The organism is Alteromonas sp. CNT1-28 (assembly GCF_022348345.1).
Lineage (GTDB): Bacteria > Pseudomonadota > Gammaproteobacteria > Enterobacterales > Alteromonadaceae > Alteromonas > Alteromonas macleodii.
Map to the genome: position 1 here is coordinate 1 of NZ_JAKREZ010000011.1, position 57,671 is coordinate 57,671.

Below are 57,671 nucleotides of genomic sequence, written 5' to 3' on the forward strand. Positions count from 1 at the left end.
TGGCGATTGATCTGATCACCAAACGTCATGAATGTTCCTATCTTTTTTATCTTATTGATATCGCAATATTATTTGTGGGGATACCTCAGGGTCAGAGTAATGACTTTGACCCCAATATTCTAAGAGTAGAAATAACCCTACGAGGCTTGATGAGTTTTATACATGTCCTCGCAACGTTCGAACTTAACGAAAGACAGTACAAATAGTGTGTTTTGGTCGTTTATATTCGGCAGCATTGGGTTATAATCAGCGCTTATTTTATCTCGTACTCACGGATTTGTGATGGTTTGAGGTAACTGTAGTAAGCAACGGAGTTGAAGAACAATCATGCTAGAAAGAATCAGAGAAGGTTCTCAAGGCCCATGGGCGATGGCGATTATCGCGCTTATCGTTTTAAGTTTCGTATTCGCAGGTGTAGGTAGCTACCTAACATCATCAGGTACTACTGCAGTAGCTACTGTTAATGGCGAAGAAATTTCGGCACAAGAACTAGAGCGTGCATATCAGAATCAGCGTGCACAAATGGAGTCACAATACGGCGAAAGCATCGCACAGCTTTTCTCTAGTGAGCAATACCTCGCAGATTTCAGAAGAAATGTACTGGACAGACTTATTGCTGAAAAATTAATTCAGCAACAAGCGACGGACATGGGATTGCGCGTAAGTGATAAACAAATTCGCGAAACCATAACACAAATGCCTGAATTCCAGTTTGGTGGTCAGTTCGATAACGAACGTTTCCAAGCCATTCTTCGTCAAAACGGTTTTCAAGTAGCCGATTTCCGTGATTATCTGCGCGTTCAAATGACACAAAACCAGTTGGCTGCAGCGCTAACGAATTCTTCATTTGCGTTGGACGGTGAAGTACAGCAAGCGAATGCGCTACAGCGCCAAACTCGTGATGCGAAATACGTGCTAGTGAGCTCTGATGAATTTGCCGGCTCAATTGAAGTGACAGATGCGGATGTTGAAGCTTTTTATAATAACAACATCGCCTCTTTCGATACTGACGAGCAGGTTAAACTTGCTTACGTTAAGTTAAGTGTCGATGACTTGAAAGATCGCGTTTCGGTTGATGAAGAAGCGGTTCGCACGTACTACGAAAATAACCTGGGAAGCTACGGCAAAGAAGAAGAGCGCCGTGTTTCTCATATTCTTATCGAAGCGGGCGATGATGCCGATGCAGCGAAAGCAAAAGCAGAATCATTAAAAGCAGAACTCGACAACGGTGCAGACTTTGCGGCTCTTGCAGAAGCAAACTCTGATGACACATTCTCTGCCGAAAACGGTGGTGACTTAGACTTCATTACACCAGAAATGATGGACCCAGCGTTTGATGAAGCAGCTTTTGCTTTACAAAATGTTGGCGATGTATCCGACGTAGTTGAAACCGAGTTTGGTTTTCACATCATCAAGTTAACAGACTTAAAAGAAGCACAAGTTAAATCTTTCGATGAAGTAGCGGGTGAGATTCGCGATACGCTTCTTTATGACGCGGCTATGGAAAAGTACTTTGAGCTTCAAAATACGTTAGCTGAAATTGCGTTTGAAGTACCTGATACGCTAGAAGATGCAGCGAACGCGGTTGATTTGCCTGTGCAAGAGTCAGTGGTATTTAGTCGCAACACCGCACCTGCTGATCTAAGCTTCCCTGGTTTACTGGACGTTGCTTTCTCTTCTGAACTTATTGATGAAGGGCTTAATAGCGATATTATAGAACTAGACGACGAAACCGTTGTTGTTGCGCGTGTTATTGAGCATCAGCCTCAGCGTACTCAATCTCTTGAAGAAGTACGCGAAGGCATCGAAGCCTCTGTTAAGGCAGAAAAGTCGAAAGAAGCTGCAGAAGCTTGGGCGTTTGATATCGCACAAAAAGTGCGTGCTGGAGAAAGCGTTGAAAGCGAGCTAGCTGAAAAGTCTGTGTCTTGGGAGACAGCAGCTGCTGTTCCGAGAGCGGGCGGTACACTTGCACGTGCACTCGTTGACACGCTTTTCTCTCTTGCCCTTGAAGGCGAAGATAAAGTTGATGTTGCAACAACGGTAAACGGTGACGTTGCTGTTGTTATGCTTGAAAACGTTAACGCAGCACCAGAGCTTGAGAATGAGTTGGGTGAAAGCCTGAAGCAGCGCCTTGCTCAGGTACAAGGCCAGCGCGTTTATCAACAATATATTGATGCGCTTCGCGCAAATGCAGAAGTGACTATCTCACAGACGCTATAAGCACTGCTGCGTAAAAGTTGTCGCTGCGACTAGCAGTGACACCGGTAATTACTAAAAAGCCAGCCTCTTTCATAGATGCTGGCTTTTTTTATACAACACAGTGATTGGGTGTTTGTTTGAAGTGCGTTAGTTCGTTAAGAACAGCATCAGTGTATAAAATGCCGCAATAACACCAGATAACACGAATATGTACAGAAACCCTTGCTTGCCTTGCTCCAGAGTGTATTTGTTGGCTTGTAAATAGCCAAACCAGAGTAGTGACAAAATAAGGGGTATTAAAACAATGATTTTTAACACAGTAATGCCTTTCTTTAAGTTATGTTCTAGTTATAACAACGCGCGTTGATTTAGACAAATCTTAACGAGCCAGTCCTAGTCGCCAACTCACCCATTGTCGCCTTCCTTGTTATCACCCTTTATTATTTTTAGCTTCAGGTTACTTTGTCCGCTGTCATGGCATTGTCGTAAATCTGTTATTAGCGTGTCACTTTACATTTGTGTAATAGACCCATATTTCATAAAGGTTTCTTATGCATGTCAATTCAGCCTTTACCTTCCATAGCGCCAGCTCGCAGTATTCATTTTGCCGAAGTGCTAATGGCAAGAGCGTCGATTACCCCACAGGACGCGGGTTGCCAAAGTTACCTGATGTACAAGCTCGAAAAACTTGGTTTTTCCTGTGAAAAGCACACAATTAATGGTGTGAGTAACCTCATCGCTAGGTGGGGGCAGGGCCCTAATCACCTAGCATTTTGCGGCCATACTGACGTTGTGCCCCCAGGCTCACTTGATAAGTGGAAGTCACCGCCTTTTAGCCCTGTAATTAGCCAAAATAAACTATATGGACGTGGTGCTGCTGATATGAAAACAGGTATCGCTGCCATGCTCGCGGCAACAGAGCGAACCATTGCCTCGTTAGATAAGGAAAAGGTCTCTTTCTGGTGGCTAATCACCAGTGATGAAGAAGGGGAGGCGGAGTGGGGCTCTAAATGGATAGCTGAATATTTGGCATCTAAAAATGTCCAGCTTGATATGTGCCTAGTCGGTGAACCTTCTGCATCTGCATCAACCGGCGATACAATTAAGATTGGCCGCAGGGGCTCACTTTCCGGCACTATCCATATTGCAGGAAAGCAAGGTCACGTGGCTTATCCAAAGACAGCGGTAAATGCTATCCACAAAGCGAGTAATGTGATTAATGCGCTAACACAGTACCCATTTGACGAGGGGAGTGATGATTTCCCTGGTACTACGCTTCAAATAACACATATGGACACGGGAAGCTTCACTGATAACATAGTGCCTGGTGCTGTTCGTATAGAGTTTAATGTCAGATATTCGTGGCAGTTTAATCAAAACAGTTTATCGGTATTGCTGCGCAGTATTATCAATAGCGTTGATGCAGAAGCTGAAGTTAGTTTTTCAAGACCCTGTGAAGCTTACTTGAGCAAGCCCAAGTGTAATGCGGAGCACTGCTTAATTGCCTGCGTAGAAAAAGCGATAAAGAGCGCTACAGGGCGTTACCCTGTTATCAGTACATCTGGTGGTACTTCTGACGGGCGTTTCTTTGCTAGTGAGCACACACAAGTGGTTGAAGTGGGTGTCCCAAACACCACCATTCACCAAATAAACGAACACATTCATGTGTCTGATTTGCTCACTCTTGAAGATATTTATACCGACATTCTTAAGTATGTTGGCGAGCGATAACGACTTCTGAAATTTTCAGTAAAGCGGAAGGCCGTAGAATGAGAAAGGGAGCGTTTATCAGACGCTCCCTCTTGCTTAGGCTGTGGCTTTAAGCTGAATGTCAGTTAAGTAGCGCTTACGCTTTTTCTCGGTAAGCGTTTGCATATCAACCACTACTAAACCATCAATACAGTCGTTAAAATCTGGGTCTACATTAAAACCTAAAAACGCCACCCCGCCGTCTTTAGCCACTTCAGAATACTGCTTATACAGCGTTGGTACGTTTACGCCCATGTTAGCTAGTAAATGCTTCAGCTGCGTAAATTCTGCCTTGTAATCGTTACCTGTAAATTGATGTAACGCGTCGTTCGCCATTTGATACGGGCGCTTGCAGGTCGCTTCGCCAAACTTGGCAGGGAAGTAAATGGAATAGAATTGTACCAATAAATCTTTAGCGGGTTCAGGGTAGGCATTACTGAGTGACACCGCACCAAACAGATAGCGATACTTTGGGTAGCGGCTTAAAAATGCCCCGATACCAAACCACAAATAATCTAAACTACGCTTTCCCCAATAACGAGGCTGGACAAAGCTTCGCCCTAGCTCTAAGCCTTCTTTGAAGAGTTTGTCGTTGTTATTGCCGTATTTGAATAAGGTGGCAGAGTAGAGCCCGGTAGGATGGTCTGGCGCTGTCAGAAGCTCAGCATCGCCAAAGCGGTACGCACCCACAATTTCTAAATCGTTGTCATCCCAAAGTACAAGGTGATAATAGTGGGAGTCGTACTGATCGATGTCTCTGCGCTTGTTGGTACCTTCGCCCACGGCTCGAAACGCCACTTCGCGCAGGCGGCCAATCTCTCGCATAATTGGTGAACAGCTTTTGTGTTGGTATAGGTAAATCGATTTTCCGTCGCCAGTTTCACCTAAATGTTCGCAGTCTCGCATAGCGCGGGCCAGTTCTTTTCTGTCTTCTGGCATGGCAATAGAAGCCTGGGTTTCAAATACGCCTTTCTTGTTACTGCCAATGCGATACAGATGGCGCTTAAACAGCTTTACCTGCTCTTTTAGCGGTATATTGGTTTGCTGGTACGCTTCAAATGGAATAAGTTCGCCAATGCGCATAGGTAAATGCTTCTTACGCTGTTTGAACATCTCTTTAACGAGCAGCGCGGTGGCTAATGGCTTGTACACCATGGAAACGCCGTAAAAAAGCGGGCTATTTTTCGCGTCTATATAAACCGGCAGTATCGGTGCTTTTGCTTGCTTTGCAATGCGTAAAAAACCTGTGTGCCATCTGGTGTCGCGAACACCTTGCGGGCGTAATCGAGAAACTTCACCGGCAGGAAAAATCAATATGGCGCCGTCGCTGTTAAGGTGTTTTTGAATTGCCGATAAATGCTGTTTTGGTGTGCCTCCCTGCATATTGTTTACAGGTAACAGCATATCGTGAAGCGGTTCAATGGCCATAAGCATTTCATTGGCGACCACTTTCAAGTCGTGACGTACTTCACTAACCAGCTTTATAAGCGCAAGTGCGTCGAGTGAGCCAATCGGATGGTTAGCAATAATTACCACTCTACCTTCACTTGGAATGCGTTCTTTTTCTACATCGCGCGTGGAGTAGCTGATATTAAAATATTCAAGCACTTGCTCTACGAAATCGATATCTTCGTAATGCGGATAGGTTTCACCAAATTCGGTAATTTCACGTTCGTGAAGAAGGTGCCTTAATACGAAAGACAGCGACTTAAATAGAATGGGGTTATTTGCTACTTGAGGGTAATGCTTGTTCAGTACGTCGTTTACAGTAAACATAGAACCTGTTTCTCTTCCGGTTTTGGCGAACAATAGCAGGGCAATGTGACGCTTTTCACACAGTTTCATGGCAGTTATTTGACAGTGTTAAAAAGTTGTAACTATGACCTGTTGACCTATGATGTGAGGCACAGGTCAGCAGGCCCTAACCTTGATGGATGGAGTTGGAATTCACCTGTTGCTTGGTGAATAGCAAGAGTCAGGGGCCGTTACAGCCCCATTTGTGTAATGCCAGCTATGCTGCTTCTGAGCGAGAGGTTTTGGTTGTAATTGGTGTTACGGTGGCTGACTCTAATGAATCAAGGTAATGAATAAGAGATAAGTTACCGTTCACGTCTTCTGACAGTGCACTGCAGTTTTCTATCCAGTCCCCATCATTAATGTAGTGAATGCCGTTTTCAAAGCTGCTTTCAGGGTGATGAATATGGCCACAAACAACACCGTCGAGTCCCATTTCATCGGCGCGCCTGCAGCATGCTTCTCGATAACGGGCGATGGCTTCATTCGCTCCTTTAATGTGTTTTTTAATATAGCCCGCAAGTGACCAGTATTCTCGCTTGCGCCACGCGCGTAGGCGATTAAACTCTCTATTTAGAAAAAGCAAAAGGTCGTAACCTTTATCGCCAATCCACGCATGGAATTTGCCCATAGTTACATCGCCATCGAATTGATCGCTATGTAAGACTAAATAACGCTTCCCTTGTGCTGTGGTGTGAACCAACTCTCGTTCTATTTCTATATCACCGAATGCCATGCCAGAATATGACTGAATTGGTTCATCGTGGTTGCCGGGTAAGTACACCACACGCGTGCCGTCTTGGCTCATTTGCATGAATTTGTGCATGACTTGATTGTGCGCCTGTGGCCAGCGAGATTGCTTGGTCATTTGCCACATGTCAACGATATCTCCCACCAAATAGAGGGTGTCTACAGTGATGCTATTAAGAAAGGAAAGTAAGTATTCAGCTTTGCAGTCGCGATTTCCTAAATGGATATCAGAAAGCCAAAGTGTTCGATAGTGTGTCTTTTTCATAGCGGTTTCCCAAAGCGATGCCTTGGACCGTCACTATAGTTTTGCAAATTGACACTACCGTGACGCTTGCTTGACCATTGTGTTACAGCAACACAAATACGCGCTATAACCCCAACTTATTCGCCACTTCTAAAAGCCTATCTCGCATCCATACATTCACTAAGTCTTCATCGGCGTGTTTGTGCCAGTACATGTGTACGGGGAGTGGAGGGACGTCAAATGGAAGGGGCAGAATTTCGATATCGAATTTATTACTGAACTGTTGGGCGAATCGCGTTGGCATGGTCAGCAAAAGATCGCATTGGCTAACTACGTTAACGGCGGCAAAGTAGTGTTCACACTGCAATGCGATGTTGCGATGTAAATTGTGCTGAGCAAGGGCTAGATCTACCGTATCTAATTTAGAATCTTTTAAAGATACAAGCGCATGCTGTGCAACTGAATAGCTCTTGATACTCGGGTTGTCTAAGTAGCTATTGCTAGGCGCGCATACCACGACAAACGTTTCTTCACAGATAAACTGTGAACGAATGTCACGGCTGGTGGGAACTAATGCGTCAATTACGATATCAAGCTCTTTAGCGGCTAACGCGGGAGCAAGCTCGGGCCAGGTAACCTGTCTGCTATTCACCGTGATGTTGGGAGTATGTTTAACAAGCTCTGGAATAAGCACGGGAAAAAATATAGATTCTAAAACATCTCTCAAGCCAAGGTTCACCTGACGGGGTTTATCACTTATATCAAAGCCCACTTTACCTATTAACGTGCTTTCAAGGGTTTCTATTGATTTCACAACCGATGCAATAATGCCTTGGCAAAATGGGGTAGGCACGACTTGTCGCCCATGACGAATAAACAGCGGATCATCAAACTTCTCTCGCAGACGACCTAAGGCGTGACTCACCGCAGGCTGCGTAATATGTAACGCGTTGGCGGCTTTCGTAATGCTGCCCTGATCGTAGACCGCGCGCAGCACAACAAACAAATTTAGATCTAATTTTCCATGCATATTATTTATGGGTTTCCATAATAAGGCATCATTTTTATTTATTATTAAACAGGGTACACTGACTGAAATGTTAATAAAAGGTTTCTTTAATAGAGGCTTCTTTTGTAAGGGGCGTGTGCATGCAGGCATCTGTACTTACCGAGGTGTTGTTACCTCTAGCGTTGGCATTTGTTATGTTTGGTATGGGGCTAACGCTAACCCTTGCAGACTTTGCCCGACTACTTAAAGCACCCAAAGCAGTAATAACGGGTTTTATAGGGCAAATTATATTGCTGCCTATGTTGGCGCTAGGACTGTGCTTTGTTTTTGGTCTACCCGATTATATCGCGGTTGGTGTCATGGTTTTAGCGGCATGCCCAGGCGGCACGACCAGTAATTTAATCAGCCACATCGCAAAAGCAAATCTGGCCCTTTCAGTAAGCTTAACCGCTATTTCTACCATCGCTTGCGTTTTCTCAACGCCCTTTATCATTCAATTTGCTCTTGATTACTTTGTAAAAGAAAACGCGCCAGACTTTTCTATTATTCAAACAGTGATCGGGCTGGTTGGTATATCAATTGTACCGGTCATTTTAGGCATGACCATTCGTCGCTTTAACAGCAGGTTTGCTACTAAAACTGAAAGCTTCTTTCGGCAGTTTTCTATGTATTTCATGTTGCTTATGATTGTGGGCGTACTGGTTTCAGAAAGAAACAATTTAGCCGCGTCCTTTGAAAGCGCGTTTTTGGTTTGCTTAACGTTAAATTTATCATCGGTATTGTTAGGGCTCGGGCTTGCTAAGCTTTCAAACCTAGCATTTAAAGACTCGCTCACGCTGGCCATTGAAATAGGCGTGCAAAACGCGGCGCTTGCAATGCTGATATGTATTACCTTTTTAGATGCGCCTGATTACGCGATTGCACCTGGTGTATATGGCGTAGCAATGTACATCGGGCCCGCACTATTGGCCCTGTGGGCAAAACGAAAAATGCGTAACGAACAGCCAACAGTGTCGCTGCAAAAGACGGAATCAGTTTGATTGGATTGATAAGGCGGTCAATTAGAGAGAATAGTGAAGTACTGATTAGCGCTTAACACAATAAAGCGCAACTAAACATAAACGCCGATACAAGAATAATGAAACAAGAACAGTTAGGAAACACATCATGCGCGTATTGATTACCGGTGGCGCTACCGGCTTAGGTCAGGCCATTGCCCTTAAGTGGGCGGAAAAGTGGGCAGGCAAAGACGAGGGGTTAGATATTTGCATTGCCGATATTAACCAAGAAAGAGGCGATGAAACAGTGAATACGCTATCCGCCCAAGGTGCCAATGCGTTTTACATCCATTGCGATATAACCTCTGAAAATGATGTTCAAACGTTAGCGAACACCTTGGAAACTCGCTGGGGCGGTGTTGACACTGTGTTTAACAATGCGGGTGTTGCTTCTGGTGGCAGCCTTTTAGATGAGAGCATTGAGCAGTGGCAGTGGGTGTTTGATATTAATGTGTTAGGCATGGTGAGAGTCAGTCGTGCCCTCTTACCTATAATGCGAGAGCAAGGCGGTGGCTATTTCATTAATATTGCATCGCAAGCGGGGCTAACGCCTATTCCTTATATGGGAAGTTATAACGCGGTTAAAGCCGCAGTCGTGTCGTTTTCTGAAACCATGAAGTTGGAATTAGCACCTGACAATATTGACGTTAGTGTAGTTTGCCCAAGCTTCTTCAAAACGAATTTAGATGAGTCGATGCGAAGCAGTAACCCGGCGTCGCACAAAATGCTCGATAAGTTCTTTGCCAAAGCAGACATGACGAAAGAAGACGTGGCTGAGTCCATATTTCAGCAAGTCGATAAAAAGCAGTTTCTAATTCTTACCCATAAACTGGGTAAACGCGCTTTTCTGTTAAAGAAGCTGCTGCCAACCCAGCGCTATATCAAAAATATGCTCAATCAAACGAAGATGATGAAGCGTGCAATGGAAAAGCAAAGTTAGGCAAAACGGAATCGGGCTCACGTATGTTTGTCGCCAAGCTGTCCGAAGATAATTGTTGATCTGCACTTGTGTTGGCACAAACCGAAAGCAGGGGTGTCGTTGAGCAAAAGACTGTGAGTAAGCACTTTGAATAACTCCTTTGTAACAGAATTAAAAGAAGAATGAGATATGCAACAACAGGTCGTAGATAAAGCCGACAGTGTGCGTGCGGGCGAAGAGCTAGACGTGAGCGCTGTGCACAATTGGCTTAAGGAAAATATTAGTGCCTCGAGTCCATCATTGAAGGACACGATACAAAGTAGCGATAACTTGCCTCAAGTCACCCAGTATTCTGGGGGCGCGTCTAATTGGACGTATTGCTTGAACTATCAAGGCAGTAAACAAAACCAGAGCGAACAAACGTCGTTAATTTTGCGTCGGGCACCGGCAGGTACTAAAGCCAAAGGGGCTCACGATATGGGGCGGGAGTTTCGATTACAGCATGCGTTAAAGCCTGTTTACCGCTATGTGCCAGAAATGCTTGGACTTTGTGAAGACGAGAGCGTTATAGGCACAGAGTTTTACGTAATGGAGAAGTTCACCGGCGTGATACCACGTAAGAACTTACCCAAAGGCTTAAACACGTCTGAGCAGCAAACCAAACAACTCTGCACTAATGTACTTGATAGCTTAATCGAGCTTCATAAAGTGGATTATAAGAAAGCGGGGCTTGAGCACTTAGGTAAAGGTGCTGGCTATATAGAACGCCAAATAAGCGGGTGGAGCGAACGCTATAGTAAAGCAAAAACCTGGAATGTCCCCTCGGGTAAAAAAATAATGCGCTGGCTAGAAAACCACATGCCCGCTAATGAACGCATTTGTATTACCCACAATGACTTCCGATTCGACAACGTGGTGTTAAAGCCAGATAACTATACGCAAATTATTGGTGTGTTGGACTGGGAACTGGCGACCTTGGGCGACCCGCTTATGGATTTGGGTAATACCTTGGCGTATTGGGTACAAGCGGATGATGACTTTTTGGCCCAATCAACGCGCCGCCAGCCTACTCACTTACCCGGTATGCTAACTCGAAAGCAGGTGGTTGCGTACTACTGCAAAGAGATGGAAATAGATGTAGATGATTTTACCTTTTACGAGGTATACGGGCTTTTCCGTTTAGCCGGTATTGCCCAGCAAATCTACTATCGATACCACCACAAGCAAACCAATAATCCAGCGTTTAAAAACTTTTGGATCTTCATTCATTACTTAATGTGGCGTTGTAATAAGGCCATAAAAGCATCAGGAAAGCGATAATGACAACAAGACGAAATATTCTGATCACGGGCGCGAGTTCAGGCCTAGGCAAGGGAATGGCGATTGAGTTTGCCAAACAGGGTTGTAACCTCGCCCTATGCGCAAGACGCTTTGAGAATTTAGAAAAATTGAAAGACGAATTGCATTCAATTAACCCAAACATTGATGTGTATATTCGCTCGCTGGATGTCAATGATCACGATGCGGTGTTTGAAGTGTTTGACGCATTCAAAAATGACATGGGAACCCTTGATAGAGTTATTGTTAATGCTGGAATGGGCAAGGGCGCGTCGATTGGTACGGGGTATTTCCACGCTAACAAGCAAACGGCGGTGACTAACTTTGTGTCGGCGCTAGCACAATGTGAAGCGGCAATGGCTATCTTTAGGGCACAAAATAGTGGTCATCTTGTGACGATTTCATCTATAAGCGCGGTGCGCGGTTTTAGACGCGCCATGACCGTATACGCAGCAACGAAAGCGGGCCTTACATCTATGACTGAAGGCATTCGAATGGATGTAATGAATACGCCAATTAAAGTCACCTGTATTCACCCCGGTTTTATTCGCAGCGAGATAAACGAAAAAGTAGAGAAGGTGCCGTTTATTGTTGATACCGATGTGGGCTGTCGCGCGATGGTCAATGCAATCAATAAAGAAAAAGCGAATGCGTTTGTACCGACCTGGCCGTGGGCCATCCTTCACTGGATCATGCGTATTGCACCGGCAAGCTCAATAAGAAAAATGAGCTGATAAGCGGATAGCTGGGGTGTGAACACACCGCAAAGACTTTTTATCCTGTGACAAAGCTCGCCTAGTGGTGGGCTTTATGCCTTTAAGTCTAAATTTGAAATCAGTAACCCATGCTAATTAGCGTCGATTACAGATACAAAAAAAGCGCCGAAGGGCGCTTTTTTAACTACTAATCGTAAAGATTAACCTAGTGCTTTGATTTGTGCAGCTAGACGGCTCTTATGACGAGCAGCTTTGTTCTTGTGAATCAAGCCTTTAGTAGCCATTCTGTCAAGTACTGGAGTAGCAGCAGTAAGTGCAGCTTGTGCCGCTTCTTTGTCACCGCTTGCAATTGCAGCGATAACTTTCTTGATGCTTGTACGAGTCATTGAACGACGGCTAGCGTTGTGCTGACGACGCTTTTCGGCTTGGATTGCACGCTTCTTAGCAGACTTAATGTTAGCCAAGGTGTAACTCCCAAAATAAATTCATGTCAAAAACGAGGGTGCGGATTGTGCCTACCAAACGCCCAAATGTCAAACGATTTAAAACTTAAATCGTTCCGCGTTAAAACGCGCAAGCTATTGAACACAAAGTATGCTCAACACGTTGCACATTCTTTGCGACATTTCTCTGCGACATTTTTTGAAAGAGATTCGTAATGATATTCTTTCAAGACATTTTAGCGATAGACATGCATAAACGACAGCACCCCATACCGGGCGCGGATTATAACAAGAAAGTTGTTAAAGATGCACAACTATTTTGAAGAAATCGTTTCGCCTGCGATAGCCTTTAGTTATTATGGCTCGCTTGCAACCTGGCGTTGCCGCTTTACGCTTAGCAAACGCCTTTGACTCTCTTTCAAATGGCTGATGCTATTCAGCCATTCTTTACCTTTTATTGGAAGTGTGACGTGTCACGGAAGTTAATAAAATCTGGTCTTATCGTCAGTATAATGACCTTGGTCTCGCGAATATTAGGCCTAGTGCGTGATGTTGTTGTTGCCAAGCTTATGGGCGATGGGGCAGCCGCTGACGTATTTTTCTTTGCTAACAAAATTCCTAATTTTCTTCGTCGTCTATTCGCTGAAGGTGCATTTGCACAAGCGTTTATTCCGGTATTAACCGAAGTCCACGAGAACGACGATAAAAAGCAACTCAGAGAGTTCGTTGCAAAAGTCAGCGGTACATTAGGCGCTATTGTTTTTGTAGTTTCTATTATAGGGGTAATAGCATCTCCTGTTTTGGCGGCTTTATTTGGTACAGGCTGGTTTGTGGCGTGGCTCGAAGGGGACGAGGCCGGAGATAAGTTTGTGCTCGCGTCGACCATGTTAAAAATTACCTTTCCTTATTTGGCGTTTATCTCTCTGACTGGGTTGGCAGGGGCGATACTCAATACGCTCAATAAGTTTGCGGTTGCTGCCTTTACCCCTGTTTTACTTAACGTATGCATTATTGCATGCGCAATATACTTAGCACCTACGCTGGAGCAACCCGCTTACGCGCTAGCGTGGGGTGTGTTTATCGGCGGTATTGTACAGTTCTTGTTTCAACTACCGTTTTTGTTCAGGGCAGGGCTCTTGGTAAAGCCAAAGTGGGGCTGGCATGACGAAAACGTGGTAAAAGTACGCACCCTGATGATCCCTGCCTTATTCGGTGTGTCAGTAGGGCAAATCAATTTGTTGTTTGATACCTTCATCGCCAGCTTTTTAGTTACCGGTTCTATTAGCTGGTTATACTATTCTGACAGGCTGCTTGAATTTCCCCTGGGGTTGTTTGGTATTGCCATCGCTACGGTCATTTTACCTACGCTTTCCCGGAATCACGTCAGTAATAACCCCAAAGCGTTTGCTGCAAATATCGATTGGGCGTTTCGCATGGTCTGTTTATTGGGTATTCCCGCAGCTGTGGGGCTTGGCGTGATGGCAAGGCCTATTCTGACCGTTATTTTTCAGCGCGGCGCGTTTACTGCAGAAACCGCCATTATGGCGTCTTACTCGCTTACCGCGTACTCGTTTGGCTTGCTCAGCTTTATGCTGGTAAAAATTCTTGCGCCAGGGTTTTATTCCCGCCAAGACACCAAGACGCCAGTGAAATTTGGTATTTGGTGTATGGTCGCAAACATGGTGTTTAACCTTATTTTAGCGATCCCGTTTGGTTATGTAGGGCTTGCTGTCGCTACCAGTATGTCAGCTACGCTTAACGCCGCTTTGCTTTATATAACACTGCATAGACAAGGTGTATTTGCGTTAAGCCGCACATCGGTTTTGTTTATTGCCCGTGTGGTTATTGCAAGTGCTGCCATGGGCGGGCTTATTTATTATCGCGATCAAGGCTTAGCTTTCTTTGAATTGTCTCTTTCCGCCCAAATGTTAGAGGTAGGAATAACCATTTCGCTGTCGGTAATACTGTTTGTGACCACCATGGTGGTTCTGGGCATGCGACCTAGGCATTTCAGAAGCGGCGGCGATTAGTATTCAATAGATGCGAAATAGAGCATGGAGCCAGAATGGCCCGTGTGCTTGGTATTGTGCTCGCGGTCGGCTATAATCGCGAGCTTTGATTTTCTAGCAGTTAAAAGGTAGTGGCTAACAGTGGAATTTATCCGCGGGCTAAACAATGTAAAACCGCACCATAAAGGGTGTGTGCTCACTATTGGCAAGTTCGACGGCGTACACCGTGGTCATCAAGCTGTGTTGGCTAACGTGCTTGAAAAAGCGAAATCGCTATCACTTCCTGCCACCGTAATGGTGTTCGAACCTCAGCCTGAAGAAGTCTTTATGCCTGATAAAGCACCAGCGCGTATAAGTCCTCTTCGCGAAAAGTACGAGTTGCTGCGCCAACAAGGTGTCGACAGGCTGCTTGCTGTGCGATTTAACGCGGAGTTTGCTAAGCAAAGTGCCGATACCTTCGTCCACGATTTACTGGTGGACAAACTGGGTGTTAAATTTCTTGTTGTTGGCGACGATTTCCGTTTTGGCAATGGCCGCAAAGGGGATTTCGAAATGCTTGAGGCGGCAGGTCGCCAATACGGTTTCGAAGTAGTAAGCACCCACAGTTTTACCATGCATGCCCATCGAATAAGCTCTACCGCGGTGCGAGAAGCGTTGGCTGACAGCGACTTTGGTCTGTCTACCGAAATGCTAGGGCGCCCGTTTGCTATTCACGGTAGGGTGGTTCACGGCGAGAAAAAAGGTCGCACCATTGGTTTTCCCACCGCGAATGTCATGCTAAAACGCCAAAAAACGCCAATTCACGGCGTGTTCGCAGTTCGTGTCGATGTAGATGGAAAACACTATAACGGCGTTGCGAACATTGGTACCCGTCCTACTGTTAACGGGGTAAGAAACCAGTTAGAAGTCCATATTTTTGATTTGTCTTCTGACCTTTACGGCAAGCCCATTACGGTGTTTCCGATGGCAAAAATAAGAGATGAAATTAAATTTGATTCTTTTGAGGCGTTGAAAGATCAAATTCAAGCAGATGCAGCACAAGCGCGTCTGTTATTAGCATAGTTAAACGTGATAAAGTCACGAAAAGTTTTTGCGCGTATCAGTTTTATTGAACTCGATTTTTTTAAACGTGGATCCTTGTTCGCGAAACGCGTAAGTAAGTCACTGTGCTAGAACATATAACGTCAGCCTTGCGCTAGTAAGAACGACACACAGTTTTACGTTGAACCTTTTACATTCAGCGTTTTAATTTGAACATCGCAAAATGAATATCGCCTTCACAATGTGTTAGTGCATTGGGTGAAAATTAAGGTAACCGGATAATACAATTTTATGAGTGATTACAAAGCCACACTGAACCTTCCAGAAACTGCGTTTCCTATGCGCGGTAACCTTGCTCAGCGCGAGCCGAAAATGCTTAAAGACTGGCAGGAAAAAGGGGTATACAGCAAAATTCGTGAAGCGAAAAAAGGCAAAAAGCCATTTATTCTTCACGATGGCCCTCCTTATGCAAATGGCGATATTCACATTGGTCACGCGGTTAACAAAATTCTTAAAGACATTATTGTAAAGTCGAAAAACCTTTCTGACTTCGATTCTCCGTACGTTCCTGGATGGGACTGTCACGGTTTGCCGATTGAATTGATGGTAGAAAAGAAAGTTGGTAAGCCAGGTAAGAAAGTTACGGCGGCTGAATTTCGCCAGAAGTGTCGCGAATACGCACAAAAGCAAATTGACGGCCAAATGGCTGACTTTAAACGCTTAGGTGTGTTTGGTGAATGGGATAACCCATACAAAACCATGGACTTCAAATCTGAAGCCGACATCATTCGTGCATTAAGTAAAATTGTAGACTCTGGTCACTTAGAAAAGGGCTTCAAACCTGTTCACTGGTGTACAGATTGTGGTTCGGCACTTGCTGAAGCAGAAGTTGAATACAAAGACAAAGTATCACCTGCTATCGACGTTAAGTTCCCAGTGGCTGATGTGGCTGCTATTGCAGAAGCGTTTGGTGTGTCTGAAGGTGATTTAACCACACACAAAGCAGGTGTAGTTATTTGGACTACCACACCGTGGACACTGCCAGCCAACCGTGCAATCAGCTTACACCCAGAGCTTACCTATGCGATTGTTGAAGTTCAGCCTTCAAATGAATGGCTAGTGGTAGCGCAGGACCTGCTTGAAAGCTGCATGAACCGTTACGGCGTTGAAGATTTCCGTGAAGTGGCAACCTGTACTGGTGCTGCGCTTGATAAGCTTAAAGTTAATCACCCATTCTTAGACCTTGAAGTACCGCTAATCCTAGGCGACCACGTTACGACTGAATCTGGTACAGGTTGTGTACACACAGCGCCAGCTCATGGTGTTGACGACTTTAACGTGGGCAAGCAATACGATATCGAAGTGTACAATCCGGTAGGTAACAATGGCGTGTATCTTGAAAACACACCGCTGTTTGCAGGTCAATTTGTATTTAAAGCCAACGATGAAATTATCGAAGTGGTAAAAGAAAAGGGTAACCTTGTCTTAAACGTAAAATACGAGCACAGCTACCCGCATTGCTGGCGCCACAAAACGCCAATCATTTTCCGCGCTACGCCTCAGTGGTTTGTAAGCATGGATAAAAAAGGCCTTCGCGCTGAATCACTTGAACAAATTAAGCAAACCAAATGGATCCCAGACTGGGGCCAAAACCGCATTGAGAAAATGGTTGAAGGTCGTCCAGATTGGTGTATCTCTCGTCAACGTACGTGGGGCGTGCCTATTCCCTTGTATGTGCACAAACTTACCGGTGAAATACATCCAGAGTCTGCGGCGTTAATGGAAAAAGTGGCACTGGAAGTTGAAGCTAAAGGTATTCAAGCGTGGTGGGATCTCGATGATGCAGCCCTGCTTGGTAGCGAATTAGACAACTATGAAAAAGTGACCGATACCCTAGACGTTTGGTTTGACTCAGGCGTAACGCACTACTTTGTTGTAGACCGTCGCGACGACATTCCTGCATCTGCCGATTTGTATCTTGAAGGTTCAGACCAACACCGCGGTTGGTTTATGTCTTCGCTTATGTCATCAACTGCCATGCACGGCCACGCGCCTTACAAAGAAGTGCTAACCCACGGCTTTACGGTAGATGCCCACGGCAGAAAAATGTCGAAGTCGGTAGGTAACGTTGTAGCACCTCAGGAAGTGACTAACAAACTAGGCGCAGACATCCTTCGCCTATGGGTAGCATCTACCGATTATCGCGGTGAAATTGCGGTATCGGATGAAATTTTAAAGCGTGCTGCCGATGGCTATCGTCGCGTGCGTAACACCGCACGTTTCTTGCTTGCAAACCTTAATGGTTTTGCGGTGGAAGACGCGGTTGCAGAAGACGACATGGTCGCCCTTGATCGCTGGATTGTTGCTCGTGCAAAGGCACTTCAAGAAGAGCTTATCGAAGCGTATGACAACTACGACCTGCTGGTAGTGTCACAGAAGCTTACGCACTTCTGTTCAATCGAGCTGGGCTCATTCTACTTAGACGTGATTAAAGACCGCCAGTACACCGCTAAAGCAGATGGGCTAGCCCGTCGTTCATGCCAAACGGCCATGTATCATATCATTGAAGCATTGGTTCGCTGGATGGCGCCTATTACCAGTTTTACTGCACAAGAAATCTGGGAAACGCTACCAGGTGAGCGCAGCGAGTTTGTATTTACTGAAACCTGGTACGAAGGGTTTAACAACTTCACGCAAAGCGATACGTTTAACGATGCCCTATGGCATCAAGTGTTAAGCGTAAAAGACGCGGCCAACCAAGCAATGGAGCAGGCGCGTAAAGATGGCGAGCTAGGTGGCTCACTAGAAGCGAGCATTTCGCTTTATGCTACCGAATCGTTGTACAACGTACTTGCAAAGCTTGAAGACGAGCTACGTTTTGTACTTATTACATCAGGCGTTTCGCTAACTAAGGTTGACAGTGCACCGTCTGAAGCAAAAACCACAGACGTTGAAGGTCTATGGTTGAGCGTTAATAAAGCAAGCGGTGAAAAGTGTGTTCGCTGCTGGCATCACCGTGAAGATGTAGGCTCACATGAAGGTCACGAAGAGCTTTGTGGTCGCTGTGTGACAAACATTGATGGTGATGGAGAAGAGCGCCACTATGCTTAAGCTTTTTCGCGAAACAGGCTTGCGTTTTTTGTGGATAAGCGCAATTGCGTTTATCCTCGACCAATGGAGTAAGTACACGGTTATCGACAGTATGTCGTTGTATCAGTCGATACAGGTATTGCCGTTTTTTAACTTTACTTACGTACATAATTACGGCGCCGCATTTAGTTTTTTAGAAAATGCAGGTGGTTGGCAGCGCTGGTTCTTCACTGCCATTGCTGTCGTGGTAAGTGTAGTGATTTTGTGGTGGCTGAAGCAGTCCCCCCGTTCGCAAAAAATGCTGCCGGTTGCGTTTGCCTTTATTCTAGGTGGTGCACTAGGTAACGTTTACGACCGTTTAGTCCATGGTTATGTCATCGACTTCTTAGATTTTTACGTAAACAATTACCACTGGCCAGCGTTTAACATTGCTGACAGCGCAATATTTATAGGCGCTGCCTTACTTATTATCGACATGTTTAAAAATGGCGACAAAAAAAGTGAAGGGAACGGTGCAGACGCGCGAGCCAGTGCCGCGGACAATAGCGAAACCATTAAGTAGTATTCGGAAAGGTTATGACAGACTCATTGATAATTGGTGCTGACAACGAAGTTATTCTTCACTTTGATTTAAAGCTAGAAGATGGCTCTGCCGCTGACAGTACTCGTGTAAACAACAAACCTGCCAAAATGGTGATGGGTGACGGTAGCCTTACGCCGAATTTTGAAGCGTGTTTACTTGGGCTTAAAAAAGGTGACAAAAAGTCATTTAAATTAGGCCCTGAAGATGCATTCGGCCAGTCTGATCCGAATAATATTCACTATATGGATAGAAGCCGCTTTGGTGCAGATTTGCAAGTTGAGGAAGGCATGATTTTAGCGTTTGCTCAGCCTGACGGTTCAGAGATTCCGGGGATTATTCGAAGTGCTGCTGGAGACTCTGTTACGGTAGACTTCAATCACCCGCTAGCAGGGCAAACGGTTATCTTTGACGTTGAAATTATTGATGTTAAACCTGGCGTGTCAGCACAAGGTGGAAACTAGTTATGCAAATTCATTTAGCTAACCCTCGTGGCTTCTGCGCGGGCGTTGATAGAGCTATCACCATCGTTGAACGCGCGCTTGAAATGTTCGAGCCGCCCATTTATGTACGCCACGAAGTGGTACACAATAAATTTGTGGTAGATGGGCTACGTGAGCGTGGTGCGCTATTTGTTGATGAGCTTCACGAAGTACCAGACGACTGCATAGTAATATTTTCTGCCCATGGCGTATCGCAAGCGGTAAGAAAAGAAGCGGAAAATCGCGGTTTAAAGGTCTTTGATGCCACGTGCCCCTTAGTGACGAAAGTACATATGGAAGTTACCCGCGCTAGCAAAACGGGCACTGAATGTATCTTGATTGGTCATGCTGGTCACCCTGAAGTAGAGGGCACCATGGGGCAGTACAGCAATGAAGATGGCGGTATTTATTTAGTTGAATCTGAAGCTGATGTGGCAACGCTTGAAGTTAAAGATCCGACCAACCTTTATTATTGCAGCCAAACTACGCTGTCTGTTGATGATACCGCCGATGTTATTGATGCACTTCGCGCTAAGTTCCCCAAAATCAATGGTCCGAGAAAAGACGACATTTGCTATGCCACGCAGAATCGCCAAGACGCGGTGCGCGACCTAGCCCAAGATTGTCAGGTATTACTGGTTGTTGGTGCACAGAATAGCTCAAACTCGAATCGTCTTCGCGAGTTGGCTGAAAAAATTGGCGCAAAAGCGTATTTGATTGCTGACGCTAATTGCATTCAAGAGGAATGGCTAGAAGGTGTAGAGCATATAGGCGTTACTGCAGGCGCGTCTGCACCGGAAGTGTTAGTGCAAGGTGTGGTAAACAAGCTCAAAGCGTGGGGTGCTGTTTCAGCTTCTGAGCGTGCTGGACGCGAAGAGAATGTGGAATTTGCTGTACCTAAAGAGCTGCGTGTTAAACAGGTCGTTTAATTTATCCGCACTATCAAAATAAAAAAACACCGCACTTAGTTGCGGTGTTTTTTTATGCTTTTGTCTACTGGAAATTCAACAAGTTGCGAATGGATAATAATACCTTTAGAACAGGGTATTTTAACATGAACAGGCTACACGGTTCGGCTTTAAGGTAACACCTTTTATGCCGTAAACGTACATTGTAAAGCGGTGTTATAGCACGCTTACCATTTAGAGCCTGTTACTTTAAAGATAAAATGGTTGAACAGTCTGCCTTGTACTTACTTGCTAGAACAGGTCACAGAAAATTATACGTTTTAATAACCATTGATACCCAGTGTTATACGCTTTTGTCTTACTATACTACATTGGTGATAACACCAATTTGAATGTTAGGTATATGGCAAAAAAAGATGATTGCTGAAAAGGTGATAATGAAGCGAGTGAAGGGAAGTCATATTCGCGCACAACACGGTGCAGGTCTTATAGAGATCTTAATCACCTTATTTATATTAGCTGTGGGCTTACTGGGTGTTGCTGCGCTCCAGTTTACGGGCTCTTTTGCCAATAAAGACGCAATAAGCCGAACTCAGGCCGAAATGGTGGCAGCGCAAGTTGCAGAACGATTGAGAGCCGCCGCTCGCCCAGCAACAGTGGGAGACGGCATGGTAGTCAACAATGCGTACTTCTCTAGCGATACCTATAATTTTGCCACGTTAAGTTGTTCTGGCTCGTCTCATCCTTATCACTGCTACTGTCTGGCAAGGCCGGCAGGGATCCCAAATTGCGAAGGCCAGGCTTGTAGTGAAGCACAGATGGCTGAGTACGATGGTTGGGCGCTATCGTGTTCAGCGGTACAAACCAACCCTCAAACTAAAGTGTCGGTATCGTGTGACGACAACAATACGGCAGATATTTACAGCTGTAGTGCAGGTTCTCGTGTAGAAGTGTTGTTGACGTGGCCTGTCGCTTCTTCGGGAAATCAGACCTATACCCTTAATGCGCGATGTAACGAATCTGAAGGTGACAGTAACGCATGTGTGTTTAAGGACATTACATTATGAATGCACGTCGCCACCGCCCACAGCAGGGTTTCTCCCTTGTCGAGTTAATGATTACGTTGACGCTGGGGTTAGTGATATCAGGCGCGATTATTCAAGTGCTCGTCAGTAGTAGCGTGACGAATAAGCTCAATCAGGCCGTGGCTCAAGTACAAGAGTCAGGCCGCTTTATCATGGCTCGCCTCTCTGCAGAATTCTATGAAGTCGGCCGTTATGATCAGATAGTCGCGGATGTGGATACATCCGTTGATATCGTTGCCGAAGCGGCCTATGTGGAAAATCACCCCATCGCTGTATCAGGGGATTTCGCTACCAACGCGACACTAGGCAGTATACAAACCTCTAGTGGCGGCAGTGATAAGCTGGTTGTGAGCCTACTAAGTGACGAAGATTGTACTGGAAACCAGCACGGCTATGGCGGTCTTGAGTTTCACGTTGTTAATCACTACTTTGTAAGCGGCAGTACACTTAAGTGCACGGGATATGATGGTCGGGTACTTCGTGGCCTAAAGGTGCAGACTGTGTCGCCCCTTACCGTAACATTGCTCGATAACGTCGAAAGTTTCCAAGTGCAGTTCGGCGTTTCAAGCAGCATTACCAATTCTCAAGGGCAAGCTGTTTCGTATGTAACCGCAGATGAAATTGAAGATTTAAGGGCGCTTAATCAACAAGTTGTGTCACTGCGCTGGGCGCTAATGCTTAAAAGCTATCAAAATGAAGTGAGACAAACACAGTCTCAGAAATATGCGCTGTTAAACGAAGCATCTAAAACGATGGACACGGCCCATTATTATCAAGTGTTCTCAAAAACGTTGGCACTTCGAAATATGAAAAATTTTGTCAGGAGTTCGCGATGAAACAACAAGGCTTAGTGATGGTATTCGCACTTCTTGTGTTGCTTTCAATCACTGTTTTAGGGGTAAGCGCGGTAACCAGTAGCTTGTCTCAGTCTAAAATGGCAGTGTCTATGCAGCAAAGTGGTTTGGCTTTTGATGCTGCTGAAGCAGCGATCGCGGGCGTTTTCTTTGAATCTGAAGATGAAACTTTACTTACCGACCCGAATAAGACAGACCCGCTCTCGGAAGCTCGGCAGGGTAACGTGTTTGACCCTGAAGCAGATTCAATGAGCTGTTTCGATGACGGGGAGTGGACTGACAGATATATGACTGAAGGCGGCCTTGCTGTTGGTGACAGACATGTTGTGGATGGCACGTATCAAAGTGAGGCCTCGTCAAAGAGTTGGTCGCGCACTGCGTTTATCAGAGAGCAGGCTTGTCGAGGCTCGAGTAACGTGATTGGTGGAAGCAACGTCAATTGCCATGTATTCATTATCAGAGGATGTGGGAAAGTGGCGGGTAAATCTTCTGTTGTGGCGAACAGCTTGGCTGCCTCTGTATTTGGCCCTGCGTCTCAATAGGTATTAATATGAAGAAACTCTCGACTTACCTTGCCTCTATTACATTATTTAGCTGTATCGGTTTCTCTGCGTTTGGTGACGACCTTGATATTTACCTAGGCAACGCAAATAACGCCGTAACCTATAACCCGAATGTGCTGTTTATCATGGACTCATCGGGAAGTATGGGATCTTACGATAACACCAGCCAAACTCGAATGTTGCGCGTACAGAATGCACTAAAAGAAGCGCTCGGTTCGGCGACCAATATTAACGCAGGTTTGATGCGTTTTTCGGATTACGGTGGCCCAATCCTCTATCCGGTTCGCAATATAGATGAAGCGGTAAGACCTGAAATTATCATTTCAACCAACGACGACGATCACGACGCACATGAAATAGACGGTAGCGTTACCACTGACAGCAATGACCTTGTATTAAGCAGCGGTACCCAAACCGTAACCTCTGGTCTGCGTTTTACCGAGTTAAACATACCTCAAGGCGCGACAATCGTTAATGCCAGTATTAGGTTTACTTCAGAAAAATTCAATGTGGCGGGTACATCCCTTGTTATTTCAGCTGAAGCATCGGCATCAAGTACAGCCTTTGCTTCGTCTTCGAACAATTTGAGTGCGCGAACGAAGACTGCGGCTAACGTTGAGTGGGCCACCGATAATAGCTTTCCCGCCTCAGGCGAGGTGATAACTACACCTGATATAAGTGCAGTCATTCAAGAAGTCGTCGATTTATCGGCATGGTGTGGCGGCAAGAACCTTAATATTTTAATAGAAGGCTCTAGCACCGATTCAGCAAGCTCTCGTGAGGTAAGAGCCAGTGACGTAGGCCAAAGTGGTGCGCCACAGTTGGTGGTAACTTATGATGACTCTACCGCTACGGGCTGTGTTCAAGGCGAAGCAATTTATCAAGTAGCCAGTTCACGAGATAACTTGGAAGAGAACGTAAACGGCTACCCGAATACCGGCAGTGAACTGACCTTCCACCCATCTTACAATGATTACATAGGCGTTCGATTCCGCAATGTGAACATTCCTCAAGGGGCGGTAGTAACAGAAGCGTATCTTGAGTTTACTGCTTACAGTACGGTGACCTATGGTAACCCGAGCATGCGTATTAGGGGCGTAGCTGATGATGATGCGTCTGATTTTCATCCAGACCGTCGTAACCGCTTACGAAATTTGCCTAAAACATCGGGTATTACTTGGTCCATGCCTGATTTTTACAACAATTATACCTACCGTACGCCTGACGTGAGCAACATTGTTAAGCAAATTGTGGATCGTTCAGGTTGGCGGTCAGGTAACGATATGGCTTTTGTTCTTGATGATTTTGTGTCGTACCGCGGTGCGCATACGTACAACAACTCGCCATCTAAAGCACCGAAGCTTATTGTGAAGTTTAACGGCTCGGCGACACCTGGCGCTTCAGCAACGGTCCGTGAACATTTGATCAGCAAAATAGATGAGCTTAGCGCCAACGGTCTAACCCCTATAGTAGACACATTGTTGGAAGCCGCTAACTATTATGGCGGTAGAGACGTAGATTATGGGCGAAAACGTGGGGAAAGTGACGTTAGCAGCTCTGTGCGAAGAAGTACTCGTGTGAGCCACAGAAGCTCTTATATAGGTGCAGATTCAATTTTGCCTTCGGGCTGCTCGGAAGACAACTTGTCAGACAGCGACTGTATCACTGAGCAGATCCCAACACCGGCAAGTTACATTTCGCCAGTGTCTGACCTACAGTGCCAAACGAACAACCACATTGTTTTATTGTCCGACGGTGAAGCGAACAACAACCACAGTGTTTCGAAAATTCAGACGTTACTTGGTAAAAGCTGTACCGGAAGTAGCGGTGAGAAGTGCGGCCTAGATTTAGTGAGAAATATCAGTGAAGCGTCAACGTCAGTAATAGGCCCAAGGGTTATTACACACACCATCGGGTTTGCGGCGAACAATAACGCCAACAACTTCCTTAATCAGCTTGCTTTGCAAAGTGGTGGTGGTTTCTATCAGGCAGATAACAGTACGGATTTGCTCGAGGCGTTTAATACTATTTTGCGTTCTGTAAAAGATATTAATGCAACCTTTGTGTCGCCTGGTGTGGCGGTTAACCAGCTAAACCGTCTAACGCATAGAGATGAATTATACTTCGCATTGTTTAAGCCGAGCGAAGGGGCGATTTGGCCTGGGAACCTTAAACGTTATCGCTTAAGTGGTGATGAAATTCTCGATAAAAACAGCCTAAATGCGGTGGATAGCGTTACGGGATTCTTTGCTGAAAATGCACACAGCTATTGGTCAACCCTTGCTGACGGTAGCGAGGTAAGTGTAGGTGGTGCAGCCAGTCGCTTGGGCGGGAACCGAAATATATACGTGTTTAATGATACGGGCAGCATTGTAAGAAGTGCCAATGAATTACACGAAAACAATACGAATATAACGAATGCTGATCTTGCCATTCAGGATGAAACTGATGCGAATGCACTAAGAGATGCCATCTTAAAGTGGACTCGAGGCGTGGACGTAAAAGACAGTAACGGCGATGGAAGTACAACTGACTATCGCTCTCAAATGGGCGATCCCATTCACTCTCAGCCTATAATTGTTAACTACGGTACTGACGACTCGGCCATTTTTGTCGCCACCAACCAAGGAATGTTGCATTCATTCGACACTTCAACAGGCGAAGAGAACTTTGCCATCATGCCTAAAACATTGCTGCAGAATCTACATCATTTTTATAAAGACACATCATCGCTAGAGCACAAATATGGCTTAGATGGTGACATGATTCTAAGAACAGTTGGAGACAACAAGTACCTTTATGTTGGTATGCGCAGGGGGGGACGTAATTATTATGTCTTTGATGTGACGCAAAAGACCTCACCCACGCTGAAATTCAAAATTGAAGGCGGGGCGGGGACGCTGGCAAAGTTGGGCCAGACGTGGTCTAGACCAACAATCACTAAAGTGAACATGGGCGGACAAGTTAAAAATGTCATGATTGTTGGCGGTGGCTACGATGACGCACAAGATGATCGTGCTATTCGAGCAAATGATGTCGTTGGCAATGCTGTGTTTATGTTCGACGCTGATACTGGCAGCCTCTTGTGGCATGCAAGTAATGAAGATGCGGATTTAAACTTAACGAATATGACATACAGCGTTCCAGGGCGAATTTCAGTTATTGATAGGGATAACGATGGGTTTGCGGACCATATGTATGTGGCCGATATGGGCGGCCAGTTATTCAGGTTAGACATCTATAATGGAAATTCAGGTACGAATTTTATAAAAGGCGCGCGCATTGCCGACTTCGGTGGCGACACAGCAGAAACCAACCGACATTTCTACTATGGGCCAGACGTAACAGAGATAGCGCTAGGCGATGAGTTGTATTATGGCATAGCCCTTGGCAGTGGATGGCGTGCATCTCCGCTAGATACCGTAGTTAAAGACAACTTTTATATGCTTAAAGACAGCGGCGTATTTAACCGTGATGTAAATGGGAATTACACATTTATGCAAACGGTTTATGAGAGTGGAATGTACAACGCCACGAGTCATGCCTTAAATAGTAGTGACGAGGGGGAGCGCGAGTTGGCTTCACAGGACTTTGCTAACAAGGCTGGGTGGTATTTGAATTTAACCACTAACGGTGAAAAGGTACTGTCTTCTCCGCTAATTATCGATTACAAGGTGTTCTTTACGACCTATGTTCCGGCGGTGAGTAGTACCAGTGCATGTGCTCCGCCCACGGGTAATAGTCGCGCTTATTTAGTCAGTATGTTTAATGGCAACGCCGTCACAGATGTAAATAATGACGGAGAAGTTAACGACGCTGACCGCTCAGCAGAATTAAAACAAACTGGCATCGCACCAGAGACCAAAATTCTTATAGAAGATATTGTGAGTCCAGTGGTTTGCTTGGGTACTGAATGTGTCTCAGCAGTGATTGACGTTGATGAAGATGGCAACGACGAGGCATGTACTAACGCATTTGAGTGTTTAGCTGAAAATATTTACGGAAGATTCGAGCGAATTCAGCGTGGTAGTTGGCACTCAGAAACAGAGAGGGAATAATTGTGAAGCATAAAAAAACAGAGAGCGGATTTTCATTAATTGAGCTTATGATAGTTGTGGCGATAGTGGGCATTATTGCCGCCATTGCATACCCTTCTTACCAAGGTGTTATTGCCGATGGATACCGCGGCACAGGGCAGGCTGACTTGTTGGGGTTCGCATCTGCAATGGAACGTCATCACAGTGGTTCTTTCAGTTATGAAGGTGCGGCAAGTGGTGGCGCAAACACCGGCGCGCCAGCCGTTTTTTCTACTTATTCTCCGTCTTCTGAGCCCCAAGCAAATCGCCGTTATAATTTAACTATACAAGCGGCCAGCGCAACAGCTTATGAGTTGAGGGCAACGCCAGTCAGCGGCACAGGTCAAGCATCAGATGGCACGTTGTTTTACTTCAGTGATGGGAGAAAGGGTTGGGATAAAAATAACAATGGATCCCTTGAGTCCGATGAATATTGCTGGTCATGCTAATTATTAATACTGGTAGATATTCGTTAAGCGATTAATGCCACAGGTCCTTTTGACGCCTTAAAAAAACGTGGCGTTGATGTGCTATTGGGCTGAAATTACCAGTAATGACGGTTCACCAAATATTGCGATGTCATCCCAACGTTGGTCAACCGGGTCGTTAACTAGAGCGAGTCGATCCGAATTCAATGAGCCATTGTGCTCAGCGTTTTCATCCAAAGTCACTTGAAAGAGAAGCCTAGAATCAATGCGAGTGGCAAGTAGATAGGTGGTAGTGCTTGTTAAAATAAGCAGTGCCAGCAACACTTCAATTAAAATACTTCCTGTATTTTTCAATTTAGGCATCTTTGAGGATCCTCTATTTCTGGTTTTTCGTTTACCTAATATTCAGCTCAATCGTTTGTTGAGTTATTCCTATACCATGAACCCGGGATAGGGATAATTTTAGCGAGTGTAGTGTGCGATTGAAGGTTTTTTAGCACCGCGGTGGACGGTGTTAATGGCCCATCAAGATTCGTGTTCAAGGGGTGGTTGGAAACGTAAGCGCCTTTTATAGATGCCTCAGGTGAAACATGCAAAGTGTGCGTATATGGCGTGGTGGAAAGCATAACTATCAAACCATGGAATTGCGTATCAGCGTGAAGTGAAAGGTCGCCATCCACTATCAGTAGCATTAAAGGCTGGTTTTCGTCTGAGTGTGCAATATCTTCGTTATCCAATTGGCAATCTCCCTCTATCCAGAAAATACTGGCAGGCGGAAGGTTCACACAATCCTGTTTAGCAACGCTTTGAGGAAAATACGTCGCACTCAGGTGCTCTATGCTTCGATTAAACAGCCATTCGGTAAGCTGATTGTCCCATGATAATTGTTGAGTTGAAGTAGGTAGCCTTAACAGTGACGGATAGCGCAGAAATTTAGCTGTAAAAATCGTATTACTTTCGTCTTGGGAAACCCGCACGTCAAAGTGTTGCAAAGACTGCTGTTCTTCACCAACTAAATCGGTCTGCTCAATAAGTATCGTTGCATTGGATGTGTCTATCCTATTCAACGTTTGCGAGACCGAATGACTTCGTAACAACGTGGCGATTTCTTTGACTTGCTGCATGTGTGTAACATGCGCCTTCTCGGTATCCCGCTTTGTCTTTTCAATCGTATAAAATTGTTGAACCTGCTGTGATGTACTTATAGCTGAGAAGGTAATAGCGCTTAATAATATGGCCACAATTCCCAACACGGCGATGCCTTGCTGAAAACGAAGCGGTGCAGTATGGCGTGTAGGTACAACCCCTCCATGGCTTGTTCTAAACTCAGTTTTTCTGTTGCCTCTTTGAGGGCACTGCATTTCGGTATTAGTAGTAGGCATTGACAGCCTCAACTATGAACGTTCTGGCGCTTTTGATGGTAGGATCAACTTTACTGTGCAACTCTATTTCAATTTCATAGGCACTTCCCCAGCTACTGCTGTGCCTTCGGTTAACCGTGAATTTGGTGGCAACCGTAGTTTGCGTATCGGTTAAGTCGTACCAACCGCTTTGTATACAGGAATGTCCCGCTACTCGGTACTCGATGGCATTGTCGTGCAATCGGTATCCAAAAAACTCCCCCTGAGCCTGCGATACCACGCCGTCCTTGTTCTTATCATAAGAAAAGGTAACACAGCTATTTTCAGGTTCATTTGCGCGGTGGCCAGTGGTTACTTCGAATACCGTATTTTCGATTGTGGTCGCACCGAAAGGTGATAGGGTGTTAGGGGAGTAAACAAAACCCGCTTTGCTTAGGTGTTGTGTAATTGTACTTTGTAGCGCACGTATGTCGTCTTCTACGCTGGTAGCGTGTTGAATTGATGAGTGTGCAATGTGCGACCGCGCCGCTTGAGTTGTAACGGCTGAAATCACTATACTTGCCAAGCCACAGGCCACCAGCAGTTCGGTGAGACTATATCCACAATACGGCTTGATTGCGCCACGACGCATTACATGTTTTAGCATGGCGCTATTCCAGAAATAGACTGAACGCTACATAGCTTTATTCGCCCCAATGTATTAATAACTAACTTTGCCCTGAAGCGCTGGCTTGAAAGCGTTAGCGTCGTATTACTGGCAAAATTGAGGGTACCGTTTTTATTGAACGCGACAATCTTGTCCTCATTATTGGTTGTGCTCAATTCTGTATTCCACCGCGAAGGCAGTGACAAGAAACTCGACTCAGTCAAGGCACAGCTTGGGCGGGTGGCGCAAGAGCACGAGTCTTCTTCGCTCACGAGTACACAGCTATTGTGTTCAATTTGCGCAATCAGGAACATGTTCTTTTTGTTTATTAGTGCTTTCATTCTCGCCTGTTTTGCGAGTGAGGCTATTCCGGTGGCAGCATGTTTAAAGGCATTTCGCTCATTCCATGCATCAAATGAAGGAATAGCAATTAACGATAGGAGACTGATTACTGCCAGTACAACTAGCATTTCTAAAAGCGTAAACCCATTCAATCTCCGTTGTGGAATGCTTAGCTTGTTGTTGGATGTGTAAGCGTGAAAAGCCATGCGTAAGTCCAGTTACCCTGCTTAATTCATATTGGTAATCTCAATGTACTGAAATTCAATTAGAGAGATAGCTGTACCATGGAAGGGAATTATAAAGCGTACATACAACATCATCTGACTGAAGGGTTTTCGCTTGTAGAAATACTGGTTGCAACGGCTATAGCAGGCATATTGTGCGTTGCGACTACGTCGGCAATTACCGCTAGCAAACAACTAAGTCAGCTCAACAAGGTCAAAGCGTACCTTCTGTCTGCCCAAGCAATTCAGTCGCGAAGTTGGCTACTCACAGGCGAGTACGTAACGCACGATGCGTTGCCACCCTCTGGAATAGCCAGCGTACGCATCTCACAAACCATCAGCGACACGGGAATGTATGAAATTAGTGCTACACTGACATCTAGAGCATCTACGGACAGCTGTAGAGTAATAAAAATACGTGAAGACGCACTGACGCCCACAGAATGTTGGTAAGAAAATGCTCGAAACTTAACGATACGAAAAGTGAACGGTTAGCTACAGCTTAACTCATTACCTTCTAAGTCTTCTTTTTTGCCGTTGTCATCACTGTCTACGGCAACAGATATTCTTCCGTAAAGCGATAATAAAAGTGCTGATGCATAGTTTGCATCGTTGTTATTGGGACATAAGGTGATGGTTGCGGTGCGGTCTATTCCGCCTTGCTCGTCGAAGATAAGGCTGCCGGTTATACCGGAGATGGTATTGGCATTACTAAGTGGATCGCTTGCTACAATTAAGACCTCATTGTTATCCCGGCCGCCGTTTCCATTTGCATCTATAAACACCATTTTTGCATTGCGCCAACTCGACGTGCAGGCTGTATAGTTTTGCGTAGGGCACAGCACTACGTTGGTTTGTTCGTCTACCGCAGAAAAGCGAGCGCGTTGAACCACTGCACTTAAATTGTTTAAGTCAGAGGTAATTCTATTTTTGATTACGATATTTTGAATGCCAGGCGCAACAGTGGTGAGAATAATGGCAAGAATAGCGACGGCAACAAGCATTTCTAGAAGGGTTAATCCTTGCTGTCTCGACATTATGGATAGTCGTGCTGTAAGCCTAGTGTTTGTCATAAACGGTATTCGATTCCACGCGTTGCTATAAAGAGAAACAGGCGGGTTTGCTTTTGCGCCGCCTTTCTCCAGTGTAATGTTGTAGCGCCATAATTTTACGCTACTTACTCATATTTTAGGGTAAACTAATTTGAGTTGGCAAAGGTATGTTTTACCGCGCAACCGCATATTTGGCCATACGCCTTACGTTTAATGGCTTGTCGTTCTGCTGTGCTTGAATCTCAACTTAATAATAAATAAATTGCTGACCTTAAGTGCTGCACAACTGCAATACCAGAAGAGTAAATCCAAATAGATGCGCGGATACCACTAACATCTGCGGTCAGATTGTCGTAGAATCAAGTTCCAGGACGCCCCAAAAATACGTGGATATAATGATGCAAAAACAAGCAGTTATTGATGAAATGAAAGTGCTGCCTGAAATTGACGTAGAGTACGAAGTCGCACGTCGAGTCTCGTTCATAAAAAAGCAGTTACTTACTTCTGGTTTAAATTCGCTGGTACTGGGTATTAGTGGCGGCATTGATTCATGCACATTGGGTCGGTTAGCTCAATTAGCAGTAAATGAATTAAACGATGAGCACCACGAAAAATACCAATTTATCGCGGTTCGTTTACCTTATGATACCCAAGCCGATGAAGACGATGCACAGAAATCTATCGACTTTATCCAGCCCTCTCATTCTCTTGCAGTGAATGTAAAACCTGGCGCAGATGCTATTCATGCGTCTACTTCACAAGCGCTTGCCAGTGCTAACCTTCTTCCCGACAATGAAGCGAAACAAGACTTTGTGAAAGGAAATGTTAAAGCACGTACCCGTATGGTTATCCAGTATGAAATTGCTGGGATGGTTGATGGCCTCGTTTTAGGTACCGATCATTCGGCTGAAAATATTACAGGGTTTTATACCAAGTATGGTGATGGTGCCTGTGACCTTGCGCCGTTGTTTGGTCTCAGTAAGCGCCAAGTACGTGCAGTGGCAGCCCATTTGGGTGCACCACATAACGTCATCACTAAAGCGCCAACTGCTGACTTGGAAAGCCTGTCTCCGCAAAAAGCCGATGAGCAAGCATTGGGCATGTCTTACGACCAAATTGATGACTTTTTGGAAGGAAAGCCAGTTTCTGCGGAAGTGGAAGAGAAATTGCTCTATATTTATGAGCGTACACAGCATAAACGTGTGCCAATTCCAACAATTTACGATGAGTTGTAGTCATGAAAAAAATTGAAGCTATCATTAAACCGTTCAAAATGGACGATGTTAGGGAAGCGCTAGCTGAAGTCGGTATCGCAGGGATGACAGTGTCAGAAGTGAAAGGGTTTGGTCGTCAAAAAGGCCATACTGAACTTTATCGCGGTGCTGAGTACCAAGTTGACTTCCTACCCAAGATCAAAATTGAGCTTGTATTGGACGATGACCGCGTTGAGCAAGCGGTTGAAGCTATTCAAACGTCAGCTAAGACAGGCAAAATTGGCGACGGGAAAATCTTCGTTTACAACGTTGAGACCGCCGTACGAATTCGTACCGGTGAACAAAACGAAGACGCGATTTAACTAATCGGTGTTTATTAAGCATAAAAAAGGGAGCCGTTGGCTCCCTTTTTTGGATGATTATCACACGTTAGTGTTTATCGTCAGAGCATTCACCTGTTTTGGGATCACAGCAGCTGCTTTCTGCTTGGTGCACATGACCGTGCTCAAGCTCTTCTTTCGTTGCTTCTCGTACGTCAACAACAGTTACGTCAAAAGTTAGCGGAATACCGGCAAGAGGGTGGTTACCGTCAACAACAACCTCTTCGTCAGTTGTTTCAATGATAATGACCGATTGCTCACCTTGTGGCGTAGTTGCGCGGAAAGACATACCCACTTCAACATCCATACCGTCAAACATTGAGCGTGGTACAGTTTGTACAAGTTCGTCAGCACGTTCACCGTATGCTTTTTCAGGGTTTACTGAAACGTTGAAGCTATCTTCCTTCGATTTACCAATAAGTGCATCTTCTAGTCCTTCAATTAAGAAGCGACGGCCTAGTAGTACTACTAGTGGCGATTTCCCTTCTGAAGAGTCTAGCGTTGTGCCGTCTTCGGTAGATACGGTGTAGTGTAGCGTTACAACGCTGTCAGAAGTAATTGTCATAACAAATCCTATCTTGGCCCTTTAATAAAGGGCAATAAATGTAATGCAGTAAAAACTGCTTATCGACGTTTTTTCACAATATTGCTAGCTTTCTGCTCAATACTGTACGGCAAAGTATTAGGGTAACAGGTAATGGCGTTATTATCAGCCAATCTGTGTAAATCTTCGCTGGTGGTATCGTTGTTGAGCACTGCAATAAACCAGGTTTCATTATCAAGCGATGCAACATTGAGTATTTTGCCCGCTATACGCCAATTTTCGCCCAACTGCTTTTCTAATGCATCGCCAGGTTTAATATTTACGTTATCTTCAAGCTTAAAGCTGTAGGCGGCGCGTTTGTTTTTACCTAAGAAGCGGGTTCGCGCAACCACTTCTTGCCCCATATAGCAGCCTTTATCAAAGTCGATACCGTTGAGCGCCTGCACATTAATCATCTGGGGCACGTATTCCGCCACTGCGTCGCCTTGCACTAAAGCATGTACGCTTTGAATTTGTATAGCGTCAAACACGGTTTGGGGATAGCAAGAAAGAATTTGCACCTCTATTAACGAATTTATTTGCTTTGCGCCATTATCATCTAAAAGAACAATAATTCCTTTGCAGCTAGTATTGGCAAAATAGGCGACGCCGTGTTCGCTCTCGACCTTTTCAAGAGAGCCATTGTCAGGAGTATCGCTCTCAAGAAGGCGTTCCACTTCGTTTTCGGAGAAAAGCTGGCTTAACGCTGCCTTTACTTCGTTAGTTTTCACTGCATCAAGCGAAATAAAATAAGCGCTGTATGTTTGTGTGTCGTCGAGAATATCAACCTTAGAGAACACACCATACTTATTAAGCTGTGCTAATGAATGACTACCCGCATCTTCATTGGTAACCAACAGTAATTTGTTTTGGTGGCGAGTTACGTACCCGGTAGACCACGTTTTGCCTTTATTATCACAATGGGCGAAATGCCTGGCAGTATTCTCGGTTAGCTTATTAATGTTGACCGTAATTTGCCCTTGCAGGTAACTGTCGGCCTGTTCTCCTTCCAAAGAAATTATCATGGCATTTGAAAGCTTGACCACAAATTCACTTGGAAGACTTTGTAATGATGCGATAGATGTCATATTCACCACTGTAAAATTCGCTGTATGTACTCAAGGTATGGTAAAACCACCAATATTCAAGGGCAATACATGGGAATGTGCGCAGATTAAGTTCTATTTAGTTTGCCTATCTGACCAAAAGAGCAGTGATCCCCACGCATAGGGCATGGTATTATTGTTAGCGAATAAAAAACGGTATGAAAGACATATGTTTGAACCAAAAAGATTAGCGCGATTAAAGTGGGCGTGTCGCAGAGGCATGCTAGAATTAGACGTACTTTTACTTCCTTTTGTGGAAGAAGCCTTCGATTCTTTAAGTTATGAAGATCAAGAAACATTTGAACGTTTACTTACCAGTGATGACCCTGATTTGTTTGCATGGATCATGGGACACCAAAAGTGCGAAGACCCTGAGCTAGCCGCCATGGTGGCGACTATCGTCAACCGTGTCAAAGTATAGAATTTGCATTACGCACAATAGGTTTAGAAGGTTATTTGGGGAAGTATGCGTTGCTGTTTGTCTTTTCGCAGCATTGTGCAGCCTTCCTCAATACTTGTGGTCTTGGCTGAGCTTCTCAAAATTGATAGCGCTTGTTGCTGTTGCAACCACGTTAGTTATTTTCTGGCGTCTTTATGACGCGTTTAGTAACAAAATTTCTGCTACTCAATACGCTCTCTCTTTGACCAGCGATGGTATTATCCGGGTTGTTGACGACAGCACGCTCCCACTGGATTTGCAAAGCATGCCAAAAGGTAGCTTGTTAGTTGATGCTCAGGTCGACGGCACATCAATGAACATTCATCATTCTTCCCAGCTCTTTACTTGGGGGCTGTGTATCAATGTGCTGCGCCAAAAACGCAGATGGTTTGAAAAAGATCATAGTCATCTCGCTTGGATCTTAAAAGGTGAGTGCTGCGAAGCAGACTATCGCCGGTTGGCTAGAGCCATTATCTTGGCCCGAAAAGCAACGCCTTAAAGGAATTAAAAAGATGTTTCGTGAGTATACCAAAGCGTTATTTAAACGCGTTGACGCCAGGCAGCTTATGCAGTTTAAACCGCCTACGTTGCCTCAGCGCATCTATACCAAAACGCTCAATGTCGACAATGTGCACTACGCTTCTTTTTGTCAGGAAGTTGACTGGCCGGCAAATGAGCATGTCCATCCACTTTATTTGCAGATGCTTTCCTTACCATTGCAAATGCAGTGTTTGCTGGACAAACAAAGCCCATTTCCATTGCTTGGCCTTATCCACGCCGCTAACAAAGTATCGGTAATAGACCATTGCGATTTAAGCGAACCCTTTGAATGTCGCGTGCGCTTTCACGATGTGAGACCGCATAACCGAGGTTGGGAAGTAGATGTAATGTTAGAGGCGCTGCAGGCAGGGAACCTGGTTTACAGGGCGATAAGTAGTTACTTAGTGAAGGTGAAAGCCGTTCATGTAGCTCCACTTGGTGCAAAAAATGACTTACATGACGATTGTGAATTAGAGAATAGGGCGCTCATCGGCGAAATTTGTGCTTCGGCTAATACAGGTCGCCGCTATGCAAAGCTTTCTGGCGACTATAATCCTATTCACTTGTCTGCAATATCTGCCAAAGCATTTGGGTTTAAACAGCCTATAGCGCACGGCATGTGGACATTGTCACGCGCTGTGTCGGCGTTTGTAAGTCATCAAGACTTCAGACAATCTATGAGCGTAAAAGAAGTAAATTGCCGCTTTAGAAAACCCGTGTTTTTGCCCTGTGACATTCATATTCAACAACACTGTAAAACAGATAATAGTGTGCTAATAGACGTTACCGATAGTAATGACAGCCTTGTGCACTTATCGGCTAGTTTAGTGTTTAATCAGGCCTGAATTAATGTTTAATCAGGTGCAGATTAGCAAAAGATAAGCGGGAGATAACCTAAGGTTAATACCAATCTGCATAGATCATTGCTCACTCAGAAGGCGCTGGCAAGTTTCCTAGTAAAGCGTGGGAATCTGAAAGGGAACAGCTTGGTATGATACTGTGGACGGTGAAAAGAGAGCATGCTGTGATGCTCTCTTTTTGTTTGAGGTGTTTTATTGAGCGCTAAATGATGCTGTGTAAATGTATTGTCCAGTTATTAAAAAAAGGCGCATTAACATTAGCGCCTTCTTTAGACTGATACAGATCTTACTTTATGCACTAGTCGGCATCGGCGAAGCTGTCTTGAGTAATTAGCGAGCCAACGTCAGCGCCTGACAGCTGTTTTCTGGGAATAAGTATTGTAGGAACGGGGTTGTCTAACTGTTCAGGGTAGTCCAAATTAAAGTGTAACCCTCTGCTTTCCTTTCGCTCCATCGCGCATCGCACAATGAGTTCTGCAACCGTAACAAGGTTTCGAAGCTCTAGCAGGTTGTTACTTACCCTGAAGTGTGAGTAATACTCAGTAATCTCTTGCTCTAATAGCTTTATGCGACGCATGGCCCGTTCAAGGCGCTTATCCGTGCGTACAATACCTACGTAATCCCACATAAACAGCCTAAGTTCGTGCCAGTTATGTTGAATGATGACTTCTTCGTCAGAGTTAGACACTTGGCTCTCATCCCAAGGCGCAATAGACTCTTCACAGTCTGCACTGGGAAGATTTTTAATAATATCTTCTGCTGCAGCGCTGGCAAAAACCACACATTCAAGTAAAGAGTTAGATGCCATGCGGTTGGCGCCATGCAGGCCTGTGTAGGCCACTTCACCGATTGCGTATACATTATTCAAGTCGGTTTTGGCATTAAAGTCGGTCATCACTCCGCCGCAGCTGTAGTGCGCAGCGGGCACAACTGGGATAGGTTCACGGGTTATATCGATACCAAGCGAGCGGCACTTTCGATATATATTAGGGAAGTGCTTAACGATAAAGTCAGCAGGCTTATGACTGATATCCAAATACATGCAGTCAGCGCCCAATCGCTTCATTTCATAGTCGATTGCGCGAGCGACTACGTCGCGCGGCGCAAGATCGCCACGCTCATCAAATTTGTGCATAAAGCGGGTACCGTCGGCGTGGCATAGGTTTGCGCCTTCGCCGCGCAGCGCTTCTGTAATCAAAAAGTTACGTGCCTGCGGGTGGAATAAGCAAGTCGGATGAAATTGATTGAATTCCATATTGGCCACTCGACAACCCGCTCGCCATGCCATGGCAATGCCGTCACCGCTCGACACATCGGGGTTCGATGTATACTGGTACACCTTACTACCACCGCCAGTCGCTAGCGCAACGAAAGGGGCGCGAATTACTTCAACGTGCTCTTGTTGTCTATTCCAAACATAAGCACCCACCACGCTGTTCTTTTCTTCCTTTGAAGGAATGAGATCAATGGCGTTATAGCGCTCAAATATGTGAATGTTTGGATGGGTCGATACCGCGTCGTTTAATGTAATTTGAAGCGCTTCGCCTGTGGCATCTGCAGCGTGAAGAATTCGCCGGTGGCTGTGTCCGCCCTCGCGGGTAAGATGAAAGCGCTCCTCACCAGATTCACTTTTTTCTGTATCAAACGGTACACCGTAGCTGATAAGCCACTCAAGTGACGCCTTTGCTCGTTCTGCAGTAAATCTTACGGCTGGCTCTTCGCAAAGCCCAGCACCTGCAGCAAGCGTGTCTTTTACGTGTGCGTCTATGGAGTCTTGTTCATCGAATACTGCGGCAATACCACCTTGTGCATAGCGGGTAGAGCCTTCATTGCGGTCACTTTTACTAAGTACAATAACCTGACAATGGTCGGCAAGCTTAAGCGCTAAGCTCAATCCTGCCGCGCCACTCCCAATAATCAATACGTCACAACGGTGTTCTATTGCATTTGATGTGGAAGTTAGTGAAGACGATACAGATTTCATGTATTTTTATATCAATTCAAACGAGCAAAGGTTCGGCAAGTCTAAAGGATGAGTAGCAAAACACAATCATTCTTGCCCCCTGGCCTAAGCATTTTTTAAAATATTTAATGCTTTTACAGAACTTTTGTAAAAAGAACGCGTCTATACACATGCTTGTTAGAGCTATTGTGTAGTTGAAGTAGGGAGTAATGGCTCGAATGAGCGAGCAGACAACCGACCAACAACTGGTCGAAAAAGTACAGCGTGGCGATAAAAATGCGTTCAACTTGTTGGTAACTCGTTACCAACATAAAGTGATGCATCTCGTTTCTCGCTATGTGAAAAATACCGGTGACGTTGCTGATGTAACGCAAGAAGCGTTCATTAAAGCATACCGTGCCTTACCTAATTTTCGTGGCGACAGTGCATTTTATACTTGGCTTTATCGCATTGCGGTAAACAGTGCCAAGAACTATCTTGTATCTCAAGGTCGCAAGCCGCCTGCAAGCGATGTCGATGCTGACGAAGCAGATTTCTACGAAGGTAGTGATGCATTAAAAGAGCAATCTACACCCGAGCGAAGCCTGTTATCTGAGGAAATTGAAGAAACCCTGTTTAAGGTAGTTGAGAAGCTGCCGGACGATTTACGTATGGCGATAACGCTGCGTGAAATTGAAGGGTTGAGCTATGAAGAAATCGCGAACGTAATGTCGTGTCCTGTGGGTACGGTGAGATCCCGTATTTTTAGGGCTCGCGAGGCGATTGATAAAGTTATTCAACCGTTGTTAGAAAATTAAAAAGAAATAAAATCAAAAAAAGATGAACTTTCTTTTTTCCACGATGACTAACAGCTGTGTTAGGGTAGTTAACGATCACTTTGATCTGGAAATGAATATATGACGCAACAGCAAGAAAAATTGTCCGCATTCATGGATGGTGAGATAGAAGGCAATGACATCATCGATGCGATTAAGCAAGATGAAGCGCTTCAGGCCAAATGGCAACGTTACCATGTGTATCGCGGTGCAATGCGAAAAGAAGCAAGTGTTGCTCCACAGTTGGACATCACCGCAAGCGTAGCAGCTGCGCTTGAAAACGAGCCAGCTATAGTCGCACCTAAACGCTCGCGCTGGCAGTCGATACCATTGATTGGCAATGTTGTTCCTTTTGCGAAGCAGTCAGGCCAGTTTGCAGTAGCTGCGTCGGTGGCAGTGGCAGTTATCTTTGGTGTTCAATACACTAATCAAGAAGCGCCTACCGAGCCATTTATGACAGCGCCAACGATTGCTCCTCAAGGTGGATTGTCTCCAGTGAGTTTGGAACAAACCAGAACGTTACCACGTAACGACATGAATGAAATGCTTGAGAAGAAGCGCAAAATTAATGCATTGATTGCTGACCATGAGCAGCAAATAAAGCTTAAGCAAGCGCAAGAGGACGAAGGTGAAAGCGAAACAAGTGGACCAGAGCGCCCATAAGTTATCGCAGCCAGTCAACATTAGTTGGAATGTGCTTTCGCAAGTAAATTGCGACTGACATACATTTCATATTTTAATCATACCAGCATATACTGCTGGTATGTTTGTTTTAAGGCAGGAAAAAATGCGCTGTAGTTCTATCCTTGCACTTTTTTTCATTTCGGGCGCGGCTATTCAGCCCACTATTGCCCAAACTACTTCGCTGAGCGAAGAAACGAAAGCTCCTATTGCTCCAGTCCAAAACGTGAATGATGGCGACGTTGAATTAGACGCTAACTCAGAATCAAACACGAGGGCTGGCCCACTAGATGAAGCCGATCAAGAAGAAGCAGTGCGAGAAGACGTGATTCAAGAGCAACTTGAACAAAGTCGAAGCGAGCAAAATGCATCTGCTTCTCGCACACGAGAGCCTCAATCGGCCAATCAGTGGCTAGCTGAACTTCAAAACATTATAACCAATGCCAATTTCCAAGTGTCTTTTGTGCAAACTATTGCAGGAAAGGAAACCGTTCCATATTTATGGCGCCACGGGATTATGGAAGATGGCTCTGAATTAGAGCAGTTAAATCTTCAAAATGGACCAGGCCGCGAGCTGATTCGTGTGAACGATGTGGTGAGTGTATTTGAGCCAGATGTACAACCCTATAGCTTGCGTTCAAAGCATATCAACGGCCCAATACCAAGTGTATTATTGTATCATCCTGAACAGCTTGCCGAAGCCTATGAGTTCGTCGCTGTGGGAAGAGCGCGGGTGGCAGGACGTTCAGCGCAACAAATTCGAATAGTCAGCCGAGATAACACGCGATTTGGTTATCAACTGTGGCTGGATGAGTCGTCTGGTATGTTGCTCAAACTGAACATGCTTGATTTGCAAGGGGCGCTATTAGAGCAGATTCAGGTCACGGCCTTTGCGATATCGCCAGAGCCTGCTGATTATTTCTCACGAATTAATTCTGCGTCGTTACCCGCGCCCATGGCGCTGAGCAACACGCCAAATCGTGCACACAAATGGGATGTCACCTATTTGCCGGCTGGCATGCGAGAAATAAAGCAAGATACAAGACGATTGGCCTTAACAGGGCAAATTGTAGAATATAAACTCTTTTCAGATGGATTGGTTGACGTATCTGTGTATGTTCAGCCTGCGGAAGATGCGTTAGGTGAAACGCTGGCGCTGCGCAATGAAGTGAGTACGTTCTTAACGTTGACAGACGGCAAAGCCCAGGTGACAGTGGTGGGAGAAATACCTTTGCAAACCGCTAACGCTATTGCTACGTCTTTACGCCCCGTCAGCAGTGTAAGTGAATAACCGCGCAATTGAGTAACAATGATAAGAGAAACCGCCACCGTAGTTGCCGTTAATGGTGATACGGTCACCGTAGAAGCAGCGATTAAATCGACCTGTAACGCATGCCAAGCACAAAGTGATTGTGGTACCGGCGTTATTTCTCGTGCGCTTGCACCGAAAACGCAGCAGTTGACGCTGCGTACTCCCATGCCTGTGCGGGTTGGCCAAGAAGTGACTGTAGGCATACCGGAAGCAGGTATTTTAAGTGCATCGGCTTGGTTGTATTTGCTACCGCTTATAGCGTTTATCGGGGCATATTCGGTGTCGATATCATTACTTAGTAGTAACGGATTTACTCACGAGTTATGGGCCATGCTGCCAAGTGGGTTAGCAACCTTCTTTACCTATAAGCTAATTGCTTACAAGTTGCGTCGTGTAGAACGTACGAAATATCAACCTGTCCTATTGGGTCAACAAGATCACAGTGCAATAGAACATTGATTTTTTGAAGGGCTTTACGCTGCTCAATGGTTTAATACGGGACTGCTCCATACGAGGCCGTTTTATACGAGGCCAATTTATACGAGATAATAGTGTTAACTCACGCTCATCAATGTAGCCAAGTTTTGAGATAGGCCGAGGAAGTCACGTCAGGTTGCCACTTCCATTCGTTATGTTTCTTGAAAGTAATAAATTTTCCACCACGCCAATTCGCTTTTCGCGCAAGAAATGGGTAAAATCCGCACGCGCTGCGTATAACCCTTTAAGCAAGGCAAGCAGCATTTTTTGTTTAATGAATTTTTCTGCAGGTAATTTCCAGCATTATGCAACAATCGCACATTCGTAACTTCAGTATTATCGCCCACATCGACCACGGTAAGTCTACGCTGTCAGACCGTCTAATCCAGCATTGTGGAGGGCTAACAGACCGTGAAATGGCTGAACAGGTTCTCGACTCAATGGACCTGGAAAAAGAGCGCGGTATTACTATCAAAGCGCAAAGCGTAACGCTGAACTACGAAGCGCGCGACGGTGAAACTTATCAGCTAAACTTCATCGACACTCCAGGGCACGTTGACTTTACCTATGAAGTTTCTCGTTCTCTTGCTGCCTGTGAAGGTGCACTTTTGGTTGTTGATGCAGGTCAGGGCGTAGAAGCACAAACATTGGCAAACTGTTATACCGCTATCGAGATGGATATGGAAGTAGTGCCTGTACTAAATAAAATCGACCTGCCTCAGGCTGAACCAGACCGCGTTGCAGAAGAAATTGAAGATATTGTTGGTATCGATGCACTGGACGCTGTGCGCTGCTCAGCAAAAACCGGTATCGGTATTGAAGATGTACTTGAAGTTATTGTAAATAAAATTCCGCCGCCAGAAGGTGACCGCGAAGCGCCACTTAAGGCGTTGATTATCGATTCTTGGTTTGACAACTATCAAGGCGTTGTTTCACTGGTACGTATTGTCGAAGGCCAGTTGACTAAGAAAGACAAAATTCAAATTATGTCAAACGGTCAAACGCATCAGGTTGACAAAATTGGTGTATTTACGCCTAAGCCACTCGATACAGGCACATTAAGAGCCGGTGAAGTAGGCTTTATCATTGCAGGGATTAAAGATATCCAAGGCGCGCCTGTGGGCGACACCATTACCTTGGCTCGCGAGCCAGCTGATGCAATGCTGCCGGGCTTTAAAAAGGTTAAACCTCAGGTTTATGCCGGTATTTTCCCAATAAGCTCAGACGATTATGAAGATTTCCGTGACGCCCTGGCGAAATTAAGCCTGAACGACGCTTCACTATTCTATGAGCCAGAAAGCTCTGCAGCGCTAGGTTTTGGATTCCGTATTGGTTTCCTTGGCATGCTGCACATGGAAATCATTCAAGAGCGTTTAGAGCGTGAATATGACTTGGGTCTTATCACTACTGCGCCTACCGTAATATACGAAGTAGAAACGACCAAGGGCGAAACCCTTACCGTAGATAGCCCAGCTAAATTGCCTCCGGTAAATGATATCGCTGAAATTCGTGAGCCTATGGTTGAAGCCAATATTCTTGTGCCACAAGAGTACTTGGGCAACGTAATTACACTTTGCGTTGAAAAGCGCGGTATGCAAACCAACATGACATACCACGGTAAGCAAGTGGCGGTAACCTACGAATTGCCAATGGCAGAAGTGGTGCTCGATTTCTTCGATCGTTTGAAATCTACGAGCCGTGGTTTTGCATCGCTTGATTACAACTTTAAGCGTTTCCAGACATCAGACATGGTGCGTGTTGATATTCTTATTAACGGTGAACGTGTAGACGCGTTAGCAGTAATTACGCATAGAGAAAACTCTCAAGGCCGTGGTCGTGAGCTGGTCGAAAAGCTTCGCGAGCTTATTCCACGACAAATGTTCGATATCGCTATTCAGGCGGCTATCGGTAACCATATTGTTGCAAGAAGTACAGTTAAACAGCTACGTAAAAACGTAATCGCGAAGTGTTACGGCGGTGACGTAAGCCGTAAGAAGAAACTACTTCAAAAGCAGAAAGAAGGTAAAAAGCGAATGAAGCAAGTGGGTAATGTTGAATTGCCACAAGATGCGTTCCTTGCAGTATTGAAGGTGGGCAAATAATGGCGAATTACTTCTCCTTGATTTTGGTGGCACTCACCTTAATAACAGGATTAATCTGGCTAGTGGATAGCCTAGTGTTTGCACCAAAACGAAAAGCACGCTTACAGGCTGCGGCAACCGCAGAAGGGGCGGGCTATGGAGAAGATCCTCAACTGCCGTACCTTGTTGATACTTCGCAACAGATTTTTCCTGTTATTGCTTTCGTGTTGGTATTGCGTTCGTTTTTATATGAACCATTTCAAATTCCTTCTGGCTCAATGATGCCCACTCTGTTAGTGGGTGACTTCATTTTAGTTGAAAAGTTTGCCTATGGCGTTAAAGACCCGGTTTTCAGAAGTAAGCTGATTGAAACTGGCGTTCCAGAGCGTGGTGATGTGGTGGTTTTCAAGTACCCTGAAGAGCCTTCAATAGACTACATTAAGCGCGTGATCGGTTTACCGGGCGATACTGTGGTTTATCAAAATAAACAGGTTTATATCAAACCGAAGTGTGAGACTGGCAACAACTGTCCTAAATTGAAAGCCGTACCGCTGACGTTCCAAGAGCGTGGTGAGTTTGTACAGGACATGGCGCAGCTTATGCGTTACACCGAAGATTTAGGCACAGTAGAGCACGACATTTTGCGCCACCCAGTACGCGAGATTTCGCCGGTTAACTTTTATACCCAGCCTGGCACACGCAGCAATGAGTGGATTGTGCCAGAAGGTCAGTATTTCGTGCTAGGCGATAACCGTGACAACAGCCGCGACAGCCGTTTTTGGGGTTTTGTGCCAGATGCAAACTTGGTTGGAAAAGCGGTGGCGATTTGGATTTCATTTGAATTTGAGCGCAGTCCGTCAGACTTCCTTCCAACTTGGGTACCAACAGGTGTTCGATTTGAGCGAGCAGGTGGCATTCATTAATGCAGGGAATTGATAAATATCGTCGTCTGTACAAGGCGATAGGCTACACATTTACCAATGAAGCTTTATTGGAACAAGCACTTACTCATCGCAGTGCGGCTAAACAGCACAATGAGCGACTAGAATTTTTAGGTGACGCTATTTTAGGCATGATTGTTGGGGAAACGCTGTTTAAGCGATTCCCAACTGTGCCAGAAGGCAAACTCACACGAATGCGCTCTACTTTGGTTAAAGGAGACACACTGGCAGAACTTGCAAAGGAAGCCAGTGTGGGGGAACTACTTAACTTAGGGCCCGGTGAGCTCAAAAGTGGTGGTCATCGCAGAAGTTCGATTTTAGCCGATGCAGTTGAAGCTATTTTAGGGGCTATTTACCTCGATTCCGGTATGGACGAGGTACGAGGCGTTATAGATCGTTTATGGGAAACCCGCATTAACAAACTAGACCCTAATGCCCACCCTAAAGACAGCAAAACTCGTCTTCAGGAGTTTTTACAAGGTCGCAAACAAGCGCTACCAACCTATGAAGTGCTGTCTATTTCAGGGAAAGATCATGCTCAGACTTTTGAAGTTAGCTGTCAGGTAGAAAGTCTACCAGAAGCGGTAGTGGCGTCTGGCAATAGCCGCCGAAAAGCAGAACAAGAAGCTGCTCGTTTAACATTGGAGAAGCTTGATGACAACGCATGATGAATCGAATTTGCCAGAAATGCCTGATATTCAAACTCGCTGTGGCCTAGTTGCCATAGTAGGTCGCCCTAATGTGGGTAAATCGACCTTGCTCAATCGCTTACTAGGTCAAAAAGTAAGTATTACGTCGCGTAAGCCGCAAACCACGCGCCACCGCATTCTCGGTATAGATACCGATGGTGACTATCAAGCTATTTACGTTGATACCCCTGGGCTTCACCAAGACGAAAAGCGCGCGATTAATCGCTACATGAACCGCGCGGCATCAAGCTCTTTGGCTGAAGTTGGTCTTGTGCTTTTCGTTGTCGAAGGCGATCGATTCAACGCCGAAGATGAAATGGTATTAAGTAAGGTTAAACAAGCAAACCTTCCTTGCTATCTCATCGTAAACAAGATGGATAAGGTTGAAGATAAAGAAAACTTTATGGTTCACCTTAAAAAGCTTGGCGAAAAGCACCCGTTTGAGCACATGATCCCTATCAGTGCTAAACAGGGCCGAATGGTTGACGAAATTAGAGAGTTGGTGGCCAAGTCGCTACCTAAAAGTGAGTTTTTCTTCCCAGAAGATTACATTACTGACCGCTCAAGCCGTTTTATGGCTGCTGAAATCATTCGCGAAAAGCTTATGCGCTTTACTGGCGATGAATTGCCTTACTCTACTACTGTGGAAATTGAGCAATTCAAAATGGCAGACAATGGTGTTTATCGTATCAGCGGTCTGATTTTGGTAGAGCGTGAAACCCAAAAACGCATGATCATCGGCAAAGGCGGAAAGCATTTGAAAACCATTGGTGAGCAAGCGCGTAAAGATATGGAAAACTTGTTCGACAACAAAGTATTTCTAGAACTTTGGGTGAAAGTGAAACAAGGCTGGGCTGATGATGAACGTGCTCTACGCTCTCTAGGTTACGGTGACGACAGTAACTTCTAGTTCACGCTAATATTATCTTTATAACGCTAGTTAGCTGTAACTGGCGTTATATTAGCACGTTATATTAGCAAAGATAGTGAGTCAGCATTTTCGCCAAGTGGTGTAGCTGATGGCTTGTGGACAACTACCTCAGTTAGATGCGCTTATGTGAGCATTTACACGGTGGTTTATTTACTCGGTTTCAACATCTCTAGCAGGCACAACAACTTCTTTTTAGGAGCGGTATATGGCAATTTCAGATATGCGCAGGCAGTACTCAAAGGGCAGTTTGAGTGAGTCAGATATTACTTCAAGTCCATTTATCATGTTCGATAAATGGTTAAAAGACGCCATAGACGCCGGAATTCCTGATCCTACTGCAATGACGGTTGCCACCGTCGATGCCAGCGGCCAACCCTCTCAGCGTATCGTTTTATTAAAAGATGTCAGTGAAAAGGGCTTTGTGTTTTTCACTAACTTAGGCAGCCGTAAGGCACAAGAGTTAGCGGTAAACCCTAAAGTGTCGTGCCACTTTCCCTGGTTTTTTATGGAGCGTCAGGTTCGCGTATGTGGCAGCGTTGAAAAGCTTTCTGTTTCTGAGAATGCTGCTTATTTCTTTTCGCGACCGAAGGACAGTCAGCTAGCAGCGTACGCGTCAAAACAAAGCAAACCTATTGGCAGCAGGGAGCTTCTACTGACCCAGTTTAAGCAGTTAAAAGATAAGTTTGCTAACAAAGAGCTTCCCGTGCCGGACTTTTGGGGCGGTTTCAGGATCGTGCCTCATCAAATTGAGTTTTGGCAAGGTGGAGAAGATAGGCTACATGACCGCTTTGAATACAACAAAACTGAAGATGGCGCGTGGGTAACACAGCGCCTTATGCCGTAGGGAATACGTTCACCTTTCGTTCCCGCTAAAGTACTTCACTAGAATGTGAGCCCGTTTAACTATTGAGCTTGTAGATAGCGTGCGGCGAGATAAGTAACAAGGAGGCATCTAAACCGTGATTGATAGTCATTGCCATCTCGACTTACTTGCACAAAAGAAAGATCTTAGAGTTGCATTAGAAAGCGCCAAAGCCGCAGGGCTTACCCGCATCATGGCGCCTAGCATTACCCCCGAATCTTGGCAGGCGTTACAAGCGCTCAATGAACGCTATGAAAGCCTTTTATCTATTGATACTGCGCTTGGACTCCATCCTTATTTTTTAACTGGCAGTGAGCTTGAAAAGCCAGAGCAAACACTCAAGAAGAGTCTTCGTCAACTTGAGGACGCTACGGCTAACTTGCACCCTTCGGTAAAAGCCGTGGGGGAAACAGGTATCGATGGGCATATAAGCGTGCCATTAGCGCTTCAAAAGGAAGCGCTACATAACCATTTGAAACTTGCCGATAAAGTATCGTTACCCGTAATTTTACATCACAGAAAAAGTCATCATCTGCTAGTTGAAGCATTGAAGCAAACCAAATACCAAGGTATAGGCGTTGTACATGCTTTTTCAGGAAGTATTGAAGCGGCCAAAGGGTATATTGAAAGAGGGTTTTACCTAGGTATAGGCGGTACGATTACCTATGAGCGTGCTCAAAAAACACGAAACACCCTTGGGTTTTTGTTAGAACACCATATTGATAAATTGCTTTTAGAAACGGATGCCCCTGATATGCCCATGTGCGGTAGACAAGGAGAAGCAAACGAACCTCGTTATTTATCAGATGTCGTTGATGTTATAAGCGACCGCTATGGCATGTCACATAAAGAAATAGTGTCCACCACCACAGCGAACTACACTCGACTATTTGATATTGATGCTGGAAGTGAAGCATAGACTTCCAAATTAGCTATCTAGCGCTTCTCTTTATTTCTTTTTGATTCGATTACCTGAATAAACCATGGGCGAGATTTATAAAAGGCCCGGGTTAGGTAAATACCTAGCATGAGCGCTAAAAAGACGAGAATACACGCAATAAGAGCAAGCTGGTAACGCAATGTCAGTGGACTCTCGAGGACAGCCTGCGTGTTCATGTGAATATTCACATAACCTAGTAAATTTTCATTATCGTCAGTGATAACGCCAACATAGGTTAGCGGCGTTACACTTTGCGACTGACTCATCGACACCACACTGGCAATTTGAGGCAAAGGAGCAATATACCTCCCGTCCTTATCAAACACAGACAAGGCAAGAATGTGTGGCTCGTCGACCAAAATAGAGGCGACACTTTCAATATACTCCCGTTGAGTGAGAGTATCAGATAGCGCGGAATCTACATTGTTCTCAGTTTCCTGATTCGAAAGTGCGTCAGCGATAAAGGCAGGTTGTAGCAGTTTTGCATACTGCCTTGCTATGCTCTCACCAGAGAAGCGAGTTTGCACGGTAAGCCAGTCGTTTTGGTATTGTTGGAATAACAGAAGCAATACCACTATCAAAGCAAACACCGCACTCACTACTATTGTGTGGAACAATCGCTTTAGAACTGTGTATAACGAATGCGAGTCATTCTTTGTTTGTGAAGCTGCTTTGCTTAGCCCGTCTACCAATTCGCTTTTCCATAAAGTCACGAGGGTTGCCTAACAGTAGGATAATTCGAAATAATTTAAAAGGAGATATTTTATTAGTTAGCCTAATTGGTTAGCATTAGAGCACCATTTGCCAATCACCGCAGTTTCTGTGTGCGTTATGAAAGACACTCTTCTTAATAATATCGATAATGACGATATCCATTTAGCTTCTTTTTTGTCTCATGTAGTTAGCAATAGTCACAACGACAGTGCGTATTCACATACGTTAACCGTTATTGGTCAAGCTGTAACACCTTATCTACTGCACAGCGTTTTAATTAAACTCAACGATGTGTTTACTCCTTCTAGCGCTGCTTTCCATCATTTACACAAGCAAATGGGGGATGATGTAATAGAAATTAGAGGTGCTTTGCAAAACACTGAACTTGAGCAGATTAAGCCACTGCTGGGCGACGTATCCAAGGCATATAATGTTGATGTTGGTTTGCAGGGCTCTCGCCCCTCATTGTCTGAGCCAGGACTACTGGTCATGGACATGGATAGCACTGTCATCGCGATTGAATGTATCGATGAAATAGCTAAATTGGCGGGTGTTGGCGAGCAGGTGGCAGAAGTTACCGCTAAGGCAATGCGTGGAGAAATTGCGTTTAATGATAGCTTAATGCATAGAGTGGCCTGCTTGGAAGGCGTGCCAGTTAGTCACCTTAATCAAATTCGTGACAGCATACCTATCATGCCCGGCATTCAAGCCTTGCTTACTCACTTGAAACAGCATAATTGGAAATTAGCGATCGCTTCAGGTGGGTTCACCTTTTTCGCTGACCACCTAAAAGCAAGGCTTGGACTCGATTTTGCCATTTCTAACACGCTTGCGGTGAAAAACGAGCAGCTGACTGGAAAAGTAGAGGGTGAAATTGTCAATGCAGACGTTAAGGCGCGAACCGTAAACGCCCTTGCCGAGAAGTGGCAAATTCCAGCCAAACAAACCGTTGCTATGGGGGATGGGGCTAACGATTTGGTCATGATGGCTGAATCAGCGCTTGGCGTGGCGTGTCACGGTAAGCCATTGGTTAATGAAAAGGCGGATGTGGCAATCCGCATTGGCAGTTTACATAGCCTTCTGTATTTTCTAGACAAGTAGTTAACGAGAGTCTGTAATACAAGCGCTAGTTTAGGAGCAATAAAACTAGCGCTTCACACTTTATCGATTACCTTTCACCAGCCACAAGTTTCCAAAGTCTTGTGATTAAAATCCTCCCGTGATGGGTTTTAACCTACGGGCTCATTTAAATTGATAGGCTTTGCGATTTCACTACGCGTTGCGCGCAATAGCTTTAGGTTGAACCGCACTTTTTAACGTTTTATTGGCCGTGATGTCTTCCACTGTAAAGCCGTATCTTATAAGTACTTCATCTGTGACATCGACTAGGTGAGAGCACGCTGCAATACTCCACATTTTCTTCTCTAGCTCACGGGCCCTGTGCATGGCGTACATGGTGACGTAATTAATTTCCGTTTGCAGCATGGTCATGTCTGGCTTGCCGGTTGTGGTTAGCATGACATGAATAGCTACGAACTGGCCGCGAACCATAGCTTCTCTAATAAACGCTCGGCGCTGCTCGTTATTTTCGAATTTATCGGAATAGCGAGGAATGATCGCCATTCGTGGCTCTTTTTGTGATGCATCGAATGAGATAAATAATTCCTGTCGCAACGGCATATTTTCAAGCTTAACGGCCTTAATGCCACTTTGTACAAAAGGTATATCTTGTTTTCGGTCTCTAAAGAGAAATTCTAAATTCACTTGACCACGTTCGGCGTATTGCGTGGTTAGCGTGGTTATGCGTTCGTCCTGCTTTCCGACAATACAAGCCTGTGGAGTGTAGCGAACACCTTCCTTACTCATTAAGAAGGATAGGGAAGTAGCGTTTCGCGCATTAATACAACGAAGCGCCTGTCCCATGCCTGGTACTTCTTCTTCGTCGTTCTCTACTTTAAGGCTGCCTTTGTTCTTTTTAATCAGTTCTTCAAAGAAGTTTCTAGCACTTTTGCCTTCGTCGCCCGGCATAGTTTTTAAATGAAGAATGTTCTTGTCGACGTTGTGATAAATGATTTCGTATTGCAAATGCATGACATCAAAGGAACTGGCAATTTCTTGCAGACGAGGGAAGGCGACTTCTACTTTGCCCTCTAAATTACCTTTATATTCTTTGCTCAACTCTATACGAAGTCCAAGTCCATGCACCGAAATATCTTCGCTGATCCCTTTGTGCACCAGTTCTTCATTATTGAAGCGAGCTTCAATTTGGGTTCTCAGCTGATAGCGACTTTCAATGCGTTGCTCTTCATATTTAAACCTGACAACCTGAACATTCGAAGGAGCGCGATTGCGCGGATGCCCAAAATTTCGCAGATGAGAGAGGTTTTCTCGATTAAACTTAAACTCGTTGTAGGTCTCTTGCCCTGTTACTGAGGTTACATCGGTTACGTGTGCCAAGAATCGCAGGTTTTTCAGCTTTGACATTAGTCGAGCCGATGGCGGAGTGTTCAGTTTTTTAACTTTATTACCTACAGAATCCGGAATGGAAAGCGGAATATGGGCCTGCTCAGGGTCAACCTCTGTTAAGGTTATTTTAAATACCCGCCAACTCGCTTTTTTAGAGCCAAACCCTAAAAATACTCGGGTTAGTACGTCTTTTTGCAAGAGTTCCTCGTAAGACGCTGAGTAAAAGTAGACCTTGTCGTTCTGCAAATGAGTAAAACTAAATACGAAAATCTCTCTTACTTCTTCTGACTTCTGCAATAAGCGCATAAGCCTTTCCTGGGTGAGTAAGAAGTTCAATCGACAGTTATCGTCTTCGTCTTGCCAATACTGCACGGTTTCGCGGTTCACTTCGTTAACCATAGCAAACCGGGGAACCAGCGTTTTATTAATGACGTCTATATACACCGGCAGCGTGGGGCTACGCGGCGAAAAGTACTGCTCACAAATTTTACTGGTAATCGCCTCAATCGTATTACTCATATTAACTTTATATCGGCGTTTATTGCCGTGTATAAAGCTTTCTAAGAATTTGTCGAATGCGGGGCTTGGCTTTTCTTTATCTCGTTGCAAGGCAAGATAGTTAACATCGTTTTTAGTTATTATCTTTACGAGCTTATATGCAATGCCATTCTTTTTGTCCATGGCAAATTCATTCTCTAAGCCCCTAAAGAATATAAACAGCGTTTCTCCTTTTTTGAAAAACGCGTCTTTAGAGAGTTTTACCTGCAAGCCTTCAAGAGATATATCAACACTCAAACCGCGCATTGATTGATTGGCGCTATTGAATAATTCTACCGCCACAGCGAAGTTCATGCGTTCAGCGTTGCGCTGTCTGTAATCAAGCAAGTTTACGGTAGGAACTTTAAACTGCTCCAATACTGCTGAGCGCTTTTTGAGTTCAGGATTTTCTTTATCAGCGCGTTCTTGTGCGAGTTCTTTTTCGCGCATTAAGCGAAAGTTGTTTTCGGTGTTTTGTACCGCTTCGTAAACACCGTAAGTATATCGGCCAAATACCCTCAACTGCTCTTCAAACTTGTCAACAGCGACGTCATCCATGTAATGGCTACGTCCTTCGTGTACATATTTATTGCACTTTCCGTCAACATGACCACGCAAGTCTATGGTGCGCATACAGGGTTTGGCTAGGCGTTTCACTTCCATTTTGATGAGGAAGCGCTTTTCTTTCGGCACATCAGATGCAGTTTGAAGCAATACCTGGTTAAACTCAGGCTCATTAACCATGGGCTTTAGCTGTTCAATAATATCAGCATATTGCTTTAAATCTTGACTCATGAATGCGCAACTTTGTTGTTTAGTATCATTATTTTAGTTGTTATCGGCAAATCAGCAAAACTCATTAACCCCTAAAATCGTTATACTTTTGTACCGTTTTACCGAAGGAGAACTGACCTTAGGTTTGTGCTTAATTCACCGTTGTTAAGTGTTAGAATACTCTTTTTAAGCAATGGATAAAACTGGAATATGGCAAAACGTAAAACTGCTTATGTGTGTTCTGACTGCGGTGCAGAGTTCCCTCGCTGGCAAGGTCAATGTTCGGAGTGTAAAGCGTGGAATACGATAAGTGAGTTTGTGGTTGCAAGTGCCAAAAGTGTCGCACGCCAAACCACGTCAGGCTATGCTGGGCAAACCGCTGCCAAAATTGAGACATTAAATGCAATAGATCTCGAATCACTACCGCGATTCTCGTCAACATTTAAAGAGCTAGATAGAGTGTTAGGGGGCGGAATAGTCCCTGGGGCAGCTATGTTAATCGGTGGCTCGCCAGGAGCGGGAAAGAGTACGCTTCTGCTTCAAGTAATGTGTCAGATGGCAAAAAGTGAAACCGCGCTTTATGTCACGGGGGAAGAGTCGCTTCAGCAAGTCGCTATGCGAGCAAAGCGCTTAAATCTACCTGACGACAAGCTGATGATGTTAGCCGAAACAAACGTGGAAACTATCTGCGATTTAGCGCTTACGAAAAAGCCTAAAATTATGGTTATCGACTCTATTCAGGTGATGCACGTGTCAGACGTTCAGTCTGCGCCAGGCAGTGTGTCGCAAGTACGAGAAAGCGCGGCGTATTTAACGCGCTTTGCCAAGCAAAATCATATTGCTATGTTCATTGTTGGCCATGTAACAAAAGACGGTAACTTGGCGGGTCCGAAAGTTCTTGAGCACTGTATCGACAGCTCTATGATGCTAGAAGGAGAAAGTGATGGTCGCTACCGTACGCTTCGAAGTCATAAAAACCGCTTTGGTGCGGTAAATGAGCTCGGCGTGTTTGCCATGACAGAAAAAGGCCTTAAAGAGGTAAGCAACCCATCGGCCATATTCTTAAGTCGAGGTGACAATGAAACGCCAGGGTCTAGCGTTATGGTTATCTGGGAGGGCACCCGCCCGTTACTTGTAGAAATACAGGCGTTGGTAGACTATTCGCAGATGTCGAACCCAAGGCGAATCGCTGTAGGGTTGGATCAGAACCGTTTGTCTATGCTGCTCGCGGTTTTGCATCGCCATGGCAATGTGCAAATGAACGATCAAGACGTTTTTGTCAACGTGGTAGGCGGTGTAAGAGTATCAGAGACCAGTGCAGACTTAGCCTTATTATTGGCCATGATTTCAAGCTTTAGAAATCGCTCACTGCCCAGAGATTTAATTGTATTCGGCGAAGTCGGGCTAGCCGGCGAGATTCGCCCGGTTCCTAACGGAACGGAACGCATTATCGAGGCGGCGAAACATGGTTTTAAGCGGGCGATCGTGCCAAAAGCCAATGCGCCTAAGCAAGCCATTAATGGTATGAAAGTGGTGCCGGTAGCGCGCTTATCTGAGGCGTTAGACGCGCTTGAGTAATGCGGAAGGCTCAACATTTAAGTAAAGTGTTGACGGTGCCTGTTAAATTGAAAGGCCTATTAAATGGGCCTTTCCTGCATTAAACGAGTGAAACGCGTTTTTTAAAGGTTAATGTGGCGCCTGATAAACCGCATCAACTAATGCATTCAGGTCTTTCTCTTCAATACTGGCGTCGTCGCTGTTTAAAGTAATTAAACGACGAAGGGCGCTAATGCTGTCTACATCCATTCGCTCAACTTTACAGCCTAATGAAACCCGTTCTTTTCTACTGTCGGCATGACGATACAACTGCGAAATAGAAAGGGTTATTACAGGACTGTCTTCATTTGCTTGGAAGGTAGCAGTGTAAGGGTCGTGACTGTCAAAAGGTAAGTGTGACAACGCCGTTTCGGTAGCTTGAAGTTTAATGCCTTGAAGCGATACGTCGCTGACTACCACATCAATACTAACGTCATTGTGTGCCAGTGTGCCATTTACATTCAGTGACACCCGTTGAAATTGGCGCTTATCCGTCATTTTTCAAATACCCAGTTATCATTAACGCTGTTATATCAGTCCGCGTAGATAATTGCCCACTGAGTGGGTAATGACCTATGCGGACTGGTATTAGTATTGGCTAATTTGCGTGGGTTCGCAATGAAAAGCGAACAAATAAAAAAGCCGCTATCAGCGATAGCGGCTTTAGGCGTAAAGCAGAGATACAGATCTTACATCTCTGAATTTGTGTTATTTAGACATACGCTTATATTTAAGGCGGTGCGGTTCAACCACATCTTGTCCAAATTCTTGCTTCAACCAGCTTTCGTAGTCTGAGTAGTTACCTTCGAAGAAGTTGATGTTACCTTCATCGCGGTAATCCATAATGTGTGTTGCTACACGGTCTAGGAACCAACGGTCGTGCGAGATAACCATGGCACAGCCTGGGAACTCCAACAACGCGTTTTCCAAGGCGCGAAGTGTTTCTACGTCTAGGTCGTTGGTTGGCTCATCCAGTAGCAATACGTTACCGCCTGCTTTAAGCAGTTTCGCAAGGTGAACACGGTTACGCTCACCACCTGACAAGTCTTTGATGAACTTCTGCTGGTCGGTGCCTTTAAAGTTAAAACGGCTGCAGTAGGCGCGGCTGTTAATTTCAAAGTTACCAATGCGAATGATATCTTGTTCGTCAGAAATTTCTTTCCACACGGTATTGTTTTCGTTCATGTGGTCGCGGAACTGTTCTACCGCAGCAATTTGAACGGTTTCACCTAAATCGATGGTGCCTGAATCAGGTTGCTCAGCACCGGTAAGCATTCTGAACAAGGTTGATTTACCCGCGCCGTTAGGGCCTACGATACCTACAATGGCACCCTTTGGTACTTTAAACGTTAAGTCGTCGATAAGTACGCGATCGCCATACGACTTTTTAAGGTTGCTTACTTCAATAACCTTGTCACCTAAGCGTTCACCTGGTGGAATGAAAAGCTCATTGGTTTCATTACGCTTTTGGTAATCGCTGGTAGATAGTTCTTCAAAGCGGGCCATACGAGCTTTACTTTTAGCATGACGTCCTTTCGGGTTTGAGCGTACCCACTCAAGTTCCTGTTTCATGCTCTTCATCCGCGCCGTTTCGGTACGCTCTTCTTGCTCAAGTCGGTTTTCTTTTTGCTCCAACCAAGAAGAGTAGTTACCTTCCCACGGAATACCTTCACCACGGTCAAGTTCTAAAATCCAACCTGCAACGTTATCAAGGAAGTATCTATCGTGGGTAATAGCGACTACCGTACCTTCATAATCGTGAAGGAAACGCTCTAGCCATGCGACTGATTCTGCGTCTAAGTGGTTAGTGGGTTCGTCTAGAAGCAACATTTCAGGCTTTTCTAGAAGTAGGCGGCACAGCGCTACACGGCGGCGTTCACCACCAGATAGTTTGCTAACGTCCGCATCCCACGCTGGAAGGCGAAGGGCATCAGCAGCACGCTCTAATGCATTTTCTAAGTTGTGGCCATCTTTGGCTTGAATAATAGCTTCTAACTCGCCCTGCTCTTTAGCAAGGGCGTCAAAATCAGCGTCTGCTTCTGCATAAGCTGCATATACTTCATCTAGGCGAGTTAATGCGTGTTTAACGTCGGCGACGGCTTCTTCGATATTGCCGCGAACATCTTTTGTTTCATCAAGCTGAGGCTCCTGAGGAAGGTAGCCCACTTTTAAGCCCGGTTGAGGGCGCGCTTCACCTTCAATATCGGTATCTACGCCAGCCATAATGCGAAGTAAGGTTGATTTACCTGCACCGTTTAGGCCTAGCACACCAATTTTGGCGCCTGGGAAAAAGCTAAGTGAGATATTTTTTAGAATGTGTCTATTAGGTGGGACGATTTTGCCCACGCGATGCATACTGTAAACGTATTGAGCCATGCTCTATCCTCGCTGAAAAAGCGGTGAAAAATAATAAAGTCCTAATTGGGCGTATTCTACTCGTAAGAGGGTAGTTTATGCTAGAGCCTGTTGACCTTTGATGTACAGAAAAGGTCAATAGGCCCTTGTCACTTATGCTCGGCGTTTTTCGTGCTTGATGAAAATTTGAGCGCTCATTTTAAAAAGTTTGATTTATGCGTCGGTTGATGAGGCGATTTAAGGTAAACTTGGTTTCATTATAAAGGGTAAGCGTGTGCTTTCTGGGGAGTTTGTAGCCACCAGATATAGCCTAAAAGCGTTAGACTCAAAACCAGAGCCTGTAGGATTGTTTCGCGATTAAAAGGGTTTCCAACTAAACCTAAATTTCTACAGTAAAAGTCAACAGGTTCTATCGATATCTCTGAACAGGTAATTTAAATGACTGCTATGAATAAACGCACATACAGTTTGGATGAGCTTGCTAAGCACGTGAATGGGGAAGTGCAGGGTGATGGAAATATCACGATATCTGCAGTAGGTACGTTATCTGGTGCAGCATCGCACCAAATTTCGTTTCTAACAAATCCTAAATACAAGCCGCAGTTAAAAGATACTCAGGCTGGTGCGGTAATTCTGCACAAAAACTTAAAAGATGATAGCCCAGTTCCAGCGTTGGTTGTGGCAAACCCTCATGCAGCGTTCGCCCTCATCGCTCAGTTGTTTGATACTACCCCAGCGGTAGCGACAGGTATTGCTGATACAGCGGTTATTGCGCCATCTGCCCGCATCGGCAGTGATGTATCGCTAGGCCACAATGTAATCATTGAAGAGAACGTGGTTTTAGGCGATAGAGTTACTGTAGGCGCGAATACGGTTATTCGTAGAGGTACCCATATTGGTGAAGGCTGTACCATTCACCCGAATGTAACTATCTATCATGACGTTGTGATTGGTAAGCGCGTGACAATTCATAGCCAAACAGTTATTGGTGCGGCAGGCTTTGGTTACGCAAACGATAAAGGCGTTTGGATCCCTATTCCACAAACAGGGTCGGTTCGCATTGGTGACGACAGTCAGATTGGCGCAAGCAGCAGCATTGACCGCGGCGCCATGGAAGATACGATTTTAGGCACTAACGTTATTATCGATAACCAAGTACAAATTGGCCACAACTGTATTATTGGTGATCACTCTTGTATTTGCGGCGCTACAGGTATTGCTGGTAGCTGTCATATCGGCAAGCACGTTATTATCGGTGGTGGAGTGGGCATTAATGGCCACATTAGCATTTGCGATAATGTTCAGGTGACTGGCTATACCATGATTGTACAAGATATCACTGAACCGGGCGTTTATTCTTCTGGCCAGCCAGCACAAACCAACCGTGACTGGCGCAAAAATACGGTTCGCCTTGCCAAAATTGGTAGTTTATTTGACCGTGTTAAGGCCTTAGAA

At 45.1% G+C, this 57,671-nt stretch carries 53 protein-coding genes (1 of these 53 running past the window's edge); 37 read left to right on the top strand and 16 right to left on the bottom strand.

Annotated features, from left to right (window positions below; translation table 11 throughout):
• The 3 genes from MHN02_RS09225 to dapE all read left to right on the top strand — a co-directional run.
• On the top strand, nucleotides 1-206 hold a 206-nt coding region (locus tag MHN02_RS09225), incomplete at its 5' end, for a hypothetical protein (RefSeq protein ID WP_239245697.1).
• Between the two features lie 121 nt (nucleotides 207-327).
• The gene (locus MHN02_RS09230) at nucleotides 328-2,220 is read left to right on the top strand and encodes a SurA N-terminal domain-containing protein (protein WP_049586561.1); all 1,893 of its coding nucleotides are present in this window, start codon (nucleotides 328-330) and stop codon (nucleotides 2,218-2,220) included.
• Between the two features lie 534 nt (nucleotides 2,221-2,754).
• Nucleotides 2,755-3,930 carry a succinyl-diaminopimelate desuccinylase gene (gene dapE, locus MHN02_RS09235; RefSeq protein WP_239245700.1) on the top strand — a complete coding sequence of 392 codons (1,176 nt, stop codon included), beginning with the start codon at nucleotides 2,755-2,757 and terminating at the stop codon, nucleotides 3,928-3,930.
• A gap of 75 nt (nucleotides 3,931-4,005) precedes the next feature.
• Here dapE and MHN02_RS09240 read toward each other — a convergent pair whose 3' ends face one another.
• The 3 genes from MHN02_RS09240 to MHN02_RS09250 form a co-directional block, all read right to left on the bottom strand.
• The gene (locus tag MHN02_RS09240; RefSeq protein WP_272492374.1) at nucleotides 4,006-5,793 is read right to left on the bottom strand and encodes a lysophospholipid acyltransferase family protein; all 1,788 of its coding nucleotides are present in this window, start codon (nucleotides 5,791-5,793) and stop codon (nucleotides 4,006-4,008) included.
• 166 nt (nucleotides 5,794-5,959) lie between these two features.
• Nucleotides 5,960-6,757, bottom strand: a complete 798-nt coding sequence (locus MHN02_RS09245; protein ID WP_239245703.1) for a UDP-2,3-diacylglucosamine diphosphatase — start codon at nucleotides 6,755-6,757, stop codon at nucleotides 5,960-5,962.
• A 103-nt stretch (nucleotides 6,758-6,860) separates the two neighbouring features.
• On the bottom strand, nucleotides 6,861-7,766 hold the full coding sequence (locus MHN02_RS09250) for a LysR family transcriptional regulator (RefSeq protein ID WP_239245706.1): 906 nt from the start codon (nucleotides 7,764-7,766) through the stop codon (nucleotides 6,861-6,863).
• 119 nt (nucleotides 7,767-7,885) lie between these two features.
• On the opposite strand from MHN02_RS09250, the gene MHN02_RS09255 reads away from it, so the two are divergent.
• The 4 genes from MHN02_RS09255 (at nucleotide 7,886) to MHN02_RS09270 (ending at nucleotide 11,794) form a co-directional block, all read left to right on the top strand.
• Nucleotides 7,886-8,785 carry a bile acid:sodium symporter family protein gene (locus MHN02_RS09255; RefSeq protein WP_239245709.1) on the top strand — a complete coding sequence of 300 codons (900 nt, stop codon included), beginning with the start codon at nucleotides 7,886-7,888 and terminating at the stop codon, nucleotides 8,783-8,785.
• 127 nt (nucleotides 8,786-8,912) lie between these two features.
• Nucleotides 8,913-9,743: an SDR family oxidoreductase gene (locus MHN02_RS09260; protein WP_171337337.1), complete on the top strand. Its 831-nt coding sequence runs from the start codon at nucleotides 8,913-8,915 to the stop codon at nucleotides 9,741-9,743.
• Nucleotides 9,744-9,911: 168 nt separating this feature from the next.
• The gene (locus MHN02_RS09265; protein ID WP_239245712.1) at nucleotides 9,912-11,042 is read left to right on the top strand and encodes a phosphotransferase family protein; all 1,131 of its coding nucleotides are present in this window, start codon (nucleotides 9,912-9,914) and stop codon (nucleotides 11,040-11,042) included.
• Nucleotides 11,042-11,794 (top strand): SDR family oxidoreductase, encoded by a 753-nt coding sequence (locus MHN02_RS09270; protein ID WP_239245715.1) that lies wholly within the window; start codon nucleotides 11,042-11,044, stop codon nucleotides 11,792-11,794. Before MHN02_RS09265 ends, MHN02_RS09270 begins: the two co-directional genes overlap by 1 nt.
• A gap of 182 nt (nucleotides 11,795-11,976) precedes the next feature.
• On the opposite strand, the gene rpsT is transcribed toward MHN02_RS09270, so the two are convergent.
• Nucleotides 11,977-12,240 (bottom strand): 30S ribosomal protein S20, encoded by a 264-nt coding sequence (gene rpsT / locus MHN02_RS09275; protein WP_014950134.1) that lies wholly within the window; start codon nucleotides 12,238-12,240, stop codon nucleotides 11,977-11,979.
• A gap of 449 nt (nucleotides 12,241-12,689) precedes the next feature.
• On the opposite strand from rpsT, the gene murJ reads away from it, so the two are divergent.
• The 11 genes from murJ (at nucleotide 12,690) to MHN02_RS09330 (ending at nucleotide 27,356) form a co-directional block, all read left to right on the top strand.
• A complete protein-coding gene (murJ, locus tag MHN02_RS09280) occupies nucleotides 12,690-14,249 on the top strand; it encodes a murein biosynthesis integral membrane protein MurJ (RefSeq protein ID WP_014979802.1) in 1,560 nt (519 codons plus the stop codon).
• Between the two features lie 120 nt (nucleotides 14,250-14,369).
• Nucleotides 14,370-15,290: a bifunctional riboflavin kinase/FAD synthetase gene (gene ribF / locus MHN02_RS09285; protein WP_014950132.1), complete on the top strand. Its 921-nt coding sequence runs from the start codon at nucleotides 14,370-14,372 to the stop codon at nucleotides 15,288-15,290.
• Nucleotides 15,291-15,560: 270 nt separating this feature from the next.
• Nucleotides 15,561-18,380 (top strand): isoleucine--tRNA ligase, encoded by a 2,820-nt coding sequence (gene ileS / locus MHN02_RS09290; RefSeq protein ID WP_239245717.1) that lies wholly within the window; start codon nucleotides 15,561-15,563, stop codon nucleotides 18,378-18,380.
• Nucleotides 18,373-18,921: a signal peptidase II gene (lspA, locus tag MHN02_RS09295; RefSeq protein WP_014977012.1), complete on the top strand. Its 549-nt coding sequence runs from the start codon at nucleotides 18,373-18,375 to the stop codon at nucleotides 18,919-18,921. Before ileS ends, lspA begins: the two co-directional genes overlap by 8 nt.
• A gap of 14 nt (nucleotides 18,922-18,935) precedes the next feature.
• Complete coding sequence (gene fkpB, locus MHN02_RS09300; RefSeq protein ID WP_014950129.1) at nucleotides 18,936-19,403, top strand: FKBP-type peptidyl-prolyl cis-trans isomerase; 468 nt, start codon at nucleotides 18,936-18,938, stop codon at nucleotides 19,401-19,403.
• 2 nt (nucleotides 19,404-19,405) lie between these two features.
• Complete coding sequence (gene ispH / locus MHN02_RS09305) at nucleotides 19,406-20,350, top strand: 4-hydroxy-3-methylbut-2-enyl diphosphate reductase (RefSeq protein WP_239245719.1); 945 nt, start codon at nucleotides 19,406-19,408, stop codon at nucleotides 20,348-20,350.
• Between the two features lie 395 nt (nucleotides 20,351-20,745).
• Nucleotides 20,746-21,396, top strand: coding sequence for a pilus assembly protein PilV (locus tag MHN02_RS09310; protein WP_239245721.1), 651 nt, complete (start codon nucleotides 20,746-20,748; stop codon nucleotides 21,394-21,396).
• Nucleotides 21,393-22,250 carry a PilW family protein gene (locus tag MHN02_RS09315; protein ID WP_014979799.1) on the top strand — a complete coding sequence of 286 codons (858 nt, stop codon included), beginning with the start codon at nucleotides 21,393-21,395 and terminating at the stop codon, nucleotides 22,248-22,250. Before MHN02_RS09310 ends, MHN02_RS09315 begins: the two co-directional genes overlap by 4 nt.
• Nucleotides 22,247-22,810: a PilX N-terminal domain-containing pilus assembly protein gene (locus MHN02_RS09320; protein ID WP_014950125.1), complete on the top strand. Its 564-nt coding sequence runs from the start codon at nucleotides 22,247-22,249 to the stop codon at nucleotides 22,808-22,810. The genes MHN02_RS09315 and MHN02_RS09320 overlap by 4 nt, the downstream gene beginning before the upstream one ends.
• An 8-nt stretch (nucleotides 22,811-22,818) precedes the next feature.
• On the top strand, nucleotides 22,819-26,889 hold the full coding sequence (locus MHN02_RS09325) for a PilC/PilY family type IV pilus protein (protein ID WP_239245723.1): 4,071 nt from the start codon (nucleotides 22,819-22,821) through the stop codon (nucleotides 26,887-26,889).
• 2 nt (nucleotides 26,890-26,891) lie between these two features.
• On the top strand, nucleotides 26,892-27,356 hold the full coding sequence (locus MHN02_RS09330; protein WP_014950123.1) for a type IV pilin protein: 465 nt from the start codon (nucleotides 26,892-26,894) through the stop codon (nucleotides 27,354-27,356).
• A gap of 81 nt (nucleotides 27,357-27,437) precedes the next feature.
• Here MHN02_RS09330 and MHN02_RS09335 read toward each other — a convergent pair whose 3' ends face one another.
• Genes MHN02_RS09335 through MHN02_RS09350 form a run of 4 tightly spaced genes read right to left on the bottom strand, consistent with a single transcriptional unit; the run spans nucleotide 27,438 to nucleotide 29,890 of the window.
• A complete protein-coding gene (locus MHN02_RS09335; protein ID WP_039228309.1) occupies nucleotides 27,438-27,698 on the bottom strand; it encodes a hypothetical protein in 261 nt (86 codons plus the stop codon).
• Nucleotides 27,699-27,745: 47 nt separating this feature from the next.
• Complete coding sequence (locus MHN02_RS09340) at nucleotides 27,746-28,717, bottom strand: hypothetical protein (protein WP_239245725.1); 972 nt, start codon at nucleotides 28,715-28,717, stop codon at nucleotides 27,746-27,748.
• Nucleotides 28,704-29,342 carry a potassium:proton antiporter gene (locus MHN02_RS09345; RefSeq protein ID WP_239245726.1) on the bottom strand — a complete coding sequence of 213 codons (639 nt, stop codon included), beginning with the start codon at nucleotides 29,340-29,342 and terminating at the stop codon, nucleotides 28,704-28,706. The genes MHN02_RS09340 and MHN02_RS09345 overlap by 14 nt, the downstream gene beginning before the upstream one ends.
• Nucleotides 29,336-29,890: a prepilin-type N-terminal cleavage/methylation domain-containing protein gene (locus tag MHN02_RS09350; RefSeq protein WP_014950119.1), complete on the bottom strand. Its 555-nt coding sequence runs from the start codon at nucleotides 29,888-29,890 to the stop codon at nucleotides 29,336-29,338. The genes MHN02_RS09345 and MHN02_RS09350 overlap by 7 nt, the downstream gene beginning before the upstream one ends.
• 78 nt (nucleotides 29,891-29,968) lie before the next feature.
• Between MHN02_RS09350 and MHN02_RS09355 the strand changes: the two genes are divergently transcribed.
• Nucleotides 29,969-30,361, top strand: coding sequence for a prepilin-type N-terminal cleavage/methylation domain-containing protein (locus MHN02_RS09355; RefSeq protein WP_014977002.1), 393 nt, complete (start codon nucleotides 29,969-29,971; stop codon nucleotides 30,359-30,361).
• Nucleotides 30,362-30,399: 38 nt separating this feature from the next.
• Here the strand turns inward: MHN02_RS09355 and MHN02_RS09360 are convergent, their stop codons facing one another.
• Entirely contained in the window at nucleotides 30,400-30,945 is a 546-nt protein-coding gene (locus MHN02_RS09360; RefSeq protein ID WP_239245727.1) for a GspH/FimT family pseudopilin, read from the bottom strand.
• Nucleotides 30,946-31,358: 413 nt separating this feature from the next.
• Here MHN02_RS09360 and nadE point away from each other — a divergent pair, with 413 nt between their 5' ends.
• Nucleotides 31,359-32,195, top strand: coding sequence for an ammonia-dependent NAD(+) synthetase (gene nadE / locus MHN02_RS09365; protein WP_014950116.1), 837 nt, complete (start codon nucleotides 31,359-31,361; stop codon nucleotides 32,193-32,195).
• Nucleotides 32,196-32,197: 2 nt separating this feature from the next.
• Nucleotides 32,198-32,536, top strand: a complete 339-nt coding sequence (locus tag MHN02_RS09370; RefSeq protein ID WP_014950115.1) for a P-II family nitrogen regulator — start codon at nucleotides 32,198-32,200, stop codon at nucleotides 32,534-32,536.
• 67 nt (nucleotides 32,537-32,603) lie between these two features.
• Here the strand turns inward: MHN02_RS09370 and MHN02_RS09375 are convergent, their stop codons facing one another.
• Both MHN02_RS09375 and MHN02_RS09380 read right to left on the bottom strand, forming a co-directional pair.
• Nucleotides 32,604-33,119: a peptidylprolyl isomerase gene (locus tag MHN02_RS09375; protein WP_014979789.1), complete on the bottom strand. Its 516-nt coding sequence runs from the start codon at nucleotides 33,117-33,119 to the stop codon at nucleotides 32,604-32,606.
• Between the two features lie 59 nt (nucleotides 33,120-33,178).
• Nucleotides 33,179-34,225 carry a glycine cleavage system protein T gene (locus tag MHN02_RS09380; protein WP_239245729.1) on the bottom strand — a complete coding sequence of 349 codons (1,047 nt, stop codon included), beginning with the start codon at nucleotides 34,223-34,225 and terminating at the stop codon, nucleotides 33,179-33,181.
• A 187-nt stretch (nucleotides 34,226-34,412) separates the two neighbouring features.
• Between MHN02_RS09380 and MHN02_RS09385 the strand changes: the two genes are divergently transcribed.
• From MHN02_RS09385 to MHN02_RS09395, 3 genes are all read left to right on the top strand, one after another.
• Nucleotides 34,413-34,664 carry a succinate dehydrogenase assembly factor 2 gene (locus MHN02_RS09385; RefSeq protein WP_014950112.1) on the top strand — a complete coding sequence of 84 codons (252 nt, stop codon included), beginning with the start codon at nucleotides 34,413-34,415 and terminating at the stop codon, nucleotides 34,662-34,664.
• Nucleotides 34,665-34,785: 121 nt separating this feature from the next.
• The gene (locus MHN02_RS09390) at nucleotides 34,786-35,181 is read left to right on the top strand and encodes a hypothetical protein (RefSeq protein ID WP_014950111.1); all 396 of its coding nucleotides are present in this window, start codon (nucleotides 34,786-34,788) and stop codon (nucleotides 35,179-35,181) included.
• Nucleotides 35,182-35,194: 13 nt separating this feature from the next.
• The gene (locus MHN02_RS09395; RefSeq protein ID WP_239245731.1) at nucleotides 35,195-36,067 is read left to right on the top strand and encodes a MaoC/PaaZ C-terminal domain-containing protein; all 873 of its coding nucleotides are present in this window, start codon (nucleotides 35,195-35,197) and stop codon (nucleotides 36,065-36,067) included.
• Between the two features lie 313 nt (nucleotides 36,068-36,380).
• Here the strand turns inward: MHN02_RS09395 and nadB are convergent, their stop codons facing one another.
• Nucleotides 36,381-38,066: an L-aspartate oxidase gene (nadB, locus tag MHN02_RS09400; protein WP_014976996.1), complete on the bottom strand. Its 1,686-nt coding sequence runs from the start codon at nucleotides 38,064-38,066 to the stop codon at nucleotides 36,381-36,383.
• A 197-nt stretch (nucleotides 38,067-38,263) separates the two neighbouring features.
• On the opposite strand from nadB, the gene rpoE reads away from it, so the two are divergent.
• The 10 genes from rpoE (at nucleotide 38,264) to MHN02_RS09450 (ending at nucleotide 47,753) form a co-directional block, all read left to right on the top strand.
• A complete protein-coding gene (gene rpoE / locus MHN02_RS09405) occupies nucleotides 38,264-38,842 on the top strand; it encodes an RNA polymerase sigma factor RpoE (RefSeq protein WP_239245733.1) in 579 nt (192 codons plus the stop codon).
• 99 nt (nucleotides 38,843-38,941) lie between these two features.
• On the top strand, nucleotides 38,942-39,523 hold the full coding sequence (locus MHN02_RS09410) for an RseA family anti-sigma factor (protein WP_014976995.1): 582 nt from the start codon (nucleotides 38,942-38,944) through the stop codon (nucleotides 39,521-39,523).
• Nucleotides 39,524-39,647: 124 nt separating this feature from the next.
• Nucleotides 39,648-40,832, top strand: a complete 1,185-nt coding sequence (locus MHN02_RS09415; RefSeq protein ID WP_239245735.1) for a MucB/RseB C-terminal domain-containing protein — start codon at nucleotides 39,648-39,650, stop codon at nucleotides 40,830-40,832.
• Nucleotides 40,833-40,850: 18 nt separating this feature from the next.
• Nucleotides 40,851-41,312, top strand: a complete 462-nt coding sequence (locus MHN02_RS09420) for a SoxR reducing system RseC family protein (protein ID WP_239245737.1) — start codon at nucleotides 40,851-40,853, stop codon at nucleotides 41,310-41,312.
• A 323-nt stretch (nucleotides 41,313-41,635) separates the two neighbouring features.
• A complete protein-coding gene (gene lepA, locus MHN02_RS09425; protein ID WP_014950105.1) occupies nucleotides 41,636-43,432 on the top strand; it encodes a translation elongation factor 4 in 1,797 nt (598 codons plus the stop codon).
• Nucleotides 43,432-44,334, top strand: a complete 903-nt coding sequence (lepB, locus tag MHN02_RS09430; RefSeq protein ID WP_014950104.1) for a signal peptidase I — start codon at nucleotides 43,432-43,434, stop codon at nucleotides 44,332-44,334. Before lepA ends, lepB begins: the two co-directional genes overlap by 1 nt.
• Entirely contained in the window at nucleotides 44,334-45,020 is a 687-nt protein-coding gene (rnc, locus tag MHN02_RS09435; protein ID WP_014950103.1) for a ribonuclease III, read from the top strand. Before lepB ends, rnc begins: the two co-directional genes overlap by 1 nt.
• Before the next feature lie 19 nt (nucleotides 45,021-45,039).
• Nucleotides 45,040-45,951 carry a GTPase Era gene (gene era, locus MHN02_RS09440; protein ID WP_014950102.1) on the top strand — a complete coding sequence of 304 codons (912 nt, stop codon included), beginning with the start codon at nucleotides 45,040-45,042 and terminating at the stop codon, nucleotides 45,949-45,951.
• A gap of 226 nt (nucleotides 45,952-46,177) precedes the next feature.
• On the top strand, nucleotides 46,178-46,816 hold the full coding sequence (gene pdxH / locus MHN02_RS09445) for a pyridoxamine 5'-phosphate oxidase (protein ID WP_014979782.1): 639 nt from the start codon (nucleotides 46,178-46,180) through the stop codon (nucleotides 46,814-46,816).
• Nucleotides 46,817-46,931: 115 nt separating this feature from the next.
• Nucleotides 46,932-47,753 (top strand): TatD family hydrolase, encoded by an 822-nt coding sequence (locus tag MHN02_RS09450; protein ID WP_239245739.1) that lies wholly within the window; start codon nucleotides 46,932-46,934, stop codon nucleotides 47,751-47,753.
• 17 nt (nucleotides 47,754-47,770) lie between these two features.
• Here the strand turns inward: MHN02_RS09450 and MHN02_RS09455 are convergent, their stop codons facing one another.
• Complete coding sequence (locus MHN02_RS09455; protein WP_014950099.1) at nucleotides 47,771-48,487, bottom strand: hypothetical protein; 717 nt, start codon at nucleotides 48,485-48,487, stop codon at nucleotides 47,771-47,773.
• A gap of 118 nt (nucleotides 48,488-48,605) precedes the next feature.
• Here MHN02_RS09455 and serB point away from each other — a divergent pair, with 118 nt between their 5' ends.
• The gene (gene serB / locus MHN02_RS09460; RefSeq protein ID WP_239245741.1) at nucleotides 48,606-49,589 is read left to right on the top strand and encodes a phosphoserine phosphatase SerB; all 984 of its coding nucleotides are present in this window, start codon (nucleotides 48,606-48,608) and stop codon (nucleotides 49,587-49,589) included.
• A 171-nt stretch (nucleotides 49,590-49,760) separates the two neighbouring features.
• Here the strand turns inward: serB and MHN02_RS09465 are convergent, their stop codons facing one another.
• Nucleotides 49,761-52,286 carry a PilZ domain-containing protein gene (locus tag MHN02_RS09465; RefSeq protein WP_039231636.1) on the bottom strand — a complete coding sequence of 842 codons (2,526 nt, stop codon included), beginning with the start codon at nucleotides 52,284-52,286 and terminating at the stop codon, nucleotides 49,761-49,763.
• Between the two features lie 189 nt (nucleotides 52,287-52,475).
• Here MHN02_RS09465 and radA point away from each other — a divergent pair, with 189 nt between their 5' ends.
• Nucleotides 52,476-53,843, top strand: a complete 1,368-nt coding sequence (gene radA / locus MHN02_RS09470; RefSeq protein ID WP_014950096.1) for a DNA repair protein RadA — start codon at nucleotides 52,476-52,478, stop codon at nucleotides 53,841-53,843.
• A 108-nt stretch (nucleotides 53,844-53,951) separates the two neighbouring features.
• Here radA and MHN02_RS09475 read toward each other — a convergent pair whose 3' ends face one another.
• A complete protein-coding gene (locus MHN02_RS09475; RefSeq protein WP_014950095.1) occupies nucleotides 53,952-54,359 on the bottom strand; it encodes a PilZ domain-containing protein in 408 nt (135 codons plus the stop codon).
• A gap of 210 nt (nucleotides 54,360-54,569) precedes the next feature.
• Complete coding sequence (ettA, locus tag MHN02_RS09480; RefSeq protein ID WP_014950094.1) at nucleotides 54,570-56,237, bottom strand: energy-dependent translational throttle protein EttA; 1,668 nt, start codon at nucleotides 56,235-56,237, stop codon at nucleotides 54,570-54,572.
• 417 nt (nucleotides 56,238-56,654) lie between these two features.
• On the opposite strand from ettA, the gene lpxD reads away from it, so the two are divergent.
• Nucleotides 56,655-57,671, top strand: the 5' portion of a protein-coding gene (gene lpxD / locus MHN02_RS09485; RefSeq protein WP_239241213.1) for a UDP-3-O-(3-hydroxymyristoyl)glucosamine N-acyltransferase. Its footprint extends 12 nt past the window's final position; 1,017 of the gene's 1,029 nt are visible here — the first part of the coding sequence; it begins with the start codon at nucleotides 56,655-56,657; the stop codon falls past the right edge of the window.

Excerpts from the sequence above, each read along its gene's own strand:
- MHN02_RS09230 (WP_049586561.1), top strand. The coding sequence starts at position 328 with ATGCTAGAAAGAATCAGAGAAGGTTCTCAAGGCCCATGGGCGATGGCG.
- dapE (WP_239245700.1), top strand. The coding sequence starts at position 2,755 with ATGTCAATTCAGCCTTTACCTTCCATAGCGCCAGCTCGCAGTATTCAT.
- MHN02_RS09240 (WP_272492374.1), bottom strand. The coding sequence starts at position 5,793 with ATGAAACTGTGTGAAAAGCGTCACATTGCCCTGCTATTGTTCGCCAAA.
- MHN02_RS09245 (WP_239245703.1), bottom strand. The coding sequence starts at position 6,757 with ATGAAAAAGACACACTATCGAACACTTTGGCTTTCTGATATCCATTTA.
- MHN02_RS09250 (WP_239245706.1), bottom strand. The coding sequence starts at position 7,766 with ATGCATGGAAAATTAGATCTAAATTTGTTTGTTGTGCTGCGCGCGGTC.
- MHN02_RS09255 (WP_239245709.1), top strand. The coding sequence starts at position 7,886 with ATGCAGGCATCTGTACTTACCGAGGTGTTGTTACCTCTAGCGTTGGCA.
- MHN02_RS09260 (WP_171337337.1), top strand. The coding sequence starts at position 8,913 with ATGCGCGTATTGATTACCGGTGGCGCTACCGGCTTAGGTCAGGCCATT.
- MHN02_RS09265 (WP_239245712.1), top strand. The coding sequence starts at position 9,912 with ATGCAACAACAGGTCGTAGATAAAGCCGACAGTGTGCGTGCGGGCGAA.
- MHN02_RS09270 (WP_239245715.1), top strand. The coding sequence starts at position 11,042 with ATGACAACAAGACGAAATATTCTGATCACGGGCGCGAGTTCAGGCCTA.
- ileS (WP_239245717.1), top strand. The coding sequence starts at position 15,561 with ATGAGTGATTACAAAGCCACACTGAACCTTCCAGAAACTGCGTTTCCT.
- lspA (WP_014977012.1), top strand. The coding sequence starts at position 18,373 with ATGCTTAAGCTTTTTCGCGAAACAGGCTTGCGTTTTTTGTGGATAAGC.
- fkpB (WP_014950129.1), top strand. The coding sequence starts at position 18,936 with ATGACAGACTCATTGATAATTGGTGCTGACAACGAAGTTATTCTTCAC.
- ispH (WP_239245719.1), top strand. The coding sequence starts at position 19,406 with ATGCAAATTCATTTAGCTAACCCTCGTGGCTTCTGCGCGGGCGTTGAT.
- MHN02_RS09310 (WP_239245721.1), top strand. The coding sequence starts at position 20,746 with ATGATTGCTGAAAAGGTGATAATGAAGCGAGTGAAGGGAAGTCATATT.
- MHN02_RS09315 (WP_014979799.1), top strand. The coding sequence starts at position 21,393 with ATGAATGCACGTCGCCACCGCCCACAGCAGGGTTTCTCCCTTGTCGAG.
- MHN02_RS09320 (WP_014950125.1), top strand. The coding sequence starts at position 22,247 with ATGAAACAACAAGGCTTAGTGATGGTATTCGCACTTCTTGTGTTGCTT.
- MHN02_RS09325 (WP_239245723.1), top strand. The coding sequence starts at position 22,819 with ATGAAGAAACTCTCGACTTACCTTGCCTCTATTACATTATTTAGCTGT.
- MHN02_RS09335 (WP_039228309.1), bottom strand. The coding sequence starts at position 27,698 with ATGCCTAAATTGAAAAATACAGGAAGTATTTTAATTGAAGTGTTGCTG.
- MHN02_RS09340 (WP_239245725.1), bottom strand. The coding sequence starts at position 28,717 with ATGCCTACTACTAATACCGAAATGCAGTGCCCTCAAAGAGGCAACAGA.
- MHN02_RS09345 (WP_239245726.1), bottom strand. The coding sequence starts at position 29,342 with ATGCTAAAACATGTAATGCGTCGTGGCGCAATCAAGCCGTATTGTGGA.
- MHN02_RS09350 (WP_014950119.1), bottom strand. The coding sequence starts at position 29,890 with ATGGCTTTTCACGCTTACACATCCAACAACAAGCTAAGCATTCCACAA.
- MHN02_RS09355 (WP_014977002.1), top strand. The coding sequence starts at position 29,969 with ATGGAAGGGAATTATAAAGCGTACATACAACATCATCTGACTGAAGGG.
- MHN02_RS09360 (WP_239245727.1), bottom strand. The coding sequence starts at position 30,945 with ATGTCGAGACAGCAAGGATTAACCCTTCTAGAAATGCTTGTTGCCGTC.
- nadE (WP_014950116.1), top strand. The coding sequence starts at position 31,359 with ATGCAAAAACAAGCAGTTATTGATGAAATGAAAGTGCTGCCTGAAATT.
- MHN02_RS09370 (WP_014950115.1), top strand. The coding sequence starts at position 32,198 with ATGAAAAAAATTGAAGCTATCATTAAACCGTTCAAAATGGACGATGTT.
- MHN02_RS09375 (WP_014979789.1), bottom strand. The coding sequence starts at position 33,119 with ATGACAATTACTTCTGACAGCGTTGTAACGCTACACTACACCGTATCT.
- MHN02_RS09380 (WP_239245729.1), bottom strand. The coding sequence starts at position 34,225 with ATGACATCTATCGCATCATTACAAAGTCTTCCAAGTGAATTTGTGGTC.
- MHN02_RS09385 (WP_014950112.1), top strand. The coding sequence starts at position 34,413 with ATGTTTGAACCAAAAAGATTAGCGCGATTAAAGTGGGCGTGTCGCAGA.
- MHN02_RS09395 (WP_239245731.1), top strand. The coding sequence starts at position 35,195 with ATGTTTCGTGAGTATACCAAAGCGTTATTTAAACGCGTTGACGCCAGG.
- nadB (WP_014976996.1), bottom strand. The coding sequence starts at position 38,066 with ATGAAATCTGTATCGTCTTCACTAACTTCCACATCAAATGCAATAGAA.
- rpoE (WP_239245733.1), top strand. The coding sequence starts at position 38,264 with ATGAGCGAGCAGACAACCGACCAACAACTGGTCGAAAAAGTACAGCGT.
- MHN02_RS09410 (WP_014976995.1), top strand. The coding sequence starts at position 38,942 with ATGACGCAACAGCAAGAAAAATTGTCCGCATTCATGGATGGTGAGATA.
- MHN02_RS09415 (WP_239245735.1), top strand. The coding sequence starts at position 39,648 with ATGCGCTGTAGTTCTATCCTTGCACTTTTTTTCATTTCGGGCGCGGCT.
- MHN02_RS09420 (WP_239245737.1), top strand. The coding sequence starts at position 40,851 with ATGATAAGAGAAACCGCCACCGTAGTTGCCGTTAATGGTGATACGGTC.
- lepA (WP_014950105.1), top strand. The coding sequence starts at position 41,636 with ATGCAACAATCGCACATTCGTAACTTCAGTATTATCGCCCACATCGAC.
- lepB (WP_014950104.1), top strand. The coding sequence starts at position 43,432 with ATGGCGAATTACTTCTCCTTGATTTTGGTGGCACTCACCTTAATAACA.
- rnc (WP_014950103.1), top strand. The coding sequence starts at position 44,334 with ATGCAGGGAATTGATAAATATCGTCGTCTGTACAAGGCGATAGGCTAC.
- era (WP_014950102.1), top strand. The coding sequence starts at position 45,040 with ATGCCTGATATTCAAACTCGCTGTGGCCTAGTTGCCATAGTAGGTCGC.
- pdxH (WP_014979782.1), top strand. The coding sequence starts at position 46,178 with ATGGCAATTTCAGATATGCGCAGGCAGTACTCAAAGGGCAGTTTGAGT.
- serB (WP_239245741.1), top strand. The coding sequence starts at position 48,606 with ATGAAAGACACTCTTCTTAATAATATCGATAATGACGATATCCATTTA.
- MHN02_RS09465 (WP_039231636.1), bottom strand. The coding sequence starts at position 52,286 with ATGAGTCAAGATTTAAAGCAATATGCTGATATTATTGAACAGCTAAAG.
- radA (WP_014950096.1), top strand. The coding sequence starts at position 52,476 with ATGGCAAAACGTAAAACTGCTTATGTGTGTTCTGACTGCGGTGCAGAG.
- MHN02_RS09475 (WP_014950095.1), bottom strand. The coding sequence starts at position 54,359 with ATGACGGATAAGCGCCAATTTCAACGGGTGTCACTGAATGTAAATGGC.
- ettA (WP_014950094.1), bottom strand. The coding sequence starts at position 56,237 with ATGGCTCAATACGTTTACAGTATGCATCGCGTGGGCAAAATCGTCCCA.